Here is a 57,671-nt window from a genome sequence, read left to right on the forward strand (position 1 = left end):
GATGACTATCCAGCCAGACCATGATACCCTTTTGAGCATGCAGTCTGTTCTCTGCTTCTGTAAAGATCACTTCAGCGTGTTTTTCAAAGACCTCTTCACTTACCTCATATCCTCTGTAAGCAGGTAGACAGTGGAGGAAGATCGCATCCTCTTTCGCAAGGGACATCATTGCTTCATCAACGATATATCCGTCAAACGCTTTGAGTTTTGTCTCCTTCTCATCTTCCTGTCCCATAGATATCCATGTATCAGTTGTGACCACATCTGTACCTCTGACCGCTTCTTTTGGGTCGTTGCCAAAGATGAGTTTCCCACCGTTTTGTGCCGCAAGGGTTTGTGCACGCGCTACGATAGCCGGATCACACTCATATCCTTTTGGTGTAGCGACACGAAGCTCAAACCCCATGATCGCTGCAAGCATCAGCCATGAGTGGGTCATGTTATTCCCATCTCCTACATAGGCGACAACCGGGTTCTCTTTGCCAAACTCAAGCATTGTCAGGTAGTCTGTCATCAGTTGTACGGGATGGTAATCATCTGTAAGCCCATTGATCACCGGTACTTTGGAGTATTTTGCAAACTCTTCAAGTTTACTGTGCTCAAAGGTACGTATCATTACCATGTCGACCATACGGGAGATGACACGTGCAGTATCCTTCATCGGTTCTCCACGTCCCAACTGGATATCATTGGAAGAGAGGAAAAGCCCTATACCGCCAAGCTGGTAGATCCCTGTCTCAAAGCTCACTCTGGTACGTGTAGAGCTCTTCTCAAAGATCATTCCCAGTGTCTGGTTTTCCATGTAGGGTACGAATTTGCGTTGCTTGGTTTGAGCTTTGATCTTCTGTGCCAGTGCGATCATCTCCAGCAGTTCTTCTTTGCTAAAGTCTGCCAGTGTCAAAAAGTGTCTCATCGGACTATCCTTGTTAGATACATTAAATATAGCTAAAATTTTAAAAGGAAATATTCTACCATAAATGGGTTGAAAGTTGAAGGAGGGTGTGATTGTCGGGGTGAAACCCCGATGAAGTTACTGTTTTTGTAGCAGTTCAGCCGCTTCTTTTGCATGGTAGGTGATGATGATATCAGCTCCCGCTCGCTTGAATCCAAGCAGTGTTTCCATCATCACTTTGTCATAATCGATCACGCCTGCTTTGGCTGCCATCTTTAGCATCGAGTATTCTCCCGATACGTTATAGACTGCCAATGGAAGAGAGGTGTTGTTTTTGATATCTCTGACTATATCAAGGTAAGCAAGGGCCGGTTTGACCATCAGGATATCTGCTCCCTCTTTTTCATCCTCTACACTTTCCAGGATTGCTTCGTTGCGGTTGGCAGGGTTCATCTGGTAGCTTCTTCTGTCTCCAAAGCTTGGACTGCTCTCTGCAACATCCCTAAACGGTCCGTAGTAGGCTGAAGCAAATTTAGTCGAGTAGCTCATCACAGGAAGATTTTCAAATCCTGCACCATCCAGCCCTTCGCGGATTGCTGTGATCATTCCGTCCATCATCCCGCTCGGAGCGATCATGTCCACACCTGCTTTCGCATGGATCACTGCCTGCTTTGCCAGGTTTCCAAGGGTGATATCGTTGTCTACCGTTTCAAGTACCGGATCCAGTACTCCACAATGTCCGTGATCTGTATATTCACAAAAACAGAGGTCTGTTACCACGAACATATCAGGATGTGCCGCTTTGACTGCTCTGACTGTTTCTGCGATGATACCGTGTTCACAGAGGGCATCACTCCCCACAGAGTCTTTTACCTTTGGGATACCAAAGAGGATAATCGCATAGATTCCGAGTTTTTTGAGCGCTTCACACTCCTTGATGATCTCATCAATACTCATCTGGTATACGCCCGGCATGGAGTCTACTTCCTCTTTGATCCCTTCGCCGCTTTTTGCAAAAAGCGGATAGATGAAGTCGTTGACGCTGAGGTGTGTCTCCTGGAGGAGCTCTCTGAGGACGGGGTTGATTCTTTTTCTACGAAAACGTGCAAACATTATTATTCTACCTTTTGGGTGAAATTTTTTAATTATTTATAAGTAGCTGCCATTTTACAACAATTATCGGCTGTTAATGATTAATTATTTATTATTGCTGTATAATCTCCGGCATGAAAGCAGTAGAACAATCAGAAACGGCCATTTTACCAACGAAATACGGGACATTTAACATTCAAGCTTTTAAAGATGATCTGGGGAAAGAACATCTGGCGATCTATACGGATGATCTTCCGGAAGCTCCGATCGTGCGGGTACACTCGGAATGTCTGACGGGGGATGCATTGGGTTCGTTGAAGTGTGACTGCGGAGAGCAACTTCATGCAGCAATGGAGTTGATCGCCAAAGAAGGTGGGATGATCATCTATCATCGTCAGGAGGGTCGTAACATCGGACTTCTGAACAAAGTGAATGCCTATGCGCTGCAGGATAAAGGGTTTGATACCGTTGCTGCAAACCACCAACTGGGATTTCAGGCTGATGAGAGAACCTATGATATCGTAGAGTTTATATTGAACCATTTCGGGATCAAAAAGCTCAGGCTGCTTACCAACAATCCAAAGAAGATCGAAAGCCTTAAAAATATAGAGATCATCGAACGTATCCCTATACAGATCGATTCAAATCCTCACAACGAAAAATATCTTCAGACAAAAAAAGAGCAGATGGGGCATCTGCTCTAAAATCACTTTTACCCTTCTTTTTTAGATACGAGATTTTATGTGATAGTGTGTTAAAAAATCAGCAACGTTATATTAATGTTACATTTTTATTTTTATTTAATTTTATAATAGGTAAAATAACTTAATTTAATAAAAATAGAAAAAGCCAAACCTATCGTGAGGTAGAGACGGAAAGCTGCGGGTCTTGAAAAGGGGGCAAGATAGCCGGGTTGCCAGAGATATTCTGGAGCAGTACCATGAAACAGTGGAATGATGTATCATTAAAAAAATTTCATATCTTTGAGTTGAAAGATATTTTTCTCTCTTTTACTTTCTTCCTGTTTGTATATACTGCTATATTGGGGATATATAGCGATGGGATAGATCCCAAATGACAAAACGCTACTCATTGAAGCTCTTGAGAGAGCAGGTTTTCGCACAAAAAAAAGCGTTTTGGGCTACACTGGTTTATGGTATAGGTGCAACACTGCTGCTTCTGCCTATTCCTATGCTGATTCCGTTGTTGATTGATGAGGTACTGCTTGGTCACCCTGGGAAAATGACAACATTTTTATCTGCTGCATTCGGCAACACGGAAGCATGGTTTCTCGTTTCTGTTACAGTAGTAGTTGTAATACTATTGCGAATGGTGGCATTTGTTTTCAGCAATAAACAGAGCTTTTATGCGATTAAGGTCACCCAGAAGATCAGCTATCTTCTCAGGCATCGTATCCTACACCACCTCGAGCGTGTCTCTTTGCACGAGTATGAGACTCTGAAGTCCGGCGGGGTCGCTTCCAAGACGATACAGGATGTCGAGGGTGTCAGCAGTTTTTCCGGAGCATTTGTCAGCAACTTTTTCAGTGCGGCATTGATGCTTGTAGGGATTGCAGCTGTGATGTTTTGGATGAATTGGGTACTGGCGTTACTGATCTTTATATTGAACCCTTTCTTCCTCGCCTTTTCAAAACTCCTTGGCAGGAAGACCGGGGAGCTGCTAAAGCGCCAATATAAAGCCTATGAGGTTTATAATGAACTGCTTAATGAAACACTTGAGCTTTTTATGCAGGTGCGTGCGAGTAACCAGGAGAAAAACTTTTTCGGTCTTATCCTTGGCCAGGCCAAAGAGATAGAAAATGCATCGGTCGAATATGGTCAGAAAGCGATGGTGGCACAAAGGTCTTCCGGGCTTCTGACCAATACGGTGATCGATCTCTTTCGTGCTTTAGGGGTGATAGTGGTTGCCTACTCTGATTTGAGTGTGGGAATGATGATCGCCTTTTTGTTCTATCTTTCTACACTGAATACTCCTGTACAGCAGTTGATGGGGCTGGTGATCAGTTATCAAAATACCAAACCGGCGCTGGAGCGCATCAATGCACTTCTGGATCTCCAACAGGAGCCGCACTACCCTCACGAGCAGAATCCTTTTGAGGGGGTTGCAAGCACCTCAGTCACACTGAAAGATCTCTCTTTTGCTTATCCCGGCGGGAGGGAAATACTTTCTCATATCAACATTGAAGCGAGGAAGGGAGAGAAGGTCGCACTGGTCGGACCCAGCGGTAGCGGAAAAAGCACGATCGCCCAGATCCTGGTAGGACTGTATCATCACCAAGGAGGGGAAGTATGTTATGGCGGTATTCCTATTGAAGAGATAGGACTCCCTGTTGTTCGGGAGAATGTTGCCCTGATGCTGCAGGAGTCTCTCTTCTTCAATGATACGATCCGTATGAACCTTACACTTGCCAAAGAGATCAGTGATACAAAGATCTATGCAGCATTGAAGGCAGCAAAACTCGATGGATTTGTAGAAGGGCTTGAAGAGGGATTGGAGTCACGTATCGGCAAAAACGGTATCCGTCTTTCGGGTGGACAGAAACAGAGGCTAGCCATCGCGAGGTTGATCCTCTCTGATCCAAAAATCGTGATCTTTGATGAGGCAACCTCGGCGTTGGATAATGATACTGAGAATGATCTCTATAAAACACTTGAAGCATTTTTGAAAGAACGTACGACGATTATCATCGCACACCGGACGACGACGATCAAACAGGCCGACTATATCTATCTGATTGAAGAGGGTAAGGTGAAGGCTGAGGGGAACTATAGGGAAATTTACGGAAGAGGTGTGATCAACGGGGCTGCCAATGCTGCATAAGATCAAAAAATTTTTTGCTTTACACGGTGAAGAGAAAAAACTTTTTACAGAGGCCTATGTGACTTTGGGGTTGATGCGTCTAGCCCTTTTGCTTTTCTCTTTCAAACGTTTGACACGTTCTTTAGCGCAGCAAAAAAACCTATCTGAAATAGTGCCTTTGAGCGATGAAGAGCAGCAAAGTGCAACGGATGTAGGGAATGTGATCGTAAGAGCAGCACTCCATACCCCCTGGGAGAGCGCCTGTCTGGTACAGGCATTGACGGCACAGCGTATGCTGCAAAAACGGGGGATTCCGGGGGTGTTTTATCTGGGAGCGATGAGAGAGAAAGATGGTGAGCTAAAAGCACATGCATGGTCACAGTGTGGGGAGAGGATCATTACAGGGGGTAAATCTGAAGAGTTTAAAGTACTTTCAGTATTAGGGTGGGGGAAAGAATGAGAGTCTATGGTACCAAGATCAAGAGTGATATCGATTTTCCTCTGGATCTTTCTCATGAAACGGAGATACGTTATGAAGTCACACTCTCTTCAGACATTCCTTGTGACATTAAAAATATGATTACCTGCGGATTGCCTTTATACTGGGCACATGGTCGACATGTTTATCTCTATAGTGACAGGGAGTTTGAGGGGAGCCACGCAGGGCAGCCCTGGTGTTATGAGGTGGAGGATGTAGTACGTTTTTACTGGGTCGGTGGAGAGAGAACGATTTATTATGAAATGGGTGAAAAAGGAGATGCAAACCTGTTGGGTTTTTGGTTTATTCATCTGTTTTTACCACTCTATATGACTCTGGAGGATATGTATGACTTTTTTCATGCCGGTGCAGTAGAAGTAGAGGGGAAACCTATCTTTTTTATCGCTCCGTCTATGGGTGGCAAGTCAACGATGACAGACTACTTCATCAAACAGGGGCATAGGTTGATCTCGGATGACAAAGTACCGACGTTCATCGATGATGGTAGCTTCATGGCTGTCGGGTCGCACCCCTATCACCGTCCCTACCGCAAATTCGAGGAGCTTGGCTACCGTGTGGAGAAGTTCACCACCCATTTTAAGCCTATTCATGCTTTTTATGTACTTGAAGGGATGGAGGGAGATGCAGAGATCACCATTGAGGAAGTGAAGGGGATTGAAAAATTTGCTCTTCTCCTCCCCAGCTATCTCTATATGTTTTCCTATCTCAAACCCAGACGATTGAAATACCTTTCAGGGATATCAAACAGTATCAGGGTTTTTCGTGTGCACGTTCCCTGGAACAGGGAACGGTTGGGTGAGGTGCATGATAAAATCGTAGCACATTCCAAACTATCAGCTTTATAAGAAACAATTAATACGAGATGTAGTATAGTTATGTAACGTTAATGTAACGATTAAGTTGGCCAAACTATTTGTGAGAATAGGACGGAAAGCCACGGGTCTTGATGAGGGGGCAAGACAGCCGGGTTGCTATATTGAAGGATATAGTGAATGAAAAAATTTAATGATTTAAAAAACATTGTTAAAAGATGTGAGAAAAAAAGCTACAGTACACCTAATTTGAAAGAAATAGGTACCATTTCCAAAAGAACACAAGGAAGTGGAGCCTATGCAAAAGATAACGGTAACTTAAATGGTAATGCAACAGGTGGTCTTCTAGGGCCATCAGGTTCTTAGTTGTTAATCATTTGACTTAAATGCTTTAATCCAGTCCCCCAAATTAAGAATTCTGAGACGCTGTTCTCTCATCGTATAATCACTTGATGCTTGAATGGCTGAAGGAATTTTATCGGGTTGTACATAGGGGAGCAAATCATTGTTGACTTGCCAATCATTAATCCATGAAGAGGAAGATTCTAGCATAAATTTTCCATGAAGATCTCCCAAAGGAGTTTTTGGACGCCTAATGATTTCTTGAGGTAACATTTCAGCCATTGATTGGCGCAGAATATGTTTTTCAAAGAACCAAGGTAATGAAGGGATAGAAAATAAAAATTCTACAAGTCTTAAATCCAAAAATGGATCCCTCTCTTCTGAAAGAGTAAATTCGCTCTCCATTATAATATCATCTGTATTCCAGTCTATTCCAGTCAATGTATTATGAGCATTAGGATGTCGGGTATGTAATGGATTTGGATTCCACTCAGATGTCTCTTCCCAAATTTTTTTTAATTCCATTGCCTTTTCGAACTCAGGATTGAACCAATCGGATAATAGACGTGGTCGAACAAGTATGTTTTTGTTACCTTTTTGTTTATGTTTCAATTTAAGCATGGCAAGTAAGCCTGATCCTATTGCCGGTCTTTTTTGATAGCGCTTTTTTAATTGAAATAGATCCATAAGCACCTTTATTGGATTTACTTCTTTCATAGTAGTTATAGCTGGTGAATACATGAGAAGATTATCTGCAGATGCACCTGTGAGTGCAACACGAGAGTGTGCAGCAATAGTTTTTTTAATCTCTTTCCACAAAGTAAAAGTATAAATTTCTAAAGGCCGTGTTGTTAAAACCAATGGACGCATGAATGTATAGTTCTCACCAATTAAATAATGGATAGGAATGTTTAAATGTTTTGCAACAATGCCTGCATAATGACGTTCTTGACACGGTAATATTCGATCATACACTGCTGTTACCGCATTCAGCGTTAGAGGGGGGATGGTATTTTCTTTTTCAAGTTGACGAACAGTTGCAGCAACTGAACTCGAATCCATACCTCCACTCATGGCTATAGTTAAGGCATTTGTACGAATTCTATCTGCTATAGAGACTTTAAATATCTCATTGAAATGTTCAATATAATCAGATTCCTTTTTATATCGTAATATAGGAAGATCCGGTGAAATATCCCAATATTTTTTAAGAGAGGTTTTACCATTTTGTAAAGTGATTGAATGAGCAGGAGGAAGGGTTTTTACATTGCTGAGTACAGTCAATGTTTTATCTATCCATGTATGATCTCCAAATAATAAAAATCCTGCAATAGCTTTATCATTGAGTTGCCTAGATATTAAAGGATGTTGCTTTATAGTATTTAGAGTATTACAGATGATTATTGAGTTGTTTTTTTCTGCATAATACAATTGATTGGCACCAAAACGGTCTCTAGCACAAAAAAGCTTTTGTTTCTTCTTGTCCCAGATCACAAAAGCAAAGTCCCCTAACAGATGTTCTAGGCACGCTTCTCCCCATTTTCTGTAGGCATGCAGGATCAGCTCACTGTCAGGTGTTTTAGACAACTCCAGGGATTGTTTCAGACCCATTTTATTGACAAGGTTTTCTCTGTCATCTATCCGTGCACTACAGGTGATCCATACTCTGTTATCGATGGTAGCTGGTTGGTTTTCATACTCCGCTTCAAAGGTGGTTTTGAACAGCGCATGTCCCATACCGATAGTGTTATCAATCCACACTTTTTGTTGATCCGGACCACGGAATTTTAATGTTTCGGTCAGTGAATGAATTAGTTGTTTGTCGACAGGTTTTCCATCAGTGTTATAAATCGTAATAAAACCGCTCATTTACTTCCAATCATGCAGGTTATAGAGTATTGATTATATCTAAAAGAAAAAACAAATACATGTTATAATTTTATTAAAAAAGAAAAATGATGAATCTCAATCAACAAATTATATTTGCAGATACCGTTTTCGCCCAGGAGGTTGATGGGGAGATGGTACTGCTTGATATGAATTCCGAGAACTACTTCGGCCTTGATGAGGTAGGGACGGATATCTGGAAAGCGATCGAAGAGAAGAGGGTACTCAAAGAGGTGCTGGAGAGACTTCTGGAGCAGTATGATGTGGAAGAAGAGGTACTCAAAAATGATCTTTTCATCTTTGTGGAAAAACTTCAGGAGAGTGGTTTGGTAGAGGTGAAAGCAGTTTGAAGTTAGCAGAGTATTTGAAAAAAGAGTCGATCGAACTTGACGAGGCTGCGATCCAAAAACTGGAGGCCTTCAGTGAACTGCTGCATGAGTGGAATCAGATTCATAATCTTACCGGGGCAAAGACGATCGAAAAGATCTATGAAAACATTATCGATTCCCTTTATCCCCTCACTTTTATCAAAATTCCCAAAACACTGCTGGATGTAGGGACCGGAGCCGGATTCCCGGGCTTGATACTGGGTATCGCTTTACCGCAGACAGAAGTGGTGTTGGCGGAGCCGCTCAAGAAAAGAGTCTCATTTCTGAAGTATGCCTGTATCGACCTTGGGCTGGATAATGTCAAGGTAGAGGGCAAAAGAGTGGAGCAGGTCGAGCATGCACCCTTTGAGATGATCAGCTCACGGGCAGTGACCGATACGAAATTCTTATTGCAACTCACCGAAAATATCAGTGATGCCCATACCTCGTATCTCTTCTATAAAGGAAGCCGCGTTTTTGACGAAGTGGAAGCGGTACAACATCAGTTAAGTTATGATATAGTACAAAAAAATCAAAGAAATTATCTTTTGGCTACCCTTAAAACCCCATGATCAATATGAAGGGTTGTGAGGATACCCATATATAAGGCTGATCAGTGATCTTAAAAATCATTATTTTTGCAGTGGTCGCACTGCTTATCTATAAGTTTTTTGGCGGTAAACTACCTACTATCGGGAGCAAGAGCCCTGAAGAAAAAAAGATCGATGAGGATACACTTGTCGAGTGTGAGACGTGTCATACGTTTGTAACGCTCAAAGAGAGTATTATCATTAACGGTAAATACTACTGTTCACAAGAGTGTGCGGACAAAAGGCATCACTAGCCAATCAAACGAAGAGGAGATACACTATGATCGTCATCGGACATCCATGGATAGAGAGCCCGAAGTTTTGCAAAGTCTTTTCAGAAGAGGATATCAAAGAGAGCGCACCTGATACAATAGTGTTATTGGAGCCTTTGGCCGACTCGCATAAGCTGGCGGCCTACTGCCAGAAAAACGATATCGCCTATGCGGTACCGGTCAATAAACTCAAAGAGGCGATCTTTGCCAATGCACTCGGGGCAAGCTATATCATCTGTGAAGAGGATGATGCGATGATGGTCCAGCCTATCGCACAGGAGTATCTCTTTGATACACGTGTATTGGTACTTATCCATGAAGAAAAAGAGATGACTAAGATTGCCAGATCACTGATTGATGGTGTGATCTTTGCCGAGGCAATTCTTTAAGTAGGACCAGTGTTTCACTCTTTTAAAATTACCTATACCCTGATATTTCTCAACCTTTTTGTCTATATCGCTACTGCACTTTTCAGTGCAAACTTCATGGAGATGGATACAAGGGTGATGGTTGCATTTGGCGCACTCTACGGGCCTCTTATTTTTCTCTATGATGAGTGGTGGCGTCTGCTCAGTGCGATGTTCCTGCATGGCGGTATGACTCACCTGTTGATGAATATGTTTTCACTCTATATCGTGGGACGGCCTGCCGAGATATACTTCGAGAAGCGCGCTTTTCTTGCGATCTACTTTTTTTCCGGGCTGATCGGCGCAGTCGCATCACTTGCTATGCATCCGCAGAGTGTAGGGATAGGCGCTTCAGGGGCGATATTCGGACTCTTTGGTGCATTGGCCGGATTTTTTTTGGTACATAGAGAGCGTATAGGAGCTCAGAGCAGGATTTTTATGAAGAATTTTGGTGTGATCATCGCACTCAATCTGTTTCTTGGTCTCTCTATCCCTTCTATCGATATGAGTGCCCATATCGGCGGTCTTCTGGTAGGTGCGATCGGCGGTATGATGCTTTCGTACAACCCCCGGTGGCTGATTCTCTACACTATTGCCATGCTGCTTGCATTGTTCAGTGCACTCTTTTATCTGCAGGGATCGAATGCTTCGGTACTTTAGTCTTCTGCTGATCGCGCTTTTTTTGATCGGATGCAGTGTCAAATCTTCAGCACCTGCACCCTCAAAGGTCAAGCATTTGAGTCATAAGCTGCAGGGGCTGGATGAAAATATCTCTCTGAGGGAGGCTGATTATCTGGCCTGGGATATCTATCATAAGACAGATGAACTGACTGAGAGCTATGCGTTGGTTTCGCCTCCCCAGTTTCATAACTTTCTGGTCAATGTAGGCGTAAGAGAGAAGGGGCTCTGCTACCACTTTTCCGATGCACTCTATCTGCACTTGAAGTCCCAAGGGTATAAGAGTTTTGATTTTCATCTTGTCGGGGCCAATATCGGAGAGTATTGGAGTGAACACAATGCACTGGTTGTGGTAGCAAAAGGGTGTAACAGTGAAAAGTGTATACTCAACAATGGGATTCTGATCGATGCATGGAGGGACTCAGGAGAAGTCTATTATTCCAGGGTGAGTGAGGATAAATCTTATCACTGGAAGCATAGAAGTGAGAGATGTAAAACTGTTTTATGAAAAGGAGCGTGGTAATGAATGACGATGAACGAGCGATGATGATGCTTGAAAAGTCGATCTATGAAGCAAAGGAGATACTTGAAGAGAAGCATATCTTCAGACCTTTTGCGATGATACTTGACCAAAACGGTTCGATACGAAGAATGGAAAACGAGATAGAGGATATGCAAGCCTCCTATATGGCCTTGCATGATGAGATCATGGCACATGTTCAGATGAGAAAGAGTGCTGACATCATTGTACTGCTCAGCAATGCTTCGATGCCTGAACAGCTGGTTGATGAGGGAATTGAGAGCAGTATCCGAGTACACCTTGAAGAATGTTCACAGCAGCATAAAGTTATTGCAAGCCGTTATATCTATGTCCCTTACCAACTGCAGAGATTAGCAGGTCAAGAGAAGGTTGAAGCAAAGCTTTTTCAGCCAAAAGCGGTAAGTTTTCCTTCGGAGTTCTTTAAAAAAGAGGAGGATCAAAAGGGCAGATAGACCTTGTCGATCAGCTCTTCATATTCACTTTGGGCATCCGAGTCTATCGTGATCCCTCCACCGCTCTTGTAAAAGAGTTGATCCCCTTCCTTATCGATGAAACGGATCATGACGCTCGAACGGAAACTTTCCCCGTCAAAGACGCCGAATATACCCGTATAAAATTCACGTTCATACTCCTCTACGCTGTTGATGATATTTACCGTACTTCTTTTAGGTGTACCTGAGATGGAACCTGCAGGAAGGATCTTCTCAAGCAGTCTGCCCAGATCTTCTCTCCAGTTATCCGGGAGTTTTGCAGTGATCTTGGAGCTAACTTGAAGCAGCTCTTTTTCGCCGGCTTTGATCCTGTCGGTATAGCGGAACTTTTCTACTTGTACCTCTTCTCCTATGATACCAAGGTCATTACGCATCAGATCGACGATCATTACATGTTCGGCCATCTCTTTTTGGTTGGACAAGATGATCTCTTCTGCATCTGGAAGGTTGGCGTCGATCGTACCCTTCATAGGATAGGTTGAAATGGTGTTGCCCTCTATCTCGACAAAACGTTCCGGAGAAAAACAGATGAACTGCTCCTTGAAGTAGAGTTTGAATTTTGCTCTGGCATAGGTAAAGATCTCTTTGAGCGTGAGATTGGTCTCTATCGGTGTTTTGAAAGTAAGATTGAGGAGGTAGGTGTTGCCTAAACGTATCTCTTCGAGTATCTTATCAAGGGTCTGTCTGTAGGTATCAAAATCGACAGGTTTTTTAGAAAAGGTGAAATCTTTGGTACGTTGTTCTACAGGGTAGTTTCTCCACTCTTCGAGTTTGTAGTAGATGTCATCATCCAGTGCATCAAGGGGCTGTGCAAAGATCTTTTGTTTATCATAAGAGATGATGGTGAGAAAGGGTATGTTGTTTTTGGCTAGTTCATTGATATGTTGAAAACCGTTATCTGTATCTAGCCACATTTAAAAACTCCGTTGAGTTTTTAGTAAAGAGTGAAGAGTGCGCCCGAACGAAGTGACAAGTGCCCTTGGGGTAAAGAGTGAAGAGTGTTTGTATGCACTGCAACGCAGTGCTTCTATTTTCTGAATGCTAAACGCTAAACGCTGAACGCTCATCAAGCATCCAGCATAAGCAGTTTCAGTACGGCCATACGTACATAGACGCCGTTCTTGACCTGCTCCAGGACTTTGCATCGTGGGTCTTCCAGCATCTCATCGCTGATATCAATGTTTCTCATGACCGGTCCCGGGTGGAGCAGAAGGATATTTCTCTCACCCAGACGCTCTTTTGTGATACAGTAGTGTTTCGCATACGCTTCATAGTCATCAAAGATCGGCGTAGCGTGACGCTCCAGCTGTGCACGCAGGCTCATGATCACATCGACTTTGTCTATGACCTCGTCAAGGTTTTCATACTGAGGCAGGTCACTTTCCGGCATAAACGGTTTCGGTGCAACCAATACAACATTCATTCCCATTCTTGTTAAAAGGCGGATGCCTGAGCTCGCCACACGTGAACTGACGATATCCCCCACGATAGCGACGGTTTTCCCTTCGATCTCACCGTCAAAATGCTCCATCATCGTGAAGAGATCAAGCAGAGCCTGTGTCGGGTGTGCATAGTTCCCGGCTCCTGCGTTGATCACAGAGCTGAGTTCCATATCGGCAAGCTGTTTGGGCACTTCATTCTCAGCGTGGCGGATGATGATGCCGTCGGGTTCCATCGCACAGAGGTTTGCAAAGGTGTCTTCCAGTGTTTCACCTTTTTTAGTCGATGAACGTGAGGGGTCAAGGTGTACTACCGCTGCACCGAGTCTCTTCGCCGCCACTTCAAATGAGCTTCTTGTTCTTGTCGAGTTTTCAAAAAAGAGTGTGATAAGCAGTTTGTCTCTAAGAAGCTGGATAGGTTTTTGATATTTGAACTTTTTGGCATCCCGTAGAAGGTTTTCTATCTGTTGGTCTGTGAAGTCATAAGTATCTACGAGATGTTGCATAAACGTCCTTTGTTTTAATTTCGTATTATAGCAAAGGGGTGGTAAAAATGGGTTTTTAATTATTGTTTTGGCGCATATCGATTTACAAACTGTTCAATATTTTTTTCCACACTCCACCACCCAGGAAACACCGCATCATAGTAGGGCTGTGTCACCTCTGCAAAACTTTCCCTGTCTTCGTATAGATTTACGCACCACTCAAAGTCGATATCTCTTGAGTGAAGTACTTCCAGTGAAAGGAGGGTATCGTTGATACACCCCAGACGGCTTGGGGTAACAAGAAGCAGAGGTGCATTGAGGTCTTTGGCCAGGTCTATCATCTTATAAGTTTGAGTGATGGGTACCATCAGTCCTCCTGCACCTTCGACGAGTAAAAGATCGCAACGTTTGGAAAGTTCATGGTATTTGTCAAATATCTTTTTGAGCTTTATCTCCTGCTGGATATCAGCACAGTAGGGGGCAGCAGGCAGAGAAAAGGTATAAGCGGTGATGTCTGCGGGGGTGAGGTTTGCAAAGTCAGGGTTGACTTTTTGGCAGGCTTCAAGGAGTGCTTTGGCATCAAGCGGTTCATCTGTTACACCGGTTTCGATCGGTTTGAAGACGCCTACTTTGAGACCAATTTTTGCATATGCTTCAATGAGCTTGAGTGTCGTGTGGGTTTTCCCTACATTGGTGCCTGTAGCGGTGATAAAGAGTGCGTGCATTTGCATTTCCTAAGTTTTTGTGTATAATATTTAAGCTATAAACGTCATACCGTACTCGACGAAATACCGTATAATGTCTAATGGCTTTTCGTATGATGAGAGTCCCTGAACCAACTCAGGATGACGGTGATATAGATCAATTGATAGGAATTTTAACATACTATGCCAAAGATAGAAGAAGAGATAGAGACCAGCTTGGAGCTTGAAGAGCCAAGGATGTTCAAGGTGTTGCTGCACAATGACGACTATACCAGTATGGATTTTGTTGTGGATGTATTGATGGGTATCTTTCACAAAAATGCGATGGAAGCAGAGAAGATCATGATAGAGATCCATGAGAAGGGTATCGGCGTGTGTGGCGTATATAGCTTTGAGATCGCTCAGACAAAGGCAGATCAGGTCAAACAGAAAGCGAAACAAAATGAGTTTCCGCTGTTAGCTACAATAGAAGAGGATAGTTGATTATGATAAGTATGGCATTGAATGATGTATTTAAGCATGCAGTTGCCTATGCCAAAGAGAATAGACACGAATACCTTACGGTGGAACATGTCTTTTTGGCAATTGTGAGAAGTGAAGAGGGAAAAGAGATATTTGCAGCACTTATGGCGGATCCGGATATACTGGAAAAAGGGATCTTGGAGCATATCAACAAAACGATCCCAAAACTTGAACAGCAGGTGGAGCCTTTTGAGACTGTAGCACTCTCAAGGACCATCAACGATATGATGACGCATATTCACTCATCAGGTCGCAGTGAAGCAAGTGTGGGAGATATGATCGCTGCAATCTTTATGCAGGAGCATTCCTATGCGGTCTACCTGATGAAAAAAGCGGAGATCGCACGTGTGGATGTGCTGGAGGTGATCTCACACAGAGAGCCTGAAAATAAAACCCAAAATGGAACAGAGAAAGAGGGTGATTCACTGCTGAGTGAGTTTACGACAGAGCTTGTGGAGTTTGCCCAAAGCGGTAAAATCGATCCGGTGATCGGACGTGAAAATGAGATAGATAGGGTGATGCAGACACTCTGCCGCCGAAAGAAGAACAACCCGCTGCTTGTAGGAGAACCGGGAGTCGGTAAAACTGCGATCGCTGAAGGGTTGGCACTGAAGATCAGCGAAGGAGAGGTCCCTGAGGTGATAAAAGAGGCCAAGGTCTATGCGCTTGATATGGGTGCATTGGTTTCGGGAACGAAGTACAGAGGTGACTTTGAGAAGCGTCTGAAGGGAATTATCGCAGAACTCACAGCAGAGAAAAATGCGATACTTTTTGTTGATGAGATCCATACGATGGTGGGAGCAGGTGCGACAAGCGGAGGGAGCATGGATGCAAGTAACCTGCTCAAACCTGCACTTGCCAGAGGTGACCTGAAGTGTATCGGTGCGACAACCTATGCAGAGTATAGAAACTTCTTTGATAAAGACAAGGCGCTCAGCCGTAGGTTTGCCAAGATCGATGTGGAAGAGCCGAGTATCGAAGATACCTTTACGATCCTGAAGGGTGTACAGCATAAGTATGAAGATTACCACAGGATCAGTTTCTCTGATGCGGCACTCCGCTCGGCGATCGATCTTTCGGTGAAATATCTGCATGACAGATTCCTTCCGGACAAGGCAATGGATATCATCGATGAGGTTGGAGCACACTTTATGCTGAAAGGGCTTGAAAATGTCAAAGTGAAGCCCAAGGATATCGAAGAGAGTGTGGCAAAAAGTCTGAAGCTCCCTTCTACAGTCGTCGGGACAGACGATACACGCAAGCTTCAAACACTTGAATCTGATCTGAAAGAGAAGATCATCGGTCAGGATGAGGCCATCGAAGCGGTAAGCCGTGCGATCAAACGCTCTTACGCAGGACTTAATGCACCGAACAGACCGATAGGGTCATTCCTCTTTGTTGGGCCGACAGGTGTAGGTAAGACGGCATTGGCAACACAGCTTGCCGAGACGATGCATGTACACTTCGAGCGTCTGGATATGAGTGAGTATATGGAACCGCATACGATCAGCAGACTGGTCGGTGCACCTCCGGGATATGTCGGATATGAGCAGGGAGGATTGTTGACCGAGATGATCAAGAAACATCCTCATACGGTGCTACTGCTTGATGAGATCGAAAAGGCACACCCTGATATCATGAATATCCTGCTTCAGGTGATGGATGGCGCACAGCTGACTGATAATAACGGCGTAGTCAGTGACTTTAAGAACGTGATCCTTATCATGACCTCCAATATCGGTACAAAAGAGCCGAATGTGATGGGATTCACCAAAGATACAACGATGAAAACCGATAAAGCACTGGCTTCATTCTTCTCTCCGGAGTTTAGAAACCGCTTAAGCGGTACGATTGAGTTTAAGCCTCTGAGTCTGGATACACTTGTCAAGATTGTTGATATTGAGACAGAGAATCTCAATGATCTGCTCAAAGCGAAAAAGGTGAAAGTCAAACTCACGAAAAAGGCGAAAGAGTATCTGGCCGAAGAGGGGTATGATGCACGCTATGGGGCAAGACACATCGCCCGTGTGATCGATGCGAAGATCAAGGAAGCGTTAACGGATGAGATACTCTTTGGTAAGCTCAAAAAAGGAGGGAAAGTCAAAGTAGACTTCAATGAGGGTCAATTACAGTTTGCGTATGAGGAGCGGTGATTGTCATCGATATTTGACGAAGACTACTTTGTACCGCCGCTTCGGGCGACCTCTTTCCCGAATCCAAGGTTTGCCTCTGATGAAGGGCTGTTGGCATACGGAGGGGAGCTCTCCTCTCATACGCTGCTGACAGCTTACCGTAAAGGGATCTTCCCGTGGTTCAGTCCTGGTGATCCGATCCTCTGGTGGTCCCCCAATCCGAGATTGCTTCTCTATCCCGATAAATTTTATGTAAGAAAGTCTTTCCGCAGGGTATTGAGGTCGGGCAAGTTCACCGTAAAGTTTGACCATCACTTTGAAAAAGTGATCCGCTACTGTGCCACCGTACCCAGGGAAGGTCAAGAGGGATCATGGATCGTACCTGAAATGATAGAAGCGTTTATCCGTCTACATGAAGAGGGGTTCGCACACAGTGTAGAGGTCTATAAGGACGGGATACTGGTCGGTGGGCTTTACGGGATCGCGATGGGAAAAGCCTTCTTTGGGGAGTCGATGTTCTCCCTGGTAAAGGATGCCTCAAAAGTGGCATTTAAGGCCCTTAGCGATGTTTTAGGTGCAAAAGGTTATGATTTTATAGACTGTCAGATGCCGACAGATCATATGATAGGTTTGGGTGCTGAGGTAGTGGATAGAGATATATTCCTCGATGCTCTTGCCCGGGCACTTCAAAAGCCTAGCGATCTGGGAAATTGGCATGACTTCGAATGGACGTATGAACAATACAATCAAGAATAAGGATAGAATTAAATGGTAGATAGAGAGTTAGGGTTTTCGTTGTGGCTGGATTTTATTGAGAGAGATTTTTTGCAAAATGAATTTTCATCCATGATTGAAAAAGGGATCATTAACGGGGCGACAAGCAACCCGGCGATCTTTGCTTCAGCGATCACCTCTTCCCCTGCATATAAAGAGCAGTTGGAATCGTTGGCCGGTAAGAGTGCCAAAGAGAAGTATGAAGCCTTGGCAATCGATGATATCAAAACGGCCGCACAGGCGCTGAGAGAAAATTATGAGGAGGGGAATGACGGATATATCTCTATCGAGGTAGATCCTTTCCTCTCCAATGATACTGCCGGAACGGTAGAAGAGGGGAAAAGACTCTTCGAAGCGATCGGTGAACCGAATGTGATGGTCAAAGTACCTGCGACTGAAGCCGGATATGAAGCGATGAAGGAACTGCTTAGCCAGGGGATCTCGGTCAATGCGACACTGATCTTCTCTCCGGAACAGGCAATGAAGTGTGTCGAGGCGATGAAAGAAGGAATCGCTGCGAGTGATAAAAAAGTGAATGCCGTGATCTCTGTCTTTGTCAGCCGTTTTGACAGAATGCTGGATAGCGCACTGGAAGAAGCAGGAGTGGATGCGGCAAAAGTAGGGAACTACAACGCTGCAAAGATCTATGCGATGATCGAGTCTCACAAGGTACCGGAGATCAGAACGCTCTTCGCAAGTACCGGTGTGAAAGGGGATGCTCTTCCTGCAGATTACTATATCAGAGAGCTTTTTGCCTCAAGATCGGTCAATACAGCACCGCTTGCTACTATCGAGCACTACATTAAAGAGAGTGCTACACCGGCGAAACTGCCGCTTGATATGGCGCATATCGATGCACATTTCGAAGCGGTAGAGAAAGCAGGTATTAAAATGGAAGAGGTCTATGAAAAACTGCTTACAGATGGCCTCGTAGCATTTGAAGAGGCATTTGAAGAGATGCTGGAAAGTATCAAATAATTCTGCTGAAGATAGGAGCGACTGGATGGAAGAAAAACTCAAACTCTTTTTAAGAACAATGATCAGTAACGGTGGTTCTGACCTTCATATCAAATCAGGTGCTATTGCGAGAGTACGTTTGAACGGTAAGTTGAAACTAATGGGGAAAGAGGAGCTGAGCGCTGAAGATGTCGAAGGTATCGCAAGAGCGATTACTACAACAGAACAGTTTGAAAAGCTCAGGATCGATAAAAACCTGGACTTTACCTATGTACTGGGTGAAGATCACCGTTTCAGGGTGAACTTCTTTTATCAAATGGACGGACTTTCAGCCGTGTTCCGTATTATTCCCGTGAAGATTTTGAGTATTGATGATTTGGGGCTTCCTGCAGTGATCAAAACATTCACCGAAGCACAACGTGGTCTGGTTCTTGTGACAGGGGTTACAGGTTCTGGTAAGTCAACGACACTTGCCGCGATGATAGATAAGATCAACCGGGAGACCAACAAACATATCATTACGGTAGAAGACCCGATCGAGTTTATTCATAAAGATAGAGGATGTCTGATCAATCAGCGTGCGATCGGTCAGGATACGCACTCGTTCTCTGATGCTTTGAGAGCTGCACTGAGGGAAGATCCTGATATCATCCTGGTTGGGGAGATGAGGGACCTGGAGACGATCGACATTGCACTGCATGCAGCCAATACGGGTCACCTGGTTTTCTCGACACTCCACACCCTGGATGCGAAAGAGACAATCGACAGAATTGTCGGTATGTTTGCCAAAGAAGAGCAGAACCGTATCCGTGGTTCTCTTGCATCAGTCCTTGAAGGGATTATCTCTCAGAGATTGATACCGACAAAAAAAGGCGGTCGTGTCGCAGGGATCGAGATACTTAAAAAGACAGCAAGAATTGAACAGTTGATCATGGAAAACAGAGACTTTGAGATTCCTGATGCACTCTTTGAAGGGAAAGAGATCTATGGTACCCAAACCTTCGACCAACACCTGCTGGATCTTATCAAGGCGGATATAATCTCTGAAGAGATAGCCCTGGAGTATGCTTCTAACCCATCTGATCTGAAACTGAAGATGCAAGGGGTAGGTAAAGGTGCGATCATTAAAGAAGACCAAAACAAAGCAGACGATATCATTTCCTTCAAGGATGAGTAACGTGAAGCAAACGTGAATAGTTTCACGTTTGTAGTTACGAAACCATGAGACCCGTTAAATAAACGTGAGTGAACCTCACGTTTATAGGGTTGGAACCGGAGCGTGTCGAACGAAGTGAGCCACGAAGGCAAAAATGATCTGCACAGGTGTACCGCTGAAGGCTAAGTCGGAACGAAGTGTAGCCGCGAAGGCAAAAGCGTGAAGCACCTGTGCATCGTTTTTATCTATTTCTACAACTGTGTGTCTTTCAGACCATTTTAATAAAAAAGAGGTATAATGCGCCTCTATTTTACACACTGATGTAAAAAAATTTTATTAAGGACTAACTATGTTAGAAGGTATCATTAGAGAGAGTATCGGAAAAAGCAATGCAAAGCAGCTTAGAAGAGATGGTTATCTAATCGCTAATATTTATGCAAACGGTGTAGAAAACATCAGTGCTGCATTTAAAAGAGGTGATTTCATCAAAGCTGTAAGAGCGAAAGAAGGATTTGCACTTCCTATCAAGGTTGGCGATAAAGAGCTTAACGTAGCTATCCAGGAGTATCAACTACACCCGATCACTGGCGACATTGTTCACGTTGACCTTAGAGTTGGTGTACCAGGACAGGTGACTGACTATCTTGTACCGGTTGTCACACACGGAACACCAAAAGGTTTGAAAAACAAAGGTGTATTCATCATGTCAAAAAGAAGAATCAGAGTAAGAGGTACATTTGAAGATATGCCTAAGAACTTTGATTTTGATATCAGTGATCTTGACAGAGATGACTCAATCCTTATAAGAGATGTAGAAGCACCTGCAAACTGCCGTATCATGGAAAGAGCAGATGTTGCTATCTGTGGTGTGATCAAAGCTAAATAATCAAACTTATGATGAAAGTATAGTCGTGGCACTTTTTATTGGTCTAGGAAATCCGGGATCAAAATATGAGAATACACGGCACAATATCGGTTTCAGGGTCATAGACAAACTGCTCAGTGACCTTGGAGCCAGAGATATCTCCAAAGCCTCATTTCAAGGCGAACTTTTCAAATACTCCAATCACTACTTTTTAAAACCGACAACATTTATGAACCTATCGGGTAAAAGTGTTTTAGCTGTAAAGCAGTTTTACAAGATAGATATGGAAGATATTATTGTGATCCATGATGATATTGATCTCCCTTTCGGTGCTTTACGTTTCAAACGAGGAGGCGGTCACGGCGGGCATAACGGTCTTAAATCCATTGACGGAGTGATCGGGAAAGAGTATATCCGTGTAAGGGTAGGGGTAGGAAAGCCTGAGCATAAGTCCCAGGTAGCTGATTATGTGCTGCATGATTTCTCCAAAGAAGAAGAAAAATATATCGATCGGTTGATCTCCCATACCGCTGAAGCATGTATGAAGCTGACGGTAGAAACATTGACAGAGGTAAAGTCGAAATTCAGTCTGAAATCACTTGATGGAGTTGTGGGATGAACCTCTTTTCCCCACCGCTCTATTTTCGTTATCTGGCAAAACATTACCTCAAGAATCTTTTAGTCATTCTGTTCGGACTCTCGCTGCTCTTTTCAGTGATAGACTATTTTCAGCAGGCTTCAAAGCTTGAAAAACTCGGTACCTATCAGCTCCATTATATTTTTTATAAATGGGAAGAAGCGATAACACTGCTTTATCCCCTGGCCATTGTATTTGCCGTGATCATTACAAAAATCATGATGGTGAGAAACAGTAATATCGTGGTACTTCATGCATTCGGTTTCAGCAAGAAAAAACTTTTTACTCCGTTTCTTGCCATCGCATCCACAGTCTATCTGATCTTTATGGTACTGCATACAACAGAGTTTTCCTATGCGAAAGATAAGGCTTCTCATCTGCTGAAAAATCAATATAATGATTATCAGGTAAAAGATCTCTTTTTTAAATACAACGATGCGTTTGTGTATGTAAAACAACTTGATCCGATCAACAAAAGGATAGAAGATATTACGATCTTCAAGGTCGAAGGCAATCAGGTCAGGTATACCATCAAGGCTCCTTATGCACTCTACAACGGTTCGGGATGGGATGCAAAGGATGCACGGCTGAAAACACATATCTATGAGAATGATATACTGCAGCGTTATCACTTGGAGTATAAAAAGAGTATTGAGACGCTTGAAGGATATAAGCCAAAGATTATGGAGTCACTCTATGAGGGGAAAGCACTGAGTGTTATAGATGCCTATTATACGTGGAGGCTCTTTTCTGTACAGAAGCTTGATTCAAGTAAGATCCGGGCCACCTTGTACGATAAAATTGTGACACCACTTTTTGCTCTTGCCATGGTATTGATCTTGTTTTTCAAGTTGCCTTTTCACGCTAGAATGGTAAATCTTTCTACTACACTCGCACTCGCATTGGGGGGTACGATCGTTGTATGGGGAGTACTTTTCGGACTTGGAAGAATAGGGTATAACGGTGTGATCCTACCTGAACTTACCTCTGTACTGCCGATCCTTTTACTGAGTATCTATGCACTATATACTTATCTCTTTGATGAGGCAAAAAGTCTCGCATAGAGAGTGCTTTGAAAGCATAAGGGTGCTTCTAATCAATTTTTAGATAAAATCACCCCAAAATAGTGTCACACGAGAGTGACAGTTGTCAGGAAAATGGTAATGAGTATGGATATAAAAGAGATTGCAGAACAGTACGGTACACCGCTTTATGTGTATGATTTTGACTATATCGAAGAGAGATATAACAGCCTCAAAGAGGCTTTTGCAGGGAAAAAATCACTGATCAACTATGCAGTCAAAGCAAACTCGAATCTTTCAGTTATCGCACATCTTGCAAAGCTTGGTGCGGGTGCTGACTGTGTAAGTATCGGAGAAGTAAAAAGAGCACTGAGTGCAGGTGTGAGTAAATACAAGATCATCTTTTCAGGTGTAGGGAAACGTGATGATGAGATCCGGGCGGCACTTGAGTATGATATTCTTTTGATCAACCTTGAGAGCGAGGCTGAGATGAAACGTGTGGAGATGGTGGCAAAAGCGCTCGGTAAAGAGGCACGTATCTCGATCCGTGTAAATCCGAATATCGATCCACAAACCCATCCGTATATTTCGACGGGACTCCATGAAAATAAATTCGGTGTCGATATCGAAATGGCAAAACGCATGTATATCTATGCAAAAAAATCCGAGTTCCTCAATCCGGTAGGTATCCACTTTCATATCGGGTCACAGCTTACCAAACTGGAGCCTATCGCAGAAGCATGTGGCATCGTGGCGGATCTGGTACGTTCACTGAATGCGATTGATATCGATATCAAGTTCTTTGATGTAGGCGGCGGTATCGGTGTAGTCTATGATGATGAACAGACCATACCGGCTCAAGCGTATACAGAGACGATCTTTCAGGCGACTAAAGGTCTGGATGTAACGATACTGTGTGAGCCCGGACGTTATATGGTAGCCAATGCAGGTGTATTCCTTACTAAAGTACTTTATGAAAAAGTCAATGAAGATAAACGCTTTGTGATCGTAGACGGAGCAATGAATGACCTGATCCGTCCGAGCCTTTATAATGCTTACCATAGAATCGAAGCGATAGCAAAAGAGGGGGATAAAACACCTGCAGATGTTGTAGGACCTGTATGTGAGAGTGGAGACTTCTTCGGAAAGAATGTACCGCTTCCTCCAATGGAACACAATGATCTGATCGCTGTACATTCAGCAGGTGCTTACGGGTTCACCATGGCGAGTAACTACAATACACGTCCAAAAGCTGCTGAAGTAGCGATACAGGGTGATAAGGTAAAACTAATCCGTAAGCGTGAGACGTATGAAGATCAGGTTCGTTTGGAGCTTGAGTGTATGGAGGAGAGCGCTAAGTAACCGGCGCCAGCTAAAGGAGTATGAGCATGACTTTGGATGAGCTTCGTCAGAATATAGACAAGATCGATGATACGCTTTTGGAACTGTACAATCAACGTATGGATCTTGTACATAAGGTCGGTGAGTTGAAAAATACTACCGGTGCACCGATCTACCGGCCCGAACGCGAGCAGGCGATTCTCAATCGTCTTAAGGCAAAAAACAAGGGGAAATTGACAGATGTAGCGATCGATGCACTTTTTTTAGAGATGTTTGCCGTGTCGCGTAATCTGGAACTTCCGGAAGGCGTAGCCTATCTTGGACCTGAAGCAAGTTTTACCCATCAGGCCGCTGAGAGTAAATTTGGTGCGTTAAGTGCCTATCTTCCTATCGCTTCGATCCAGGGTGTATTCCGTGAAGTTACCAAGGGGACGGCAAAGTTCGGTGTGGTACCGATAGAAAACAGTTCAAGTGGTATCGTAAGTGATACGATCAGTTCACTGGATGAGTATGACCTTAAGATCATCGCTGAAGTGGTGATCGATGTGCATCTCTCTTTTGCTACACTCTCTGAGGATATCAAAAAGATCAATAAGATCTATTCCAAGGATATCGCCTTTGGACAGTGCAGAATGTTTATGGAAGATCTAGGGCTTAATGAGATTGAACATATCCCTGTAGAGTCGACGGCAAAAGCGGCAAAACTTGCATTGAAAGATGAGAATGCTGCTGCGATCTGTCCGTCAGTAGCCGCGAAGCTCAATAACCTGCCGATACTTTTTGATAATATCGAAGATGATACAAGCAATCGTACACGTTTCTTTGTCATATCAAACTTTGATAACTTGCCATCGGGGGATGACAAGACCTCGTTACTTGTCAAACTTGACAATAAACCGGGATCTTTGGTGAATTTTCTGAATGATTTTGAGAGATCAAATATCAATCTGATGAAGATCAAGTCACATATCGTAGAGGGGAAATCGATCTTCTTTATCGAATTTTTGGGGCACAAAGATGATGAGAAGATAAAGCCGATCCTGGAAAAGCACGGAGATAAGATCAAAGTGCTTGGATCTTATGTCCATGAAGCAGATGATGTATAAAATTTCAAAAAGAAGTAAAAGATGAATATTCAATTTAATAAAGTACTTAAAGGTATTAAAACCTATGAGGCGGGCAAGCCTATCGAGCTGGTAGTACGTGAATACGGTATTGCTCCCAAAGACGTGGTGAAGCTTGCTTCCAATGAAAACCCAATCGGTACAAATCCGGCAATCGCAAAAGTGATCAGGTCTCATGCAGATATCGCTCACCTCTATCCCGATGACAGTATGTTCGAACTGAAAGCTGCACTCGCAAAGAAATACAGTGTAGAGGATAACAACATCATTATCGGTGCGGGGAGTGACCAGGTACTGGAGTTTGTTTCGCGCGCCGTACTTGATGAAAATGCTTCAGTGCTGATGAGCGGCGTAACCTTTGCGATGTATGAGATCTATGCAAAGCAAGTGGGGGCAAAGGTCTATAAGACGATGAGTCATGAGCACAAGTTTGAAGAGTTTATGGAAGCATACACTATGTATAGACCAAAGGTTGTCTATATCTGTACGCCAAACAATCCTACCGGTGATGCGACAAGCAGAGAGGATGTGATCAAACTGATCGAAGCGATGGGGAATGATACCGTCGTCGTGGTAGACGGTGCCTATATGGAGTATGCCGCTGCAAAAGATGAGAAGTACCGTATCACACCGAATGATCTAATGGGATATGACAATGTGATCTATCTTGGGACATTTTCCAAAGCACATGGACTGGGCGGAATGCGCGTGGGATACGGTGTTGCACAAGCACCACTTATCAAAGAGCTTTATAAGATGAGACCACCGTTTAACATCACAACACTCTCTTTGCGTGTGGCGATAGAGGCTACGAAAGATGAGAGCTTTGTTGAAGAGAGCATTGCGTTGCATCAGGAGCAGATCAAACGCTATGAAGCATTTGCCGAGGAGAACGGTATCGCTTATATCGATAGCTATACCAATTTTATCACCTACATATTTGATGATAAGCTAAACTCCAGTGAGATAGCGGATGCACTGCTCAAAAGAGGTGTGATCATTCGTGACCTTGCCTCTTATAACATGAACGCGATTCGTATCACTATCGGAACGGAAGCGCAAAATAGTACTTTCTTTAGGCATTTTTCAGAAATCATTGCATAGTATGAAGAGAGTAGAAGTAGTCAAGCCGGCAAGTGTAGAGGTTTCACCTTTTATACTGCATGAGTTTTCGTCATCGAAGGAGACTTCTGCCAAACCTGAAAAAGTAACAAAAAAAGCATTGAAAGCTATCGCAAAAGAGTTGGGGATATCATACGATGAGAGCCATATCGAGTTTGCCAAAAAAGTGATCAATGCGTATGTAAAGAGTTGAAATGAATATCAAAGAGCAATCGATTGAAGAACTTCAGACCCTTGCTGAAGAGATCAGAGAGAAGATACTGCAAACTGTAAGCCAAAACGGAGGACACCTGAGTTCCACCATGGGTGCGACAGACCTGATCATCGCGATGCATAGGGTTTTTGATGTAACCAAAGATCCATTTATTTTTGATGTGAGCCACCAGGCCTATGCCCATAAACTCTTAACCGACCGTTGGGAAAGATTTGAGAGCCTGCGCAGATTTGGCGGTATTTGCGGTTATACCAAGCCGAAAGAGTCTCCGTATGACTATTATGTGGCAGGGCATAGCTCAACGTCAATCTCGCTGGCCGTCGGAGCGGCAAAAGCGATCGCACTCAAAGGGGAAGATCGTATCCCTGTAGCTTTTATCGGTGACGGGAGTATGAGTGCAGGAATGGTCTATGAAGCACTCAATGAACTTGGTGACAGGAAGTATCCTGTGGTGATCATTCTCAATGATAATGAGATGAGTATCGCCAAACCTATCGGTGCGATCAGCAAACTGCTTTCACAAACAATGGCAGGATCATTTTATCAAAAGTTCAAACACAGGATTGAAAAGGCACTGGATCATCTGCCTGAGGGTGCAACCTATATGGCCAAACGTTTTGAAGAGTCTTTCAAGCTGATTACACCCGGGATTATGTTTGAGGAGATGGGGATTGAGTATATCGGACCTGTAGACGGACATGATATCGAAAAACTCATTGAGACATTCGATGTAGCGAAAAAACTTAAAAAGCCTGTCATTGTCCATGCTCAGACAACCAAGGGCAAAGGGTATGAGATCGCAGAAGGTACCAAAGAACACTGGCACGGTGTAGGGGCATTTGACCTTGAAACGGGGAAAACCTTCAAGAAATCCACTGCAAAGGCTGCGACACAGATCTATAGTGAAACACTCGTGGAGATGGCAGACCAGGATGAAAAGATCGTAGGTGTGACAGCTGCGATGCCGAGTGGTACGGGCTTGAGCGCAGCGATGGAGAAATACCCTGACCGTTTCTGGGATGTAGCGATCGCTGAACAGCATGCCGTTACCTCGATGGGGCCTTTGGCAAAAGAGGGCTTCAAACCTTTCTGTACGATCTACTCAACCTTTTTACAACGGGGATATGATCAGGTGATCCATGATATCTGTCTGATGGATATCGGTGTGGCTTTTGCCATCGATAGAGCAGGGATCGTAGGTGAAGACGGGGAGACACACCAGGGTGCATTTGATGTGAGTTATCTCAGGGCGATTCCCAACATGACCCTTCTGGCACCATACAATGAGAGCAGTATGAAAGCAGCAATGAGATTTGCCAAAGAGTATGACTCCCCTTGTGCTTTCAGATACCCAAGAGGTGCATTTCTCGCACCAGAGAGCGGTTGTGAACCGTATGAACTTGGAAAGTCCGTAATGCTTCAGGAGGGCGAAGAAGTACTGTTTATCGGGTACGGTAACGGGGTAGGACGTGCAATGATGACTGCTCAGCTGATGGATCAGGACGTCGGTATTCTTGATCTGCGTTTCGTAAAACCGCTTGATGCCCAGATGCTTTCAACACTCAGTGCCGATTACAAGAAGTGGTATATCTTCTCCGATTCTGCAGCAAAAGGGGGAGTCGGTTCTGCACTTTTGGAATTTTTGAGTGAAGAAGGGATCAATGATGTTTCATTAACCACTTTTGAGTATGATGACGCTTTCATTACACATGGAAATACGAAACTGGTTGAAGAGAGTTTGGGACTATTGCCTGAACAGCTGGCTGCACGGATTCATACGGATCTAAGCCTAGAGAACTGAATAATAGTACCGCACTTCTCCGGAGTGCAGCTCCTGGGTTTAAAAAAGTACTTGAAAAGTGTTTTTTTAAGTTCAGTGACAGTGGACAAAAAAGTGAAGGAATGAAAAAATGGCTAACGAATACATTTTTACAAGTGAATCAGTAACCGAAGGTCACCCGGATAAGATGGCTGACCAGATCTCTGATGCGATACTTGACTATATCATTGATCATGATAAAAATGCAAGGGTTGCATGTGAGACATTACTGAGCAATGGTTTTTGTGTTATTGCAGGCGAGTTGAAGACAACAGCCTATGCTCCAATGCAGGAGATTGCCAGAGAAGTAGTGAGAGAGATCGGTTATACCGATGCGAGTTACGGGTTTGATTACAGAAGCGCAGGTGTACTCAACGGGATCGGTGAACAGAGTCCCGATATTAACCAGGGAGTTGACAAATCTTGCGGTGAGATCGGTGCGGGCGACCAGGGATTGATGTTCGGATACGCGTGTAAAGAGACCCCTGAGTTGATGCCTCTGCCTATCTCATTGGCGCATAAACTGACTGCAAAGCTTGCGGAAGTTAGAAAGAACGGTACGGTACCGTTTTTGCGTCCTGACGGTAAGGCACAAGTATCAGTGAAGTATGTCGATGAGAAACCGGTAGCAATCGATACGATTGTTGTCTCAACGCAGCATCATGACAATGTTTCGCTTGAACAGGTACAAAAAGCAGTACTTGAAGAGGTGATCAAACCGGTGATACCGGCTGAAATGATGCATGATGAGATCACCTACCATATCAACCCGACAGGAAGATTTGTTATCGGTGGTCCTCAAGGTGATGCGGGATTGACAGGGCGTAAGATCATTGTGGATACTTACGGCGGTTCGTGTCCTCACGGCGGTGGGGCATTCTCCGGTAAAGATCCGACCAAAGTAGACCGTTCTGCAGCCTATGCAGCAAGATATGTGGCTAAAAACCTTGTGGCTGCCGGTGCGTGTGAAAAAGCAACGATCCAGATCGCATATGCGATCGGCGTAGCTGCCCCTGTATCGATCTATGTGAATACACATGGAACGGGTGCAGTTGAGGAAGAGAAGATCTCTGCATGTGTCGAAGCACTTTTTGATCTGACACCAAAGGGAATTATAGAAGAGCTTGATCTCCTCAGACCGATCTACAAAAAGACGGCTGCCTATGGACACTTCGGGAGAGAAGATAGCGACTTTACCTGGGAGCAGACACCTAGAGTAGATGAGATCAGAGACTTTCTGGGACTTTAAAAAACACTCTTCTTGAGGCAGTATCTTCACTGCTTCTCCTCTCTAGAGGATCTATTATTTTTTTGCGAAAAGTTATCAATATCACTTATAATAAAAATTTGTTCAAATTTGGATCGCTTTTATAAAAAACGATAAAAATGGCTGTAATATTAAAGATTTATTTAAAATTTTGTGCTATAGTTAACTCACAACAACTAAAGGAGAAAACTATGGCAGTAATGATTAATGATACTTGTATCAACTGTGCAGCATGTATTGATGAGTGTCCGGTAGAAGCTATCGTAGACGAAGATGATAACCCAACAGGTGAGGAGTACTACTACGTATATCCTGACAAATGTGTTGAGTGTGTAGGTCACCATGATACTCCAGCATGTGCTGAAGCATGTCCAACAGAGGGTTGTATCACTTGGGATATGCCATTCACAGCTGATAATAAAGACCACTTTACTGGTGGTAACTACATCGATGGTAACAACTATGTAATGGAAGATGCTGATGCAGAAATGCCATTTGTAGAGGCTATCTCTATGGAAGACAGATCAGCTAGAAAGCCAGTAGTCGAAGACTAATATACTCTTCTTCTTACACAGGGGAAGCCCCTGTGTAAATTCATTCCCCATTTTTATTTAATCTCTATTTAACATTTTTTCTGGTAAAATCCCGGCCGATACTTTCAACTCATGTTTAGATTTGAAGTAAAATTTATGAAGCAGGAATATCCGAATGGAAAGAACACTATCAATTATCAAACCAGATGCAGTTGCAAAAAATGTTGTAGGTCAAATCCTTAGCAGATTTGAAGAAGCAGGTCTTAGAATTGCAGCAACAAAGAAAACAAGACTTTCACGTGTAGATGCAGAAGCATTCTATGCAGTACATAAAGAGAGACCATTCTTTGGAGAACTTGTTGAGTTCATGATCTCTGGTCCGGTTGTAGTATCTGTACTGGAAGGTGAAAATGCAATGGCGAAAAACAGAGATCTTATGGGAGCAACTGATCCTAAAGAAGCTGCTGCTGGTACAATCAGAGCTGATTTTGCTGACAGTATTGATGCAAATGCAGTACACGGAAGTGACTCATTGGAGAATGCAGAGATCGAGATCAACTTCTTCTTTGCACAAAGAGAGATTCACTAACAATAAATTCCCGAAAGCTAGGCTTTTTAGGAGTTTATGATGAAGATTAGATTTGATAAAATAGGTTCAACCCCTAAAACATTTGAGGAGAGCCTTGGAGATGCCACGTTGAGTGGTACGCTTCAAAAAAGTGGATATCATCGTGTGGCATTGGATGCTGTATTGGGTGGGAAAGTAGAGCTTGACTGTGATAGATGCGGGCAAAGTTATGACCAACCACTGGAAGGTGCGTTGAAACTTACCATCAGTGACCAGATGATTGAAGATAAAGATGATTTGGATATAATTGAGTTTTTGGATGGAAACATCGATTTAACTTATATTTTAGAGAGTGAAATAAATGCTCTCAAAGGTGCTTATCACTATTGTGCAAATTGTGACAATGGTGATGAGGATTTTGAGATGGAATTTTAATAAAAAGAGCTTTTGAAGAAAGCCTTTTAGGCAACGCTAGCGTTGTGAGCTGTCCGCTGAGGACTAACGTGAAAAAGGAGCTTGGCTTCTTTTTAAATTAGCATAGAAAAGGATAAAAAATGGCAGTACCTAAGAGAAGACATAGTAAAACTAGAGCAGCAAAAAGAAGAACACACTACAAATTGACACTTCCAATGCCTGTTAAAGATGCAGATGGAACTTGGAGAATGCCTCACCACATGAACATGACTACAGGTGAGTACAAAGCGACTAAAGCATAATCGCAATGATTAGAATTGCAATTGATGCAATGGGTGGGGACTTCGGTCCTGAACCTGTAATTGAGGGTGTGGTTCAAGCACTAGAAGAAAAAAAGTTTATACCTATTCTCGTAGGTGACAAAGAAGAGATTCTCTCATTCCTTCCTCCTTATTATGTGGATAAAGTTGAAATTGTTGAGGCTGGCGATGTCATTGATATGGCAGATGCAGCAACGGACGCATTGAAGCGTAAAGACTCTTCGATCTTTAAAGCAGTTGAACTCGTACGTGAAGGAAAAGCGGATGCAGTAATGTCAGCAGGTCACAGTGGAGCAACCATGACCAGTGCCACATTGAGAATCGGTCGTCTACCGGGGATTTCGAAACCAGGTCTTGCTACACTGATGCCCAGTACAGGAGTACACAAAACATTGGTACTGGATGTAGGTTCGGTTACGGATTGTAAGCCGCAAAACCTTTATGAGTTCGGTGCAATGGGTGAAGCGTATGCTGAGAAGATCCTGGGGATCTCTTCACCAACGGTTGGATTACTTTCTAACGGTTCGGAAGACAGCAAAGGCAATGAACTTACCAAAGCTACGTTCCCGCTGTTGAAGAATCTTAAAGGCTTTATCGGAAACGTTGAAGGGAAAGATATCTTCAACGGTAAAGTCAATGTTGTCGTATGTGACGGATTTACCGGAAATATCCTCCTTAAGACGAGTGAGGGTGTTGTTGCAACGGTCTTTGACCTGATGAAGCTCTACATTAGAAAATCACTGCCTGCAAAGATCGGTGCCTTTATGATGAAGAAAAAAGTCTTTGTCAATATGAAAAAACAGATCGATAAAGATGAGTATGGCGGGGCTCCGCTGCTTGGGCTGAAGGGATGTGCCATCATCTCGCACGGTGCTTCCAGTCCAAAAGCGATCAAGAATGCTGTATTCCAGGCAATACGTTATGTTGAGTCTGACGTGAACACTGCGATAGAAAAGCGTCTGTCAGAAAGTCACTAAAAAACGTATCACCTTCAGAAACAAGAGTACTCTTGTTTCTATGAATCTCCCCCCTTTTTAGAAATTATCACCTAAAAGTATGGTAAAATAACCATCACTATTTTGTTAAGGATAATTATGTCTCCAATTAAGCCAGCTTATGCTTCTTTCAGATCTATAGGTGCCTATGTACCGGAAAAGATCTTATCCAATGCAGACCTTGAAAAGATGGTTGATACCTCTGATGAATGGATTGTGAAGCGTACAGGGATCAAAGAGCGTCATATTGCAGCAGATGATGAGTATACAAGTGATATGGGGGCAAAAGCAGCCGAACTGGCGATAGAACGTGCGGATATTACTAAAGAGGAGATCGATCTGGTGCTCTGTGCGACGGTCACACCGGATCATTTTAACATGCCTTCCACTGCATGTATCATATCTGATAAACTCGGTATTAAAAATGTTCAGGCATTTGATATCTCTGCTGCATGTAGCGGATTTGTTTATCTCCTCTCGCTTGCAAAAGCATTCATTGAGTCGGGTATGAAGAAAAATGTATTGATTATCGGGGCTGAAAAGTTCTCATCGATCGTTGATTATACCGATAGAACCACCTGTATCCTCTTTGGCGACGGTGCCGGTGCGGCTGTGATCTCGGCAACAGAGAACAAAGAGGAAGCCTTTATCGATGTACATGCAAGTGCCGATGGTTCTTACTCTGACTTTTTAGTCACACCGGCTCCCGGTTCGGTACATCCTGCAAGCGTTGCTATGATCGACGAGAAACTGCATTTTGTACAGATGAAGGGAAATGAGACCTTTAAATTGGCAGTGAAAACGCTTACGAAAGATGTCAAAGATATCCTGAAAGATAACAATATCAATGCGGAAGATATCCCGCACTTTATTCCGCATCAGGCAAATTACCGTATTATCAAAGCGGTAGGGGATGCACTCAAGATGAGAGAAGACCAGGTTGCAGTGACTGTGCATAAGTATGGAAATACTTCAGCAGCTTCTATCCCGATGGCGATCAATGATCTTTATGAGTCAAATAAACTCAAAACAGGTGAGCTGATGCTGCTTGATACTTTCGGCGGTGGGTTGACCTGGGCCTCTGCACTCCTTCCGTTTATGGGGAAATAAGTTAGATGCGTATTGGTTTTATCGGTGATATCGTCGGTAAACCCGGGCGTCTTATGCTTAAACGACACCTCAAAAGACTTCAACAAGAACATTTTGTCGATTATACGATAGCCAATTATGAAAATGCTTCCCACGGTTTCGGTTTGACCGAGAAAAACTGTAAAGAGCTCCTGGGATACGGTATTGATATGATGACAGGCGGGAACCATAGTTTTGATAAAAAAGAGATCTTTGAGCTCTTTGAGAGCTATCCTCTGATCCGTCCTATGAACTATCCTCAGAGTGCGCCGGGAAAAGGAATATTTGAGACAACGATTCTGGGGAAAGAGGTGGCGATACTCAACCTTATGGGACACTATACGATGCCTATGGTCGATAACCCTTTTACCATGATCGTTGAAGAGGTGGCACTGCTGCGATCCAGAGGCTTCAAGCATATTATTATCGATATGCATGCGGAAGCAAGCAGTGAGAAGCAGGCACTTTTACATATGCTCAAAGAGGATGTCTCGGCGATTCTAGGTACCCATACCCATGTAGGGACAGATGACCTTCACGTGGTTGATGGTTGCTGCTATATTACGGATGTAGGGCTGACGGGATGTCGGGACGGTGTTATCGGAATGAGGGAAGATGTACCTTTGAGACGTTTCCTGACAGGACTTGGCGGACACTTTGATGTCCCTGATGAGTGTAAAGCGGTACTGCAAATGATCGTTTTCGAACTTGATGATAACGGCGCATGTTTCAGTGCAGAGAAGATCAAGATCTATGATGATAAGCCAAAGATCGTGACTCCGGCTTGGATAGAATAAGTTAACTCTTTCGTTTGATTCTTACTTTTTTAGGATCAAAGAGTTCAATTGCAGCCTTTATCATCGGCTCATCAAGCAGGGTAGAGGGGTCTTTCTCTTTGGCAGCTTCGGTTTCACCTGCTTCCGGTGCGATACAAGAGCTTTTCATCTCCACATCTTCGAGCATAGAGGTTGAGGCGTTGCACTCTTTCTCTTCCTGTGTCGGAGCACTGTTCTCTTCGGGGGATGGCGTTATGGCTTCATCAGATTTTTTTTTTGATTCCTCTTCTCTGTTCTGAGGTGCTTCTTTTGCAATATTGACGATTTTGGTATCAAATCCGAAAAGCTCTTTGACGAACATATTGATCACTCCCCAATGGGTGATCAGTTGTTTCTTCTCCTCTCCCTGTGCTGTGGAGCTCCAGGTAAGTGTACCCTCTTTGAAACTTTCAAACTCGATATTGGTCTCGAAACACATACCCAGTTCAAAATCCCTGTCAAAGATTTTTTGGACCAGTGTCTCAAAGCGTTTTTTGTTAGGATCCAGAACCGTGCTTTGTTCTTGCAGAGGCTCTTCAGGCTTGGCCTCAGATACCGGTTCCTCTGTTATAGGAGATGCTTCCATCTGCTCCATCACTGTATCTTCTTTAACTTCAGGCATTATCTCCTCTGCTTTTTCACCTTTATTTGGTGCTGCGGGAGTTTCATATCTTTCTATCTCCTGCTCAACCGGCTCTGCTTGAAGCTGGGATTCTTCCGCTTGTGTTTCTCTAACCTCTGTATGCGCTGTTACTGTAGGTGCTTGTTCTTCTCTGCTGCCTGGGGTACCAATGTCGGCCTCAGTGATCGTAACCACTTCAGGCTCTCTTTGCGCTAGAGCAGCAGGCATAGTGATCTGTACACCCTGCAGCTCTTTCTCAAGTGACTGTATCATCGTATCGATCTCTTTGATCTGCAGAGCTTCCATCATTTTAAAAAGCGTCAAGGTCAGGATAAACTCACCGTCACTTCCCAGTGCAAGCAGTCCTTTGGACTCTGCAATAATCCTGAAGAAACGCTCTATAATGATCGGAGTCAGGGCAGTGCTCTTGGAGAGCAGTTGTGCCTTCAGGTAGAGGGTTAACTCATCCAGGATCATCTCTGCTTCATAATTGGATGCCATCTTTAGGAACGCTAAGATCTTGTTCTGATCTTTACGGATGATATCCTGGATCAATTGTTCGAGCAGGCTTGGTTCAATGATACCGAGCATATTGGTTACGGTAGTCACATCTACATAGTTTTTGGAGTAGACAATCGCCTGGTCAAGCAGGGTAAGAGAGTCCCTCAAACTTCCTGCACCGGTACGGGCGATGATCTCCAAAGCCTCTTTTTCAAACCCGATATTCTCAAGATTCAGGATATGTTCGAGATGCCCCTCTACCAGGTTTTGAGGAATCTTTTTAAACCTGAAGTGCTGTGTTCTGGAGAGTATGGTGGCAGGCAGTTTGAGGGGGTCTGTGGTAGCCAGGATAAACTTGACAAAGTCAGGAGGCTCTTCGAGTGTTTTAAGCAGGGCATTGAACGCTTGGTTGGTAAGCATATGGACTTCATCTATAATGAAGATCTTGTAACGTGCAGAACTCGGTTTATATTTCGTATGCTCTATAAGATCTTTGATATCATCGATACCGCGATTACTCGCAGCATCCATCTCGATGATATCCATATGGCGGTTTTCGCTTGCCATCACACAGTGCGTACAGACACCGCACGGGTGAGCCGAAGTACCTTTTTCACAGAGCAAAGCTTTTGCAAAGATACGTGCGGTGGAGGTCTTACCGCTACCACGGAGTCCAGAGAAGAGATAGGCATGAGAGAGTCTGTCCCCTTCCAATGCAAGAGAGAGGGTTTGTGACACTGCTTCCTGACCGATAAGATCACTGAAGGTAGCAGGGCGGTATTTTCTTGCGAGGGCTAAAGACACGGTTTGGCTCCAATAGTTTTATTGGTAATATTGTAGTGGAAATTTTCTTTTGATTGTATAATTTATGATAAAAATGAAAGTGCAAAAAGGATCAAAAAATTCTCTCAACCGAGAGGAGAATGGTGCTACAACTCCCCCTAACCACAGATTGGATATAATCCCCGTTATTTAATTCACCAAACATAAGAGAGATATGGAATGCGTTATACTCCAAAAGAGATAGAAACCAAGTGGCAGAAACAGTGGGACGATGAGCAGGCATTTGAGCCTTCAGATTCTTTAGAGCAGAAGAAAAAGTACATTCTGAGTATGTTTCCTTTCCCGAGTGGACGACTACACATGGGGCACGTGCGTAACTATGCAATCGGTGATGCAATCGCACGTTACTACAGAAAGCAAGACTATAATGTACTGCATCCGATCGGCTGGGATGCATTCGGTATGCCTGCTGAAAATGCTGCGATCAAGCATGGACGTCATCCGAAGGAGTGGACCTACTCCAATATCGACTATATGAGAGGCGAGCTTAACGCACTGGGGCTCTCTTTTTCCAAAACACGGGAGTTTGCCACCTGTGATCCGCTCTATACCAAGTGGGAGCAGGAGTTTATCATCAAGATGTTTGAGGCAGGACTGCTTTTCCGTGAGTCGACAACGGTCAATTGGTGTCCGCACGATCTGACGGTATTGGCCAATGAACAGTTGGAAGAGGGATGCTGCTGGCGTTGTGGAACAGAGGTGGTACAGAAAGAGATGCCGGGCTACTACCTTGATATAACCAAGTATGCCGATGAGCTGCTCGAAGACCTGAAAATGCTTGAGGGGAAATGGCCAAACCAGGTACTGACCATGCAGGAGAACTGGATCGGCAAGTCACAGGGGCTTGAGTTTGAATTTGAACTGAGCGAAGAGAGCAAGGCAAAGCTTGACGGTAAGTTTGAGAAATACTCGGTCTTTACCACACGTCCAGATACGATCTACGGGGTCAGCTACTCCGCACTTGCCGCAGAACACCCTATCACGAAGTATCTTGTAGAGCATAATCTTCTAGATGAAGAGAGAGCTGAAAAGATCACAGCGATCGCCAATATGGGTGAACGTGAGAGAGCACAGGCGGACAAAGAGGGGTATCCTCTCGGTATCTCCGTGATCCATCCGCTTACCGGTGAAGAGGTACCGGTATGGACGGCAAACTTCGTACTTGCAAGTTACGGTGGCGGTGCGGTGATGGCCGTACCTGCCCATGATGAGAGAGATCATGAGTTTGCGACCAAGTATGACCTTCCGATCAAAAGAGTGATCAGCGGCGGTGAAGAACTGCCGTATACCGGTGAGGGTGAACTGATCGATTCAGCGGCATTTACCGGACTGGCGAACTATGAGGCGAAAGCAAAGGTCATTGCAACCTTTGAAGAGGCAGGATTCGGTAAGGGTACAACCAACTACAAACTGCGTAACTGGGGTGTAAGCCGTCAGCGTTACTGGGGTGCACCGATCCCGTTTGTTCACTGTAACGCTTGCGGACTGGTACCTGAGAAGATAGAGAACCTTCCAATCGCGTTGCCTGATGATGTGGAGATCACTGGCGAAGGAAATCCGTTGGATAACCATCCGACCTGGAAGCAGTGTAAGTGTCCGAAGTGTGGAGGGGATGCTGTACGTGAGACCGATACGCTTGATACCTTTGTTCAGTCAAGCTGGTATCAGTTCCGTTATGCAACCAATCCTAAAAAGTGGAATGAGGTAGGTATCGATAAGGATGAAGCGAACTACTGGCTGGGCGTAGACCAGTATATCGGCGGGATCGAACATGCGATCCTGCACCTTTTATACGCTAGGTTCTTTACAAAAGTACTTCGCGATCTCGGATATGTAGATATCGATGAGCCGTTCAACAGACTGCTTACGCAGGGGATGGTCACCATGGATGGTGCCAAGATGAGTAAATCCAAAGGAAATACCGTAGACCCTGACAAGTTGATCGAAGAGTATGGGGCAGATACGGCAAGACTCTTTATCCTCTTTGCTGCACCGCCGCAAAAAGAGCTTGAGTGGAATGACAATGCCGTGGACGGTGCATTCAGGTTTATCAAAAAGCTTTATGACAGAGCAGACAGAGTGACAAGTAAAACATTGCCTGAGATCGACCATGGAGCACTCTCCAAAGAGGCTAAGCTTGCACGCCAAAAGGTCTATGAAGCACTGCAGAAATCAGCAGATGTCTATGAGAAGACCTTTGCATTCAACACACTGATCGCAGCGTGTATGGAGGCGATGAACGCATTGGATAAACAGGAGAGCGGTGAGGTATGGAGCGAGGGAATGTATGTGATGCTGAACCTCCTTGAGCCTATCATCCCGCATGCAGCAACCGAACTGAGTGAAGTGCTCTTTGAACGAGAGAACCTCAAAGCACTCCTTGAAGTCAAAGAAGAGGTTTTCGTGCAAGAGAGTATCCTCTATATGGTGATGATCGGAGGGAAGAAACGTGCAGAGTTCGAGATCAACCCTGGTGCTACTCAGGATGAGATCCTTGCTGCAGCAAAAGCAGAAGGTGCGAAGTGGCTTGAAGGGATGCAGATCGTCAAAGAGATCGTGGTTCCGAACAAACTGGTCAATCTTGCAGTGAAACCGGCAAGTTAATGAGGAGTGAGGAAGTAGGAATGAGGAGTGAAAGTATGCGGTGCAGTGGCTCCGCTTTGATTGCAAAGGAAAGAAATGTATGCATTAAATAGTCGTTTTTCAAAGAAAAACAAACCGTCACTCCTCACTCTTCACTCTTCACTCTTCACTCTGATCATAGCACTGCTATTATCAGGTTGTGGTTACAAACCCTCATCACATGCCATTAAAAACAGTTTTTCGGAGAATGTCTCTGTAGAGGTCATTGTAGACAGGGTGGAGCCTGAAAATGCACCTTTTATCAAAGATGAGATGAACCGTATGGTCTATACCCGGTTCAAGGGGCGTGTTGTACCAAAATCAATGGCTCAGAACCATATACGCATTACCTATGACGGGAGTACCTTGACACCGCTTTCCTATGAAGACGGTTATGTCACGCGTTATCAAGTCAATCTGAGTGTCAAATTTGAGATGGTGACCAAACAGGGTAAAGAGACCAAAACGATTCATACGATCGATCAAGCAGACATTCATGTCAGTTCTTTGGATGCTTCAACACTGAGGATAGAAGCGATTCGCAGAGCATTGGCAAAAGCATTGGATGAGTTTTTGGCCTATGTCAGTGCAAAAGGTACATTAAGTGCCAAGGACTCCAAGGATTAACGCGGTGTCCTTACTAACTTTTTTAGATGCCAAACCTCTCTACTACAAAGAGATAGACCATGAGCGGGTACATATCGCCTATGGGTTGCTCAAACCTCATATCTCGAGACCAAAAACCGTACATGTCGTGGGTACCAACGGTAAAGGTTCAACAGGCCGTATGTTCGCCCATCTGGCATACAAAAGCGGGCTCAGGGTAGGACACTATACCTCTCCTCACATTATCAGCTTTAATGAACGTATCTGGATAGATGGAGCGTATGCTTCTGATGAAGTCTTGGAAGAGGCACATCAAAAGCTCTACGGGATTTTGGGGCAGGAGATGAGTGAGGCACTCAGCTATTTTGAGTATACGACACTCCTTGCATTTGTTGTCTGTGAAGCGTGTGATCTTATGGTACTTGAAGCAGGGCTTGGCGGAGAGTTCGATGCGACCAATGTGTGTGAGAAGGAGCTGAGTATTATCACTCCCATAGGGCTAGACCATCAGGCATTTTTGGGGCAAAGGATCGAAGAGATCGCAACTACCAAGATCAACAGTATACAAGACCGTGTAGTGTTGGCACCGCAACCCTTTCAGGAAGTGGTTGAGGTGGCGCAGAAGCTCACAGAAGAGAAAGGTGCAGAGCTCTTTTTAAATAGCATTTACTGCAGTGGGCATGAGGCATTGAAAGATCAGCTGCAACAGATCGCAGCGCATCAGTCATGGGGTGCATACCTGGTAGAGAATGCCATGGTGGCGCTGGAAGCCCTGGATATCCTGGAGATACCTTATGATATCGATGATCTCAAGAGCGTAGAGCTTTTTGGACGTTTCTATCGTTTGAAAGAGAATATTCGTATCGATGTCGGGCACAACCCTCTGGCCGCACAAGCGATCGTCAAAGCGATGGAGCCTGAGACGATACTCATCTATAACTCACTGGATGACAAAGATTATGAAACTGTTCTGCGTACACTAAAACCAAAGGTAAAGCACGTCGAGATCATCAAGATCAACTCTCAGCGTGCAACGACACTGGATGAGATAGAACAGGCATTGCAACGTGTCGGACTGGAGTATCGTTATTATAATGGCAAGATAGAGCGTGATGAATACTATTTGGTGTTTGGCTCATTCTATGTAGTTGAAGAATTTTTAAGAAGTATGGAAAGTGATGTATCAGAGTAATATCTACGAATATTTAGAAAAGCTTAGTGAAGAGAAACTTCTTATCTGTAAGGATGATAAAGAGGCGATCCAGGTACGGGATGTGGCAAATCTGCTTGGATTTGAGAGTTATCTGCTGCCGGATATCCGTGTAAGTGCAGGGGAGGATCTTCGTACCTATGATGAGGAGATACATACACTTTTTATCACCCTGGCAGCGTATCATCAAAGCGGGCATAAAAAAGTACTGATCTCTCCATTTCGTACCCTTCTGATCCCTTTTCCCAAACCGGAATATTTTGGAAACCATACGATAGAGTTTGGTGATACCCTTGATCTTACTGCACTCAAAGAGAGACTCTATCACTGGGGGTATCATTTTACGGATATCGCAGCAAGCAGCGGTGAGGTCTCTTTCCGCGGTGATATCATCGATATTTTCCCGATCGATGCCGATCAGCCTTATCGTATCGGACTTTTTGATGAAGAGGTAGAGACGATACAGCACTATGATGAGGCGACACAGAAACGTATCCTGCCTAAAGAGGGAGAGGACGAGCTTGATCATGTCACGTTCTCGCCTACTTTCCTGGCACTGGACCAGGCAGAGTACGAGGGGCTCAAAAGCAGGGTGGAGTCGAGTAGCTATGATACCTTTGTCAAAGATATCGATTCACTTGGATTGTGGCATCTGGAGGCGCTTGGGGAGAGTGCACTGGAGCAGTTCAGCCCTGTTTTGACCTCAAATCTGGATGAGGAACTGGATGAGATCTATGAGTTGGATCAACCTCTGATCCCCAGAGACTCCTTTGATCTCTCAATCATTGCCGAGAGTAAGAAGTATCGCGACCTTGAGGTGGCCGATCCCAATAAACTCCTAGAGTCACACCAGGATAAAAAGATCACGATCCTGGCTAAAAACGAATCGATCGTTCGCGGAAGCGAACTGTCTAGTTTTGAGGGGATAGAGTTTGTCTATCAAGAGGGTATTGTCAACCTGATGGGGCCGGACAGGCTGATCCTTTCACTCAACAAACCGCTCAAACGTAAAAAGGTCAAAAAGGCAACGATCGTTCTTGATGAACTTAAACCGGGTGACTATGTCGTACATGAGAACCATGGGGTGGGTATCTTCAAAGGGATAGAGAAGCGTGACGTGCTGGGGGCAGTCAGCGAGTTTGTCGTGATGCATTACCAAAATGAGGATTCGCTTTTGATCCCGGTGAGTTCCCTGGAGGTGATCGACCGTTTTGTCGCCGACAGCGGTACACTTCCCGTACTTGACAGGCTCGGGAAAACGAGTTTCAAAAAGCTCAAAGGGAAGGTTAAAGAGAAACTTTTTGCTATCGCTTCACAGATCATCAATCTCTCCGCACAGCGTCATCTAAAAAGAGGGATCGTCCTTAAAACAAATCTGGAAGAGCATGCGATCTTTATGGCGAAAGCGGGCTTTGTCCACACCGAAGACCAGGAGCGTGCGATCCATGAGATGCTGGAGGATCTTGGGAGCGGGCGCATGATGGACAGGCTGTTGAGTGCCGATGTAGGGTTCGGTAAGACAGAAGTAGCGATGAACGGGATGTATGTGGCAGCCAAAAACGGTTACCAGTCGATGATGATCGCACCGACCACGCTGCTGAGTGCACAGCACTATAAATCACTCAAAGAGCGTTTCAGAGAGGAGGAGATAAAGGTAGCAAAGCTGGACCGTTTCTCTACAGCCAAACAGAAACGCGAAGTGCTTGCCGGACTTGAAGACGGATCGATAGATGTGGTAGTCGGGACCCATGCACTGCTCAAGGCGAAGTTTAAAAATCTGGCACTGGTGGTGATCGATGAAGAACATAAGTTCGGTGTGAAACAGAAAGAGGCACTCAAAGAGATCAGTATCGATGTGCATCTCCTCTCGATGTCAGCGACCCCGATCCCAAGAAGTCTCAATATGGCGATGTCACAGGTGAAGACTTTCTCGGAGATCCTTACCCCTCCGGTTGAGCGTCAGGGTGTACGTACGTTTGTAAAGAGTTATGATGAGAAGGTGATCAAAGAGGCGATCCTGCGTGAGCGTCGCCGCGGTGGTCAGATCTTTTATGTCTTTAACTCGATCGCAGCAATTGAGGATAAGAAGAAAGAGCTTCTGGATATCCTTCCTGATCTGCGTATCGCTGTACTGCACTCCAAAGTCTCTGCCAAAGAGACGGAAGAGGAGATGATGAAGTTTGAAGAGGGGGAGTATGATCTGCTCCTCTCCACTTCGATCGTCGAATCGGGGATCCATATGCCGCATGCCAACACGATGATCGTGGATGGTGCGGACAACTTCGGTATCGCAGACCTGCACCAGCTGCGCGGACGTGTCGGAAGAGCTTCCAAAGAGGGGTATGCCTATTTTGTTGTCACAGATAAAGAGCGTTTGACCGAACAGGCAAAACGAAGACTGCTTGCACTGGAGTCGCATTCCGATCTTGGCAGCGGTGCAGTATTGGCCTTCCATGATCTTGAGATCCGAGGAGGGGGAAATATCATCGGAGAAGCACAGTCCGGTCATATCAAGCAGATCGGATACTCACTCTATCTGCGTATGCTGGAAGATGCGATCAAAGAACTGAGCGGCCAGGATAAAGAGGTGACGCAACATGTCGATATGAAGCTCAATGTCGATGCCTACCTGAATGAAGAGCTCATCGAAGAGGACAGACTCCGTCTTGAGCTCTACCGCCGTCTTTCACAATGTGAGAGTACCGGAGAGGTCTATGAGATCAGCGCTGAGATCGAAGACAGGTTCGGCAAGCTTGACACAGTGACCAAGCAGTTCATCGATGTGATCGTGATGAAGGTACTTGCACGCGTGAGAGGTATCTCAAAAGTCTCTTCTTATGGTGAGAATGTCTTTATAGAATTTACAGAAGAGGGGAAAGATAGGGTGGTACTGAAGTCTCCTAGTAAGGACGATGATGATATTATCGCAACTGCGATGGGATACCTGAAAGGTTTGTAAGGGATCTTGCTACCCTAAACGTATCAAGTTGAGAAGAGTACTTCCTTCCACAACATTTTTATTATCATTGAGTTGTAAAGGGAAGTGGTGTGTGTCGGTAGGTTTCCGTCCCGGGAGAGACGGAAGTTATAAATTAGAATATCACCTCTACGGCTACATAGTTTGTCTCGTGTTCTCCATTTGTACCGACAAGGCTACTTGTCATATCCACAGAGTAGTGCTTGGTTTCATCAAATTGTGTTGAGGACCAATATTCACCGTTCGCCCATTCCGGAGGCGTACCGTTTTCCGGAGTCAGGTTCGTACCGCCCTCAAACGCATCCCAGATCGCTACAAGGTCATCATAAGTCGGGTTGATCTCTCCCTCAGGATTATTGTCAATCTCGGTGGCAGCCTGTAGTCCATATGTCTCAGCTCCAAATGTAGGTAGTGCGACATTATACTCTTCCCCTGTCTCTCCTAGTAACGTTGCATAACGGTAGATGTCAGTCGTATCACCATTATAATCATCTCCCTGATTACCATCAACATCATACATAAAAATAGCATCCAGTTCATCATGGGTAAACATATCATCACCATCAGGATTGCCGTTCTCGATACCTAGGCCATCTCCGTCTTTATCCCAATAGTAGTAGTATTTACCATCTACATAAACCGGGTTGATCAGTTTGCTGCCATCATCAAGGATAATGACCGGAGGAGGAGTGGTGTCGACACTATAGTTTGCAGAAGCGGTGGTTCCTGTATTACCTGCCTCATCAGTGTATGTATCATCCAATGTGATGACATTTGTTGTATCGGTGATGTTCGCCGTCGGTGTGAATGTACCCGTCCAGGTTTTTCCTCCATCAGAACTTGTCATTTCCGATAAGGTTCCGTTTTCTATGAGCACATCATCACCGCTGGCAAAGCCCACAACCGGTTCAGAAAATGTGATCGTGACGGTTGTTGTCTCACCGATCGTGAGTTCCGTATCGTCCATTGTGATGGTCGCAGTCGGTGCCTCTGTATCAACTTCTAAACTCTTGCTATCTGTATTTGTACCCACATTGCCGGCTGCATCGACGACACGTGCCTCTACCGTGTAGGTACCGTCTGCCATGGTGTTGGCAGTGTTGTCATAACTCCAATGCGTTGCATCACTCTGCGTTGCATCCATCCATGTAGCTCCACCGTCAAGGGAGACCTGGACTTTTTCACCATCACCAAGGGCTGTATTTGTACCGCTGAATACGAGGGTATTATCAGCCGTGATAAAGTCACCTGCTGCGCCCGTATCGTCAGCAATTGCTGTGATAGATACATCAGAAGTAGGCGCTGTCGTATCAACTACCACATCCTGGCTGACAGGGCTTCCTGTATTGCCTGCTGCATCGATGACACGTGCCTCTACCGTATATGTTCCATCTGGCATGGTGTTGGCAGTGTTGTCATAACTCCAATGTGTCGCATCAGTTTTAGTGGTATCCGTCCATGTGTTTCCGCCGTCAAGGGAGATCTGAACCTTTTCACCGTCACCGAGGGCTGTATTTGTACCGCTGAAGACCAAGGTATTGTCAGAGGTGATAAAGTCACCAGCAGTAGCAGTATCCTCATTGATACCCGTGATCGCTACAGTAACAGAGTCAGGTGCCTCTGTATCGACTACGACGCTCTGACTGTCGGTGTTCCCCACATTGCCGGCTGCATCGACGACACGTGCTTCTACCGTGTAGGTTCCGTCTGGCATGGTGTTGGCAGTGTTGTCATAGCTCCAATGCGTCGCATCAGTTTTAGTGGTATCTATCCATGTGTTTCCGCCGTCAAGAGAGATCTGTACCTTCTCACCGTCACCGAGTGGATCGTTCGTACCGCTGAAGACCAAGGTATTGTCAGAGGTGATAAAGTCACCAGCAGTAGCAGTATCCTCATCGATACCGGTGATCGCTACTGCAACAGAGTCAGGCGGTGTCGTATCGACTACGACGCTCTGACTGTCAGTGTTTCCGACATTTCCGGCTGCATCGATGACACGTGCCTCTACCGTGTAGGTACCGTCTGCCATGGTGTTGGCAGTGTTGTCATAGCTCCAATGCGTCGCATCACTCTGCGTTGCATCCGTCCATGTCACTCCACCGTCAAGAGAGATCTGTACTTTCTCACCGTCACCAAGTGCTCCGTTCGTACCGCTGAATACGAGGGTATTGTCAGAGGTGATAAAGTCACCAGCAGTAGCAGTATCCTCATCGATACCGGTGATCGCTACTGCAACAGAGTCAGGCGGTGTCGTATCGACTACGACGCTCTGACTGTCAGTGTTTCCGACATTTCCGGCTGCATCGATGACACGTGCCTCTACCGTGTAGGTACCGTCTGACATGGTGTTGGCTCTGTTGTCATAGCTCCAATGCGTCGCATCACTCTGCGTTGCATCCGTCCATGTCACTCCACCGTCAAGTGAGATCTGAACCTTTTCACCGTCACCAAGTGCTCCGTTCGTACCGCTGAAGACCAAGGTATTGTCAGAGGTGATAAAGTCACCAGCAGTAGCAGTATCCTCATCGATACCTGTGATCGCTACTGCAACAGAGTCAGGCGGTGTGGTATCAACTACGACGCTCTGGCTGTCGGTGTTTCCGACATTTCCGGCTGCATCGATGACACGTGCCTCTACCGTGTAGGTACCGTCTGCCATGGTGTTGGCTCTGTTGTCATAGCTCCAATGCGTCGCATCACTCTGCGTTGCATCCGTCCATGTCACTCCACCGTCAAGTGAGATCTGAACCTTTTCACCGTCACCAAGTGCTCCGTTCGTACCGCTGAAGACCAAGGTATTGTCAGAGGTGATAAAGTCACCAGCAGTAGCAGTATCCTCATCGATACCTGTGATCGCTACTGCAACAGAGTCAGGCGGTGTGGTATCAACTACGACGCTCTGGCTGTCGGTGTTTCCGACATTTCCGGCTGCATCGATGACACGTGCCTCTACCGTGTAGGTACCGTCTACCATGGTGTTGGAAGTGTTGTCATAGCTCCATTGCGTACCGTTCTGGTCAACATCCGTCCATGTCACTCCACCGTCAAGTGAGATCTGAACCTTTTCACCGTCACCAAGTGCTCCGTTCGTACCGCTGAAGACCAAGGTATTGTCAGAGGTGATAAAGTCACCAGCAGTAGCAGTATCCTCATCGATACCTGTGATCGCTACTGCAACAGAGTCAGGTGCATCTGTATCGATGGTAAAATGTATTGTGCCACTCTCCACACTGTTGCCAGCCGCATCGGAAGCAGTGACGCTAATAGCATGTGAACCTTCATCTAATGGTATGGTCGGTGTAAATTCATAGTCTCCGTTGGCATCTGCTGTCACGGTACCAAGTACAACAATACCGTCTTTGATCATAACCGTTGCGTCTGGTTCTGTTTTACCGCTGATGGTAGGGGTAGTATCATCGGTAATGGCATTTTCGGTGATTTCCCCAATGACCGGCGCAACATCGTCTGTGATAACCATGGAGACAGAGTCCGGAGCTGTAGTATCTACTGTGAAATTGGTTGTGTCACTGTTGACACTGTTGCCTGCTGCATCTGTTGCTGTTACGGTGATAGTATGTTCACCTTCATTCAGAGGTATCGTCGGTGTAAATTCATAGTCACCATTACTGTCTGCTGTTACCGTACCGAGTTCCGTATCTCCATCTTTGATCGTAACGGATGCTCCCGGTTCGGTAGTACCGCTAATAGTCGGTGTCGTGTCATCTGTAATGCCGTTATCAGCGATCTCTCCAATGATCGGAAGCACATCATCAGTGACAACCACTGAAACGGCGTCCGGAGCTGTAGTATCTACTGTGAAATTGACAGCAGGGCTGTGGTTGGTACCGCCATTTTTGGTATAGGTGATACTGTGGTCTGAACCGTTAGCAAACTCGGAAGTCGGAGTAAAGCTCCAGCTTCCGTCAGGATTTGACGTGGTTTCACCTATTTTGATACCGTTATCATAGATCTCAACAAGCACGTTTTCAGGTACACTTCCTGCCTCTCCTGAGATTTCAGGCTGCGTATCGTTTGTTGTGTCATTATTGTGGATCTCTCCTATAACAGGTGCAACATCATCATAGATGATAGGTGCATCGGCAATGCTTGCATCTACGGTGGTTGTACCCGGCGTACTTTCATTGCCCGCAGCATCTGTTGCTGTCGCTTCGATGACTGTAGCATCAGGGATAGGTTCATCCGGTGTATAGCTGAAGTACCCGTCCTGACCTGTTGTCGTAGTGCCGATCGGGTTTCCGTTTCCATCAGTAATGGTAATGAGAGTTCCCGGTTCAGCTGTACCTGAAATGTCACTTCCGTCAGTCAGATCAAGGATCGGAGCATCCGGAGCTACGGTATCTATCTCAAAAACTCCTGTAGATTCCGGAAGGGCATTACCCGCCGCATCCTTCGCAACAGCTGTAACATAGTATTGCCCATCAGGAAGCTCAGTATCCGGGACAAATTGATAATTCCCATTGTAATCTGCTTGAACAGTTCCTGTTAATATGTCCTGACCTGCGCTGTTTTTAAACGTAATCGTCACATCTGCACCTGCTTCTGTATTCCCTTTGATAGTCGGTGTATTGTCATTCGTAGCAGGGATACTCGCAGTGCTGTTCACTGTACTGCTTGTCTCTGTATCGATAATGATTTCATCAGGTTCTTTATCGTCATTATAAACAGATATCGTCAGGTGATCCGGAGGCGTGGTATCTTCTTCACCACCGCCACCGCCACCACCGCCGCCTGCAGCAGCAGCGATCGCACCGACAGCGAGTGCACCAAGGATAATAGGAAGCCAATCGGTTTCACTCTCTACAATGGTTTCTCCTCCGAGACTGTAGTAAGATGCTTCCGGATTTGCTCCCTGTGGAATGTAATTGTAGTACTCACCGTTCTCTGCAGCCCCGATCAGACTAGAATCATGATCAAAGTACTCTTCGATGATGATATCTGCAGTGTCATCAGTGTCGTTGGATCTCTTCTCTCTTTTTCCGATTTTAATTTTGAGGTTTTTGCCGTCCCTCATCACATAGATTTCATCGGGAGCCACTCCCTTGGTCATATCTTTCAGCTCATATGACTGACCTGATTTCGCTTTGATAACCAAAGGTCTGCCGCTGCCTTCTGCCACACTGTTGCTTGAGATAACATTTTGTCCCTCTTTGACAATGATTGTAATTGCTCTACCCATTTTTCAATTCCTCTCTAGTATTATTGTTTAGTGTGTATCGTTTTGTATACCGATGATCTCTACGCTGACCCGTCTGTCTGGTGCCAGGCACTCGATAAGCTCTGCCGTCGGGGTATCGCCTATACATCCTTTGGTGACAGGATATCTCTCTCCCATCCCTCTCGCTTCCATACGGACGCCCGGGTTGATTCTCTTCAGGCGGTTTGCAACTGTTCTTGCCCGTGCATCAGAAAGATCATTATTGTACTCGTTCGTTCCTATACGGTCGGTGTGTCCTTCGATACGGATCTTCTTGATATTGACATACCCCGCTTTGATTTTTTTAGCAAGTGCATCGATCGTATTTTTTCCTACCTGAGACAAGGTTGACTGATTGAAGGCAAACAGGGTATCGGCATTGAGCTCGATATATTCCGATCCGCAATAGGGCTTGTAACGGTTCATCGCATCTGAACGGTTCGTAATGCTTTTACTCATACCTTTCGTTTTTTTGATAGCGAAAGTTCCGTTTCTCTTCTTATAGACCTCCACGTAGAGAATCTCTCCTTTGGGAGCAATGATAGAGTGTTTTGTAATATTCGAACCGTTCTTGATATGGATAGTCACTCTTCTGGGGCATGACCATGACTGTGCATACTGATTTGGCATCAATGCACCCACGATACGGTCTTCGAGCCATACTGTAGGAACGTCAGCTTTGCTGCCTCCTTTCCGATAAAAAACGATCAAAGCTTCATGTTTTAAATCACCTGGCGCTGTAAAACCAATGTTTTGTTTTTGGACTGTTTTTGTATGTGTTGCACACCCCAAGATACCGAACATAAAGATCAGAGTAAGTGCCGATCTACCGATTAATTTTTTCATATTGTTTTTCCTCCCATAAGGTTATGTATACAAAAGAGGTTTTTGTATACATAACCTTATCCATCCCCTGCGTTGTAGAAAGTTGGCTGAAGTTTTTAGTGAGAAAAATCTCAGCCAACCTGCCTGGTTTTTTGACCGTATAAGTGCTATTAAAAAGAGTGTTGATGCTTAACAATAATATGATGTGGTGATAAAATAGATGAGATAGGTTATGTTTTCCTCTTCCCCATGATGCCTCCCTTTTCCCTATAGTTCAATGGATCTAAGTCCGAAGATAAAATCTGTTTTTTACTATACTAAACTAATACTTTCCAGGATCTGTGTTTAACGCAATATTTAAACTACCCTCCACTTATCTAAGCGGAGAGTAATGGTTGATTATGCCATAAAACCGCTAGTAGCAGAAGTAGCAAGACCAAGCGTAGTGTCAAGTAGGTTATCAACCAAACCAAGTGTGCTACCTACAGTACCAAGTACTGTATCGTTCACTACAAAGTCAACTGCACCAACAACAGTGTTCACTGCAGGCAATACAGTACCATTCACTAGGTTATCAGCGATGATCGTTGTGTTATCAACTGCAGCATCCGCAACCAATAAAAGGTTTACAACATCAGCAGTGATCGCTGTTGTAGCAACAGAAGTAGCAACATCCAACACATGGTCAACAGAAAGAGCCAGGTTCGCAACATCGTCAACTACAACATCACCAACAGTAGCCACTGTATCTACAGTGTGAGCCACTGTACCAACCAAACTTCCAACGCTTCCTAGTAGGTCCCCTAACTGTAAGCTATCAAATACGTAATCCATGAAAATCCTTCCTTATTCATATATAGTTTTAGTATACAAAAAACGCATACGGGTCATTATACAACCAAATAAATTAAAAGTCAACGTTATATATGTCATTAGCAAACGATATCAAAGAAATGGTATTGATGAATATATATTTAAAGAAAAGATTAAACGAATTTGAGACTAAAAACGATAGGAGATTTCCGTCCCGTGGAGAGACGGAAGTTAGGGATTAAAGGATCACCTCTACGGCTACATAGTTTGTCTCGTGTTCCCCATTTGTACCGACAAGACTACTTGTCATATCCACAGAGTAATGCTTGGTTTCATCAAATTGTGTCGAGGACCAATATTCACCGTTCGCCCATTCCGGAGGTGTACCGTTTTCCGGAGTCAGGTTCGTACCGCCCTCAAACGCATCCCAGATCGCTACGAGGTCATCATAATAAGGGTTAATCTCCCCGCTAGGATTATTATCAATCTCGGTGGCATTCTGTACTCCATAGGTATCTGCTCCGAATGTAGGCAGTGCTACCTGATATCCTCCCAGCTCAGCATAACGGTAGGTATCGGTGGTATCGTCTAGATCAGCAGGTCTTTCATTACCATTCTCATCATAGATAAAGATCGCATCAAGTTCATCATGGGTAAACATATCATCACCATCTGGATTGAGATTAATAATACCTTCACCATCCCCGTCTTTATCCCAATAGTAGTAGTATTTACCGTCTACGTAAACCGGATTGATCAGTTGACCATCGTCACCAAGGTCGATGACCGCAGGCGGTTCTATGGTAAATGTCGTAGAGGTAGTGTCAGTGTTACCTGCTTCATCCGTAGCAGTAGCGGAGATGGTATGCAGGCCCACCTCTAACGGTGTAGGAGGTGTAAATGTATAGTTGCCGCTCCCGTCTGCCATGACTGTACCCAGTACGGTGTCACCATCTTTGATCGTTACTGTTGCATCGGGTTCTGTTTTCCCGCTAACGGTAGGGGTGGCATCATCGGTCGAGCTGTTGTTGGAAATCGGTCCCGTTTCATCCCCCTCATTATCGGTCAAGGTCATAGTAATCGTCGGATCGACGGTGTCTATCGTGAAACTGGTAGCAGGACTTGCACTCCCCCCGTCTTTTGTATAGGTGATCGTATGATCTCCTTCGGCAAGATTGCTTGTAGGCGTCAGACTCCAGCTGCCGTCGGATTCTACAGTTGTGGTTCCCAGTGATGTAGCACCGTCAAATACCTCTATGGTAGAACCTGCATTAGCGGGATCCAGGACACCTTTGAATTCAGGTCTGGCATCATTCGTAGTATCACCGTCAGAGACAAGTCCAATAAGTGGTGCCACATCATCGTAGACGATCGGTGCATCTACCAAAGCCGCATTGACAATTGTCGTACCCGGTAAGCTTTGATTCCCCGCAGCATCTTTGGCTGTGGCAGATATCACTGTCCCATCAGGAACCGGGGTATCCGGTGTAAAGATAAAGTTACCATAATCATCAGCAGTAGTTGTCTCAGTAACAATGCCTGTACCATCATTGTAGCTGATAGTGACCGTACTTCCCGGTTCAGAAGTACCAATAATTGGACTTCCGTCTGTCGGTTCCAGTTCTGGAGGATTCGGGGCTGTCGTATCTACAGTAAAAATAACTGATGACACAGTGGTGTCATTTCCGGCAGCATCTTCTGCGGTCACTAAAATATGATGTGGCCCTTCATTCAGTTCTTTGTTTGGCGTAATCGTATAGTTGCCCTCATTATCTGCTGTAGCGGTACCCAGCAGATTTCCGCCATCATCTTTGGCCGTGACGGTAGCACCCGGTTCTGTCGTACCGCTGATTATCGGAGTCGTATCATTGGTTTCTGTCCCTGATGTGATCTCTCCTTCTATTGGAGCTTCATCATCAGTCAATGTAACTGTCAGCTTATCCGGAGCTGTGGCATCTCCTCCACCGCCGCCACCGCCACCTGCAGCAGCAGCGATCGCACCGGCACCAAGCGTACCGAGGATGATAGGAAGCCAATCTGTTTCAGTCTCTGCAACAAGCGTTTCCCCTCCAAGGCTGTAGTAGGATGCCGCAGGGTCTGCTCCCTGAGGAATGAAATTGTAGTACTGACCGTTCTCTGCAAGTCCGATCAGGCTACAATCATGTTCAAAGTACTCTTCGATAATGATATCTGCAGCCTCATCACTTTGGTCAGACTTTTGCGCATGTTTCGTTTTTTTGCCGATTTTTATTTTGAGGTTGTTCCCATCCCGCACTACATAGATCTGATCGGGCGCGACCCCTTCTGTCATATTTTTCAGTTCATATGATTGACCTGATTTCGCTTTGATGACCAAAGGTTTACCGCTGCCTTCTATCACACTATTGCTTGAAATAATGTCTTGTCCCTCTTTTACAATGATTGTAATCTCTTTACCCATTTGTCATTTCCTCTCTAGTATTATGGTTTAGTGTGTATCGTTTTGAATACCGATGATCTCTACGCTGACCCGTCTGTCAGGTGCCAGACACTCGATAAGCTCTGCTGTAGGCGTATCACCAAGGCAGCCTCTTGTTATCGGATACCGCTCTCCTCTTCCTGTGGCTTCGATATAGACACCAGGGTTGATTCTCTTCAGACGGTTAGCAACCGTTTTGGCACGCGCTTCTGAAAGTTTGTCATTATATTCGTTCGTCCCTATACGGTCCGTGTGCCCTTCGATACGGATCTTCTTGATATTGAAATACTCTGTTTTGAGTTTTTTAGCAAGTGCATCGATCGTACTTTTCCCTTCCGAAGACAATGTTGACCGGTTGAATGCAAACAGGGTATCGGCATTGAGCTCGATATATTCCGATCCGCAATAGGGTTTGTAACGGTTCATTGCATCTGAACGGCTTATGATGTTTTTACTCATACCTTTTGTTTTTTTGATTCCGAAAGTTCCGTCTCTTTTCTTGTATACCTCCAGGTAGAGAATCTCTCCTTTGGGAGCAATGATAGAGTGTTTTGCAATATCTGAACCGTTTTCAATATGGATAGTCACTCTTCTGGGGCATGCCCATGATTGTGCATACTGGTTTGGCATCAATGCACCCACAATGCGGTTTTCTAGCCATACCGTCGGAACATCGGCCTTACTGCCTCCTTTCCGATAAAAAACGATCAAAGCTTCATGTTTTAAATTACCTGGCGCTGTGAAACCCAGATCTTCTTTATGGACGATTTGCTTTTGTGAAGTACATCCTAAAATACCGAACATTAAGATAACAGCAAGCACCGCTCTACTGGTTAATTTTTTCATATTATTTATCCTCCCATAAGGTTATGCATACAAAAATCTTTTTTTGAATGCATAACCTTATACCCTTCATATCTCTTTGTTAGAAAGTTGGCTGAAGTTTTTATTGAAAAAATCTCAGCCAACCCGCTTTACTGTTCGCGCTTATTGAGTGCTATTAAAAAGAATATATACGTAACATAAGAATAATATAATGTGATATATAGATGAGATAGGTTATATTTTCCCTCTTCCCCGTCTGTTCTCCCTCTTCCCCGTTATGTGTACCGGATATAAATCCAAGTGATAAAATCTGTTTTTTACTATACTATATTAAAAACTTTATGATCATTGATCAACTCGATACTAAAACTACTCTCCTTTTATTGAAGAGGAGAGTAGTCGTTGATTATGCGATTACAGCGTTTGCACTAGCTGTAATATCAGGCATAGCAAGTCCACTTACAAGTCCACCCGCAAGTCCAAGTGTTGTATCTAGAACAGCATCAACCAATCCAAGTGTGTCACCCACAGCATCAAGTACGATGTCGTTCACTGCAAGATCAACGATACCAACAACAGTGTTAACTGCAGGTAATACTGTACCGTTAACAAGGTTATTCACAATAAGTGTTGTGTTGTCAACTGCAGCATCTGCAACCAATAAAAGGTTTACAACGTCAGCAGTGATCGCTGTAGTAGCTGTCGCAGTAGTCACATCCAAAACATGGTCAACAGAAAGAACCAGGTTCGCAACATCGTCAACTACAACATCACCGATAACAGCAACTGTATCTACAGTGTGTGCAACTGTGCCAACCAAGTTCCCAACGCTTCCTAGCAGATCTCCCAAATGCAAGGTATCAAGCACATAATTCATAAAAATCCTTCTTCTAAATATAGTTTAGTATACAAAAAACGCATACGGGTCATTATACACATAAATAAATTAAACAAAGTTATGTCTAACATTATATAACGCAATAAAATGAAAAGTGTGTTTCTATAGAAATGATCCTGGAAAACCGGAAAGAGGGCGTTAGTATAGAGGCTCTATTACCATAATATCCTATATCAAAAAGATACCAGAGAAAAAGAACAATCTTTTACGCAAAAACTATAGAAAAACGAGTTTGCTCTTGTGAATAAGTGTAAATAATATCATAAGGTTCTTGCGTTGATTTTAAGCTTTTTGATTTTTGTATATGTTATAATTAAAATAATAAGTACATAAATAGAATTGTGGCTAATATGGTAAGAGAAAAAGGGGAGAGGTGAGAAATATTTGTTTGGTTTTGATTATTGGACTTACCAATATAGTATATGCAAAAAACTCATATCATATCAGTGATTTGGTTTCTATGGTGATCAAAAATCATCCAAGTATCAAAATGCAAGAGTATATGATAAGAGGTGCTGATGCACAGGTTGAAAGTGCAAAATGGAACTATTTCCCAACAGTCTCTTTTAGCGCGAACCAAGGGGTAAATAAAGATAAACTATGGGATGGTACTGCTGTCGTTTCTCAGCCTATATGGACCGGCGGTAAGTTGGATGCCAGTTATGATATGGCCATCGCAAATAGAGATAATTCAAAATCGGGTTTGGGAGAAAGCGGATATACACTGGTAGATACGTTATTTAACTCTCTTAAAACGTATTTACAAACCAAAGGGAATATCAAGGCATTAACAGAAGGGCAAGATCAGCTGAACATCCTTAAAAACATGCTTGCTAGACGTATCAAAGCAGGTGTCTCTTCACGCTCGGATATGGAGCTTTTGAAGGCAAGGCTCTTTCAAATGCAGACGGATATCAATTATGCAAAAGCGAGTATGCAGGCATCCTTATCCCAAATAGAACTTTTGACGAATCATGATTTTAAAGGGGTATTGGAGGTTGACAATAAAATATCTTTTGACTTTGATTCTTTAGACAGTTTGATAAAATCGATGATGAAAACGCATCCTACGCTCAAAAAATATGATGCGTTAATCGACTATGCCAAAGCGGAAAAATCAAATGCTAAAGCAGTTTTAATGCCCAACGTCTCTTTAAAAGTGGAAAGAGGGGTAGGAAGCAATGACTACTACTATAATGATTCTACAGGTGAAACAAGGGTTTATGTGTCCGTTGATGCCTCCTTCGGAGCCGGGCTTTCAGCTGTCTCCGGGATAGAGCAGGCAGAAGCAAAAATCATGCAACTTAAACAAGAGAAGCTCTCCACCCAGCAAGACCTTATCAATAAGATCATGCTCGCCTATAATGACTATATCTCCTCCTCAAACCGGGTTCAGTCACAATCGGGTTCGATCTCTTCCTCCGAGAAAGTTTTTGAGTCTTATACCAGACTCTTTTTGGCGGGTAAAAGACAGTGGATGGACCTGGTGAATACCTCCAGGGAGTTAACACAGAACAAAATGGCATTTGCCGATACCGAATCTACCCTTCTGGTCTCTGCATATCAGCTTCTGCTTTTGAGCGGTAAGAGTGATTTGAAAAAGATGATACCTGAGCAGAAAACCAAACAAACCACACCGTCTGAAGATACAGATAAACTCTTTATCCCTTCTATGGATATCATCGCTGATGCAGCGCAGCAGAAAGAGTCTCCAAAGAGAAGTAAACAGGCACATGCAGCGCAGTCAGGGATGACAAAAAGAGTAGTCAGAACAGAGAGAATGCGTCCAAAAACTTTGAAAGCGGAAGGGTTGAAAGATCTGAATGCCGCGATGGAACGTGAAGCTGCACAAGAGAAAGCAGAAAAGATCAGACTGGCGAAAGAGAAAGCTGCAGCAGAAAAAGCAAGAGTGGCAAAAGAGAAAGCTGAAAGAATCAGAGTAGCAAAAGAGAACGCGGCAAAAGCAAAAGCAGAAAAAGCAGCCAAAGAGAGAGCTGAAAAAGAGAGACTTGCACAAGAGAAAGCAGAAAAGATCAGACTGGCGAAAGAGAAAGCTGCAGCAGAAAAAGCAAGAGTGGCAAAAGAGAAAGCTGAAAGAATCAGAGTAGCAAAAGAGAACGCGGCAAAAGCAAAAGCAGAAAAAGCAGCCAAAGAGAGAGCCGAAAAAGAGAGACTTGCACAAGAGAAAGCAGAAAAGATCAGACTGGCGAAAGAGAAAGCTGCAGCAGAAAAAGCAAGAGTGGCAAAAGAGAAAGCTGAAAGAATCAGAGTAGCAAAAGAGAACGCGGCAAAAGCAAAAGCAGAAAAAGCAGCCAAAGAGAGAGCCGAAAAAGAGAGACTTGCACAAGAGAGAGCCGAAAAAGAGAGACTTGCACAAGAGAAAGCAGAAAAGATCAGACTGGCGAAAGAGAAAGCTGCAGCAGAAAAAGCAAGAGTGGCAAAAGAGACTGCTTCAAAAGAAAAAGCAGAGACACAACAGAGAGAGAGTGCACATCCAAAATATTATGTCCAGTTTGATATAGAGTTGAACGAAGAGATGAAACATCAATTGAAAAAACATCACCTTAAAATCCTGCGGACAAAAGACGGTCGCTATCTGATAGGTGAATATAATCGTGCGGTTGATGCACTTGCAGCGACTAGAGAGGTTAAACAAATTATTCATGATGAAGCATATATTGTTAGACAATAAAAATTATGGGGGATAAATGAGCGTGAAAGACAGCGTAGTTAAAAACATTCAAACAGAATTTTATAAAAGTTTAGAAGAGTTGGAAAAGGATAGTGAATGGTTGACCCAAACCTGCTCACTGCCTCATTTTTCAAACTTCATGCTTTCAAAGTACGAGTACGACGAACTTGTAAGTCAACTTGCATTGCATACGACCGCAAGTAATGATACGGCTGTTGCCTATTATGAAAAAATTTTTAATGCTTTTAACCTCATAACGCCAAAGTGGTCACACACGATTAATGATGAAATGTTGCCTGCACTTGCTCTCATCCCGGATGGGGGAATGTGTATTGTTTTGGAGAAACTACCCAATGAACAATATAAATGTGACACGAAAGAGGGGATAAGCTACCATGAGCTCACAGAGACTGCACTCTACACTCCGATAAGAGAAAAGAGAAAAGCGGCAGTCAATAAAAATGCCTATGAAATGTTCAAAGAGGTTGCGCTCAGAGAAAAACCGCGTATTATTCAGGCG

General features: G+C 44.4%; 51 protein-coding genes, 1 pseudogene and 2 riboswitches (2 of these 54 running past the window's edge). Of the genes and pseudogenes, 39 read left to right on the top strand and 13 right to left on the bottom strand.

The features are described from left to right. Both argF and hemB read right to left on the bottom strand, forming a co-directional pair. A protein-coding gene (argF, locus tag AC4JOV_RS01710) for an ornithine carbamoyltransferase (protein WP_229936848.1) crosses the window boundary here: on the bottom strand, nt 1-913 show its 5' portion. It extends 14 nt beyond the left edge of the window; only the first 913 of its 927 coding nucleotides appear in the window; its start codon is at nt 911-913; its stop codon lies off the left edge, out of view. 117 nt (nt 914-1,030) lie between these two features. Then, the gene (gene hemB / locus AC4JOV_RS01715) at nt 1,031-2,005 is read right to left on the bottom strand and encodes a porphobilinogen synthase (RefSeq protein ID WP_229936847.1); all 975 of its coding nucleotides are present in this window, start codon (nt 2,003-2,005) and stop codon (nt 1,031-1,033) included. Nucleotides 2,006-2,118: 113 nt separating this feature from the next. Here hemB and ribA point away from each other — a divergent pair, with 113 nt between their 5' ends. From ribA to AC4JOV_RS01740, 5 genes are all read left to right on the top strand, one after another. Then, a complete protein-coding gene (gene ribA, locus AC4JOV_RS01720) occupies nt 2,119-2,688 on the top strand; it encodes a GTP cyclohydrolase II (protein WP_229936846.1) in 570 nt (189 codons plus the stop codon). A gap of 134 nt (nt 2,689-2,822) precedes the next feature. Then, a riboswitch (cyclic di-GMP riboswitch) is annotated at nt 2,823-2,905 on the top strand. A gap of 153 nt (nt 2,906-3,058) precedes the next feature. Beyond that, nucleotides 3,059-4,825 carry an ABC transporter ATP-binding protein gene (locus tag AC4JOV_RS01725; protein ID WP_229936845.1) on the top strand — a complete coding sequence of 589 codons (1,767 nt, stop codon included), beginning with the start codon at nt 3,059-3,061 and terminating at the stop codon, nt 4,823-4,825. Continuing rightward, the gene (locus AC4JOV_RS01730) at nt 4,815-5,264 is read left to right on the top strand and encodes a lasso peptide biosynthesis B2 protein (RefSeq protein ID WP_229936844.1); all 450 of its coding nucleotides are present in this window, start codon (nt 4,815-4,817) and stop codon (nt 5,262-5,264) included. Before AC4JOV_RS01725 ends, AC4JOV_RS01730 begins: the two co-directional genes overlap by 11 nt. Beyond that, nucleotides 5,261-6,148 carry a phosphoenolpyruvate carboxykinase (ATP) gene (locus AC4JOV_RS01735; protein WP_229936843.1) on the top strand — a complete coding sequence of 296 codons (888 nt, stop codon included), beginning with the start codon at nt 5,261-5,263 and terminating at the stop codon, nt 6,146-6,148. The genes AC4JOV_RS01730 and AC4JOV_RS01735 overlap by 4 nt, the downstream gene beginning before the upstream one ends. A gap of 48 nt (nt 6,149-6,196) precedes the next feature. Continuing rightward, nucleotides 6,197-6,279, top strand: a riboswitch (cyclic di-GMP riboswitch). 16 nt (nt 6,280-6,295) lie between these two features. Beyond that, nucleotides 6,296-6,481, top strand: a complete 186-nt coding sequence (locus tag AC4JOV_RS01740; protein WP_229936842.1) for a hypothetical protein — start codon at nt 6,296-6,298, stop codon at nt 6,479-6,481. Nucleotides 6,482-6,484: 3 nt separating this feature from the next. On the opposite strand, the gene AC4JOV_RS01745 is transcribed toward AC4JOV_RS01740, so the two are convergent. Continuing rightward, on the bottom strand, nt 6,485-8,326 hold the full coding sequence (locus tag AC4JOV_RS01745; protein ID WP_229936841.1) for an asparagine synthetase B family protein: 1,842 nt from the start codon (nt 8,324-8,326) through the stop codon (nt 6,485-6,487). Between the two features lie 86 nt (nt 8,327-8,412). Here AC4JOV_RS01745 and AC4JOV_RS01750 point away from each other — a divergent pair, with 86 nt between their 5' ends. Genes AC4JOV_RS01750 through AC4JOV_RS01780 form a run of 7 tightly spaced genes read left to right on the top strand, consistent with a single transcriptional unit; the run spans nt 8,413 to nt 11,652 of the window. Beyond that, complete coding sequence (locus tag AC4JOV_RS01750; RefSeq protein WP_491522170.1) at nt 8,413-8,694, top strand: PqqD family protein; 282 nt, start codon at nt 8,413-8,415, stop codon at nt 8,692-8,694. After that, nucleotides 8,691-9,284 carry a 16S rRNA (guanine(527)-N(7))-methyltransferase RsmG gene (gene rsmG / locus AC4JOV_RS01755; RefSeq protein ID WP_229936839.1) on the top strand — a complete coding sequence of 198 codons (594 nt, stop codon included), beginning with the start codon at nt 8,691-8,693 and terminating at the stop codon, nt 9,282-9,284. Before AC4JOV_RS01750 ends, rsmG begins: the two co-directional genes overlap by 4 nt. A 44-nt stretch (nt 9,285-9,328) precedes the next feature. After that, nucleotides 9,329-9,556 carry a PP0621 family protein gene (locus AC4JOV_RS01760; protein WP_229936838.1) on the top strand — a complete coding sequence of 76 codons (228 nt, stop codon included), beginning with the start codon at nt 9,329-9,331 and terminating at the stop codon, nt 9,554-9,556. 26 nt (nt 9,557-9,582) lie between these two features. Next, nucleotides 9,583-9,963 (top strand): hypothetical protein, encoded by a 381-nt coding sequence (locus tag AC4JOV_RS01765; RefSeq protein ID WP_229936837.1) that lies wholly within the window; start codon nt 9,583-9,585, stop codon nt 9,961-9,963. A gap of 9 nt (nt 9,964-9,972) precedes the next feature. Further along, nucleotides 9,973-10,641: a rhomboid family intramembrane serine protease gene (locus AC4JOV_RS01770; RefSeq protein ID WP_229936836.1), complete on the top strand. Its 669-nt coding sequence runs from the start codon at nt 9,973-9,975 to the stop codon at nt 10,639-10,641. Continuing rightward, complete coding sequence (locus AC4JOV_RS01775; RefSeq protein WP_229936835.1) at nt 10,625-11,167, top strand: hypothetical protein; 543 nt, start codon at nt 10,625-10,627, stop codon at nt 11,165-11,167. The genes AC4JOV_RS01770 and AC4JOV_RS01775 overlap by 17 nt, the downstream gene beginning before the upstream one ends. Before the next feature lie 14 nt (nt 11,168-11,181). Continuing rightward, a complete protein-coding gene (locus tag AC4JOV_RS01780) occupies nt 11,182-11,652 on the top strand; it encodes a hypothetical protein (RefSeq protein WP_229936834.1) in 471 nt (156 codons plus the stop codon). Here AC4JOV_RS01780 and AC4JOV_RS01785 read toward each other — a convergent pair. From AC4JOV_RS01785 to bioD, 3 genes are all read right to left on the bottom strand, one after another. Next, complete coding sequence (locus tag AC4JOV_RS01785) at nt 11,637-12,605, bottom strand: aminodeoxychorismate synthase component I (RefSeq protein ID WP_229936833.1); 969 nt, start codon at nt 12,603-12,605, stop codon at nt 11,637-11,639. The two genes, AC4JOV_RS01780 and AC4JOV_RS01785, sit on opposite strands and share 16 nt — an antisense overlap. A 152-nt stretch (nt 12,606-12,757) precedes the next feature. Then, nucleotides 12,758-13,636, bottom strand: a complete 879-nt coding sequence (locus AC4JOV_RS01790) for an aspartate carbamoyltransferase catalytic subunit (RefSeq protein ID WP_229936832.1) — start codon at nt 13,634-13,636, stop codon at nt 12,758-12,760. Nucleotides 13,637-13,695: 59 nt separating this feature from the next. Beyond that, a complete protein-coding gene (gene bioD, locus AC4JOV_RS01795; protein ID WP_491522171.1) occupies nt 13,696-14,346 on the bottom strand; it encodes a dethiobiotin synthase in 651 nt (216 codons plus the stop codon). Between the two features lie 156 nt (nt 14,347-14,502). Here bioD and AC4JOV_RS01800 point away from each other — a divergent pair, with 156 nt between their 5' ends. The 21 genes and pseudogenes from AC4JOV_RS01800 to AC4JOV_RS01900 all read left to right on the top strand — a co-directional run bounded on the left by AC4JOV_RS01800 (nt 14,503) and on the right by AC4JOV_RS01900 (nt 34,026). Then, on the top strand, nt 14,503-14,802 hold the full coding sequence (locus AC4JOV_RS01800; protein WP_229936830.1) for an ATP-dependent Clp protease adaptor ClpS: 300 nt from the start codon (nt 14,503-14,505) through the stop codon (nt 14,800-14,802). Between the two features lie 2 nt (nt 14,803-14,804). Further along, nucleotides 14,805-16,994 carry an ATP-dependent Clp protease ATP-binding subunit ClpA gene (gene clpA, locus AC4JOV_RS01805; protein ID WP_229936829.1) on the top strand — a complete coding sequence of 730 codons (2,190 nt, stop codon included), beginning with the start codon at nt 14,805-14,807 and terminating at the stop codon, nt 16,992-16,994. Next, a complete protein-coding gene (aat, locus tag AC4JOV_RS01810; protein ID WP_229936828.1) occupies nt 16,995-17,729 on the top strand; it encodes a leucyl/phenylalanyl-tRNA--protein transferase in 735 nt (244 codons plus the stop codon). 12 nt (nt 17,730-17,741) lie between these two features. Next, on the top strand, nt 17,742-18,725 hold the full coding sequence (locus AC4JOV_RS01815; protein ID WP_229936827.1) for a transaldolase: 984 nt from the start codon (nt 17,742-17,744) through the stop codon (nt 18,723-18,725). Nucleotides 18,726-18,750: 25 nt separating this feature from the next. Continuing rightward, the gene (locus tag AC4JOV_RS01820) at nt 18,751-19,881 is read left to right on the top strand and encodes a type IV pilus twitching motility protein PilT (RefSeq protein ID WP_229936826.1); all 1,131 of its coding nucleotides are present in this window, start codon (nt 18,751-18,753) and stop codon (nt 19,879-19,881) included. Between the two features lie 328 nt (nt 19,882-20,209). Next, entirely contained in the window at nt 20,210-20,746 is a 537-nt protein-coding gene (locus AC4JOV_RS01825; protein WP_229936825.1) for a 50S ribosomal protein L25/general stress protein Ctc, read from the top strand. A 25-nt stretch (nt 20,747-20,771) separates the two neighbouring features. Further along, nucleotides 20,772-21,344 carry an aminoacyl-tRNA hydrolase gene (gene pth / locus AC4JOV_RS01830; RefSeq protein WP_229936824.1) on the top strand — a complete coding sequence of 191 codons (573 nt, stop codon included), beginning with the start codon at nt 20,772-20,774 and terminating at the stop codon, nt 21,342-21,344. Next, nucleotides 21,341-22,426, top strand: coding sequence for an LptF/LptG family permease (locus AC4JOV_RS01835; protein WP_229936823.1), 1,086 nt, complete (start codon nt 21,341-21,343; stop codon nt 22,424-22,426). The genes pth and AC4JOV_RS01835 overlap by 4 nt, the downstream gene beginning before the upstream one ends. A 99-nt stretch (nt 22,427-22,525) precedes the next feature. Continuing rightward, complete coding sequence (gene lysA / locus AC4JOV_RS01840) at nt 22,526-23,746, top strand: diaminopimelate decarboxylase (RefSeq protein WP_229936822.1); 1,221 nt, start codon at nt 22,526-22,528, stop codon at nt 23,744-23,746. 26 nt (nt 23,747-23,772) lie between these two features. Continuing rightward, the gene (gene pheA / locus AC4JOV_RS01845) at nt 23,773-24,831 is read left to right on the top strand and encodes a chorismate mutase (RefSeq protein ID WP_229936821.1); all 1,059 of its coding nucleotides are present in this window, start codon (nt 23,773-23,775) and stop codon (nt 24,829-24,831) included. A gap of 27 nt (nt 24,832-24,858) precedes the next feature. Continuing rightward, nucleotides 24,859-25,953 carry a histidinol-phosphate transaminase gene (gene hisC / locus AC4JOV_RS01850; RefSeq protein WP_229938384.1) on the top strand — a complete coding sequence of 365 codons (1,095 nt, stop codon included), beginning with the start codon at nt 24,859-24,861 and terminating at the stop codon, nt 25,951-25,953. Nucleotide 25,954: 1 nt separating this feature from the next. Further along, nucleotides 25,955-26,164, top strand: a complete 210-nt coding sequence (locus AC4JOV_RS01855) for a hypothetical protein (RefSeq protein WP_229936820.1) — start codon at nt 25,955-25,957, stop codon at nt 26,162-26,164. Nucleotide 26,165: 1 nt separating this feature from the next. Next, nucleotides 26,166-27,986: a 1-deoxy-D-xylulose-5-phosphate synthase gene (gene dxs / locus AC4JOV_RS01860; protein WP_229936819.1), complete on the top strand. Its 1,821-nt coding sequence runs from the start codon at nt 26,166-26,168 to the stop codon at nt 27,984-27,986. Between the two features lie 109 nt (nt 27,987-28,095). After that, the gene (metK, locus tag AC4JOV_RS01865; protein WP_229936818.1) at nt 28,096-29,253 is read left to right on the top strand and encodes a methionine adenosyltransferase; all 1,158 of its coding nucleotides are present in this window, start codon (nt 28,096-28,098) and stop codon (nt 29,251-29,253) included. Between the two features lie 209 nt (nt 29,254-29,462). After that, nucleotides 29,463-29,670 (top strand): annotated as a pseudogene (locus AC4JOV_RS01870) (4Fe-4S dicluster domain-containing protein); the annotation flags it as partial. A 309-nt stretch (nt 29,671-29,979) separates the two neighbouring features. Then, nucleotides 29,980-30,393 (top strand): nucleoside-diphosphate kinase, encoded by a 414-nt coding sequence (ndk, locus tag AC4JOV_RS01875; RefSeq protein WP_229936817.1) that lies wholly within the window; start codon nt 29,980-29,982, stop codon nt 30,391-30,393. Between the two features lie 39 nt (nt 30,394-30,432). Then, on the top strand, nt 30,433-30,807 hold the full coding sequence (locus AC4JOV_RS01880; RefSeq protein ID WP_229936816.1) for a YceD family protein: 375 nt from the start codon (nt 30,433-30,435) through the stop codon (nt 30,805-30,807). Nucleotides 30,808-30,926: 119 nt separating this feature from the next. After that, complete coding sequence (gene rpmF / locus AC4JOV_RS01885) at nt 30,927-31,088, top strand: 50S ribosomal protein L32 (RefSeq protein ID WP_229936815.1); 162 nt, start codon at nt 30,927-30,929, stop codon at nt 31,086-31,088. A gap of 5 nt (nt 31,089-31,093) precedes the next feature. After that, the gene (plsX, locus tag AC4JOV_RS01890) at nt 31,094-32,083 is read left to right on the top strand and encodes a phosphate acyltransferase PlsX (protein ID WP_229936814.1); all 990 of its coding nucleotides are present in this window, start codon (nt 31,094-31,096) and stop codon (nt 32,081-32,083) included. A 117-nt stretch (nt 32,084-32,200) separates the two neighbouring features. Continuing rightward, the gene (locus tag AC4JOV_RS01895; protein ID WP_229936813.1) at nt 32,201-33,211 is read left to right on the top strand and encodes a beta-ketoacyl-ACP synthase III; all 1,011 of its coding nucleotides are present in this window, start codon (nt 32,201-32,203) and stop codon (nt 33,209-33,211) included. 5 nt (nt 33,212-33,216) lie between these two features. Beyond that, the gene (locus AC4JOV_RS01900) at nt 33,217-34,026 is read left to right on the top strand and encodes a TIGR00282 family metallophosphoesterase (RefSeq protein ID WP_229936812.1); all 810 of its coding nucleotides are present in this window, start codon (nt 33,217-33,219) and stop codon (nt 34,024-34,026) included. Nucleotide 34,027: 1 nt separating this feature from the next. Here AC4JOV_RS01900 and AC4JOV_RS01905 read toward each other — a convergent pair whose 3' ends face one another. Beyond that, entirely contained in the window at nt 34,028-35,971 is a 1,944-nt protein-coding gene (locus AC4JOV_RS01905; protein ID WP_229936811.1) for a DNA polymerase III subunit gamma/tau, read from the bottom strand. A 198-nt stretch (nt 35,972-36,169) separates the two neighbouring features. Here AC4JOV_RS01905 and leuS point away from each other — a divergent pair, with 198 nt between their 5' ends. The 4 genes from leuS to mfd all read left to right on the top strand — a co-directional run bounded on the left by leuS (nt 36,170) and on the right by mfd (nt 43,407). Then, a complete protein-coding gene (gene leuS, locus AC4JOV_RS01910) occupies nt 36,170-38,614 on the top strand; it encodes a leucine--tRNA ligase (protein ID WP_229936810.1) in 2,445 nt (814 codons plus the stop codon). Nucleotides 38,615-38,689: 75 nt separating this feature from the next. After that, entirely contained in the window at nt 38,690-39,259 is a 570-nt protein-coding gene (lptE, locus tag AC4JOV_RS01915) for an LPS assembly lipoprotein LptE (protein ID WP_229936809.1), read from the top strand. Between the two features lie 4 nt (nt 39,260-39,263). After that, nucleotides 39,264-40,430: a bifunctional folylpolyglutamate synthase/dihydrofolate synthase gene (locus tag AC4JOV_RS01920; protein ID WP_229936808.1), complete on the top strand. Its 1,167-nt coding sequence runs from the start codon at nt 39,264-39,266 to the stop codon at nt 40,428-40,430. Beyond that, nucleotides 40,417-43,407: a transcription-repair coupling factor gene (mfd, locus tag AC4JOV_RS01925; protein ID WP_229936807.1), complete on the top strand. Its 2,991-nt coding sequence runs from the start codon at nt 40,417-40,419 to the stop codon at nt 43,405-43,407. Before AC4JOV_RS01920 ends, mfd begins: the two co-directional genes overlap by 14 nt. 133 nt (nt 43,408-43,540) lie before the next feature. Here the strand turns inward: mfd and AC4JOV_RS01930 are convergent, their stop codons facing one another. The 6 genes from AC4JOV_RS01930 to AC4JOV_RS01955 all read right to left on the bottom strand — a co-directional run bounded on the left by AC4JOV_RS01930 (nt 43,541) and on the right by AC4JOV_RS01955 (nt 54,381). After that, nucleotides 43,541-48,622 carry an Ig-like domain-containing protein gene (locus tag AC4JOV_RS01930; protein ID WP_229936806.1) on the bottom strand — a complete coding sequence of 1,694 codons (5,082 nt, stop codon included), beginning with the start codon at nt 48,620-48,622 and terminating at the stop codon, nt 43,541-43,543. A gap of 27 nt (nt 48,623-48,649) precedes the next feature. Continuing rightward, nucleotides 48,650-49,486 carry an OmpA family protein gene (locus AC4JOV_RS01935; protein ID WP_229936805.1) on the bottom strand — a complete coding sequence of 279 codons (837 nt, stop codon included), beginning with the start codon at nt 49,484-49,486 and terminating at the stop codon, nt 48,650-48,652. A 378-nt stretch (nt 49,487-49,864) separates the two neighbouring features. After that, a complete protein-coding gene (locus tag AC4JOV_RS01940; RefSeq protein ID WP_229936804.1) occupies nt 49,865-50,242 on the bottom strand; it encodes a hypothetical protein in 378 nt (125 codons plus the stop codon). Nucleotides 50,243-50,516: 274 nt separating this feature from the next. Further along, complete coding sequence (locus tag AC4JOV_RS01945) at nt 50,517-52,718, bottom strand: Ig-like domain-containing protein (protein ID WP_229936803.1); 2,202 nt, start codon at nt 52,716-52,718, stop codon at nt 50,517-50,519. 27 nt (nt 52,719-52,745) lie between these two features. Further along, nucleotides 52,746-53,582: an OmpA family protein gene (locus AC4JOV_RS01950; protein WP_404820146.1), complete on the bottom strand. Its 837-nt coding sequence runs from the start codon at nt 53,580-53,582 to the stop codon at nt 52,746-52,748. Nucleotides 53,583-53,967: 385 nt separating this feature from the next. Next, entirely contained in the window at nt 53,968-54,381 is a 414-nt protein-coding gene (locus AC4JOV_RS01955) for a hypothetical protein (protein WP_229936802.1), read from the bottom strand. Between the two features lie 451 nt (nt 54,382-54,832). Between AC4JOV_RS01955 and AC4JOV_RS01960 the strand changes: the two genes are divergently transcribed. Both AC4JOV_RS01960 and AC4JOV_RS01965 read left to right on the top strand, forming a co-directional pair. Continuing rightward, nucleotides 54,833-57,151, top strand: a complete 2,319-nt coding sequence (locus AC4JOV_RS01960) for a TolC family protein (RefSeq protein ID WP_229936801.1) — start codon at nt 54,833-54,835, stop codon at nt 57,149-57,151. Between the two features lie 16 nt (nt 57,152-57,167). Next, nucleotides 57,168-57,671: the 5' portion of an ATP-binding cassette domain-containing protein gene (locus AC4JOV_RS01965; protein WP_229936800.1), read on the top strand. The gene runs 1,716 nt beyond the window's last position; the window shows 504 of its 2,220 coding nt (coding positions 1-504); its start codon is at nt 57,168-57,170; its stop codon lies off the right edge, out of view.

The sequence above is a fragment of the Sulfurovum sp. MH2-6 genome (genome assembly GCF_058374785.1).

What these genes read in the sequence shown, in the direction of transcription:
- hemB (WP_229936847.1), bottom strand. Translation starts at nt 2,005, where the DNA reads ATGTTTGCACGTTTTCGTAGAAAAAGAATCAACCCCGTCCTCAGAGAG.
- ribA (WP_229936846.1), top strand. Translation starts at nt 2,119, where the DNA reads ATGAAAGCAGTAGAACAATCAGAAACGGCCATTTTACCAACGAAATAC.
- AC4JOV_RS01725 (WP_229936845.1), top strand. Translation starts at nt 3,059, where the DNA reads ATGACAAAACGCTACTCATTGAAGCTCTTGAGAGAGCAGGTTTTCGCA.
- AC4JOV_RS01730 (WP_229936844.1), top strand. Translation starts at nt 4,815, where the DNA reads ATGCTGCATAAGATCAAAAAATTTTTTGCTTTACACGGTGAAGAGAAA.
- AC4JOV_RS01735 (WP_229936843.1), top strand. Translation starts at nt 5,261, where the DNA reads ATGAGAGTCTATGGTACCAAGATCAAGAGTGATATCGATTTTCCTCTG.
- AC4JOV_RS01740 (WP_229936842.1), top strand. Translation starts at nt 6,296, where the DNA reads ATGAAAAAATTTAATGATTTAAAAAACATTGTTAAAAGATGTGAGAAA.
- AC4JOV_RS01745 (WP_229936841.1), bottom strand. Translation starts at nt 8,326, where the DNA reads ATGAGCGGTTTTATTACGATTTATAACACTGATGGAAAACCTGTCGAC.
- AC4JOV_RS01750 (WP_491522170.1), top strand. Translation starts at nt 8,413, where the DNA reads ATGATGAATCTCAATCAACAAATTATATTTGCAGATACCGTTTTCGCC.
- AC4JOV_RS01765 (WP_229936837.1), top strand. Translation starts at nt 9,583, where the DNA reads ATGATCGTCATCGGACATCCATGGATAGAGAGCCCGAAGTTTTGCAAA.
- AC4JOV_RS01775 (WP_229936835.1), top strand. Translation starts at nt 10,625, where the DNA reads ATGCTTCGGTACTTTAGTCTTCTGCTGATCGCGCTTTTTTTGATCGGA.
- AC4JOV_RS01780 (WP_229936834.1), top strand. Translation starts at nt 11,182, where the DNA reads ATGAATGACGATGAACGAGCGATGATGATGCTTGAAAAGTCGATCTAT.
- AC4JOV_RS01785 (WP_229936833.1), bottom strand. Translation starts at nt 12,605, where the DNA reads ATGTGGCTAGATACAGATAACGGTTTTCAACATATCAATGAACTAGCC.
- AC4JOV_RS01790 (WP_229936832.1), bottom strand. Translation starts at nt 13,636, where the DNA reads ATGCAACATCTCGTAGATACTTATGACTTCACAGACCAACAGATAGAA.
- bioD (WP_491522171.1), bottom strand. Translation starts at nt 14,346, where the DNA reads ATGCAAATGCACGCACTCTTTATCACCGCTACAGGCACCAATGTAGGG.
- AC4JOV_RS01800 (WP_229936830.1), top strand. Translation starts at nt 14,503, where the DNA reads ATGCCAAAGATAGAAGAAGAGATAGAGACCAGCTTGGAGCTTGAAGAG.
- clpA (WP_229936829.1), top strand. Translation starts at nt 14,805, where the DNA reads ATGATAAGTATGGCATTGAATGATGTATTTAAGCATGCAGTTGCCTAT.
- AC4JOV_RS01815 (WP_229936827.1), top strand. Translation starts at nt 17,742, where the DNA reads ATGGTAGATAGAGAGTTAGGGTTTTCGTTGTGGCTGGATTTTATTGAG.
- AC4JOV_RS01820 (WP_229936826.1), top strand. Translation starts at nt 18,751, where the DNA reads ATGGAAGAAAAACTCAAACTCTTTTTAAGAACAATGATCAGTAACGGT.
- AC4JOV_RS01825 (WP_229936825.1), top strand. Translation starts at nt 20,210, where the DNA reads ATGTTAGAAGGTATCATTAGAGAGAGTATCGGAAAAAGCAATGCAAAG.
- AC4JOV_RS01835 (WP_229936823.1), top strand. Translation starts at nt 21,341, where the DNA reads ATGAACCTCTTTTCCCCACCGCTCTATTTTCGTTATCTGGCAAAACAT.
- lysA (WP_229936822.1), top strand. Translation starts at nt 22,526, where the DNA reads ATGAGTATGGATATAAAAGAGATTGCAGAACAGTACGGTACACCGCTT.
- pheA (WP_229936821.1), top strand. Translation starts at nt 23,773, where the DNA reads ATGACTTTGGATGAGCTTCGTCAGAATATAGACAAGATCGATGATACG.
- AC4JOV_RS01855 (WP_229936820.1), top strand. Translation starts at nt 25,955, where the DNA reads ATGAAGAGAGTAGAAGTAGTCAAGCCGGCAAGTGTAGAGGTTTCACCT.
- dxs (WP_229936819.1), top strand. Translation starts at nt 26,166, where the DNA reads ATGAATATCAAAGAGCAATCGATTGAAGAACTTCAGACCCTTGCTGAA.
- metK (WP_229936818.1), top strand. Translation starts at nt 28,096, where the DNA reads ATGGCTAACGAATACATTTTTACAAGTGAATCAGTAACCGAAGGTCAC.
- ndk (WP_229936817.1), top strand. Translation starts at nt 29,980, where the DNA reads ATGGAAAGAACACTATCAATTATCAAACCAGATGCAGTTGCAAAAAAT.
- AC4JOV_RS01880 (WP_229936816.1), top strand. Translation starts at nt 30,433, where the DNA reads ATGAAGATTAGATTTGATAAAATAGGTTCAACCCCTAAAACATTTGAG.
- rpmF (WP_229936815.1), top strand. Translation starts at nt 30,927, where the DNA reads ATGGCAGTACCTAAGAGAAGACATAGTAAAACTAGAGCAGCAAAAAGA.
- plsX (WP_229936814.1), top strand. Translation starts at nt 31,094, where the DNA reads ATGATTAGAATTGCAATTGATGCAATGGGTGGGGACTTCGGTCCTGAA.
- AC4JOV_RS01895 (WP_229936813.1), top strand. Translation starts at nt 32,201, where the DNA reads ATGTCTCCAATTAAGCCAGCTTATGCTTCTTTCAGATCTATAGGTGCC.
- AC4JOV_RS01900 (WP_229936812.1), top strand. Translation starts at nt 33,217, where the DNA reads ATGCGTATTGGTTTTATCGGTGATATCGTCGGTAAACCCGGGCGTCTT.
- leuS (WP_229936810.1), top strand. Translation starts at nt 36,170, where the DNA reads ATGCGTTATACTCCAAAAGAGATAGAAACCAAGTGGCAGAAACAGTGG.
- lptE (WP_229936809.1), top strand. Translation starts at nt 38,690, where the DNA reads ATGTATGCATTAAATAGTCGTTTTTCAAAGAAAAACAAACCGTCACTC.
- mfd (WP_229936807.1), top strand. Translation starts at nt 40,417, where the DNA reads ATGTATCAGAGTAATATCTACGAATATTTAGAAAAGCTTAGTGAAGAG.
- AC4JOV_RS01930 (WP_229936806.1), bottom strand. Translation starts at nt 48,622, where the DNA reads ATGGGTAGAGCAATTACAATCATTGTCAAAGAGGGACAAAATGTTATC.
- AC4JOV_RS01935 (WP_229936805.1), bottom strand. Translation starts at nt 49,486, where the DNA reads ATGAAAAAATTAATCGGTAGATCGGCACTTACTCTGATCTTTATGTTC.
- AC4JOV_RS01945 (WP_229936803.1), bottom strand. Translation starts at nt 52,718, where the DNA reads ATGGGTAAAGAGATTACAATCATTGTAAAAGAGGGACAAGACATTATT.
- AC4JOV_RS01950 (WP_404820146.1), bottom strand. Translation starts at nt 53,582, where the DNA reads ATGAAAAAATTAACCAGTAGAGCGGTGCTTGCTGTTATCTTAATGTTC.